Annotated in this window: 51 protein-coding genes (2 of these 51 only partly in view); 27 read left to right on the forward strand and 24 right to left on the reverse strand. The window is 70.5% G+C overall.

Going from position 1 to position 55720, the window contains the following annotated elements:
- From ACWCQM_RS03905 to ACWCQM_RS03915, 3 genes are all read right to left on the reverse strand, one after another.
- Window positions 1-895 carry the 5' portion of an SGNH/GDSL hydrolase family protein gene (locus ACWCQM_RS03905; protein ID WP_450913755.1) on the reverse strand. It extends 446 nt beyond the left edge of the window, so only the first 895 of its 1341 coding nucleotides appear in the window; its start codon is at window positions 893-895; its stop codon lies off the left edge, out of view.
- Between the two features lie 229 nt (window positions 896-1124).
- On the reverse strand, window positions 1125-2804 hold the full coding sequence (locus ACWCQM_RS03910) for a cellulase family glycosylhydrolase (protein WP_450913756.1): 1680 nt from the start codon (window positions 2802-2804) through the stop codon (window positions 1125-1127).
- A gap of 212 nt (window positions 2805-3016) precedes the next feature.
- Entirely contained in the window at window positions 3017-3691 is a 675-nt protein-coding gene (locus ACWCQM_RS03915) for a hypothetical protein (protein ID WP_450913757.1), read from the reverse strand.
- A 453-nt stretch (window positions 3692-4144) separates the two neighbouring features.
- Between ACWCQM_RS03915 and ACWCQM_RS03920 the strand changes: the two genes are divergently transcribed.
- From ACWCQM_RS03920 to aac(3), 4 genes are all read left to right on the forward strand, one after another.
- On the forward strand, window positions 4145-4822 hold the full coding sequence (locus ACWCQM_RS03920) for a response regulator transcription factor (protein ID WP_450913758.1): 678 nt from the start codon (window positions 4145-4147) through the stop codon (window positions 4820-4822).
- Window positions 4823-4833: 11 nt separating this feature from the next.
- Window positions 4834-5946, forward strand: coding sequence for a sensor histidine kinase (locus ACWCQM_RS03925; protein ID WP_450913759.1), 1113 nt, complete (start codon window positions 4834-4836; stop codon window positions 5944-5946).
- A gap of 95 nt (window positions 5947-6041) precedes the next feature.
- Complete coding sequence (locus tag ACWCQM_RS03930) at window positions 6042-7034, forward strand: endonuclease/exonuclease/phosphatase family protein (RefSeq protein ID WP_450913760.1); 993 nt, start codon at window positions 6042-6044, stop codon at window positions 7032-7034.
- 27 nt (window positions 7035-7061) lie between these two features.
- Window positions 7062-7928 (forward strand): aminoglycoside 3-N-acetyltransferase, encoded by an 867-nt coding sequence (aac(3), locus tag ACWCQM_RS03935; RefSeq protein WP_450913761.1) that lies wholly within the window; start codon window positions 7062-7064, stop codon window positions 7926-7928.
- Between the two features lie 9 nt (window positions 7929-7937).
- Here aac(3) and ACWCQM_RS03940 read toward each other — a convergent pair whose 3' ends face one another.
- From ACWCQM_RS03940 to ACWCQM_RS03950, 3 genes are all read right to left on the reverse strand, one after another.
- Window positions 7938-8804, reverse strand: coding sequence for an AraC family transcriptional regulator (locus tag ACWCQM_RS03940; protein WP_450913762.1), 867 nt, complete (start codon window positions 8802-8804; stop codon window positions 7938-7940).
- Window positions 8805-8900: 96 nt separating this feature from the next.
- A complete protein-coding gene (locus ACWCQM_RS03945; protein WP_450914083.1) occupies window positions 8901-9959 on the reverse strand; it encodes a HEAT repeat domain-containing protein in 1059 nt (352 codons plus the stop codon).
- Between the two features lie 5 nt (window positions 9960-9964).
- Window positions 9965-10633 carry a HEAT repeat domain-containing protein gene (locus ACWCQM_RS03950; protein WP_450913763.1) on the reverse strand — a complete coding sequence of 223 codons (669 nt, stop codon included), beginning with the start codon at window positions 10631-10633 and terminating at the stop codon, window positions 9965-9967.
- A gap of 155 nt (window positions 10634-10788) precedes the next feature.
- On the opposite strand from ACWCQM_RS03950, the gene ACWCQM_RS03955 reads away from it, so the two are divergent.
- On the forward strand, window positions 10789-11871 hold the full coding sequence (locus ACWCQM_RS03955; protein WP_450913764.1) for a tyrosine-protein phosphatase: 1083 nt from the start codon (window positions 10789-10791) through the stop codon (window positions 11869-11871).
- A gap of 21 nt (window positions 11872-11892) precedes the next feature.
- On the opposite strand, the gene ACWCQM_RS03960 is transcribed toward ACWCQM_RS03955, so the two are convergent.
- A complete protein-coding gene (locus ACWCQM_RS03960; protein WP_450913765.1) occupies window positions 11893-13017 on the reverse strand; it encodes a MarR family transcriptional regulator in 1125 nt (374 codons plus the stop codon).
- Window positions 13018-13582: 565 nt separating this feature from the next.
- On the opposite strand from ACWCQM_RS03960, the gene ACWCQM_RS03965 reads away from it, so the two are divergent.
- Complete coding sequence (locus ACWCQM_RS03965) at window positions 13583-14047, forward strand: hypothetical protein (protein WP_450913766.1); 465 nt, start codon at window positions 13583-13585, stop codon at window positions 14045-14047.
- Window positions 14048-14126: 79 nt separating this feature from the next.
- Here the strand turns inward: ACWCQM_RS03965 and ACWCQM_RS03970 are convergent, their stop codons facing one another.
- Window positions 14127-16334, reverse strand: coding sequence for a HelD family protein (locus tag ACWCQM_RS03970; protein ID WP_450914084.1), 2208 nt, complete (start codon window positions 16332-16334; stop codon window positions 14127-14129).
- Between the two features lie 259 nt (window positions 16335-16593).
- Here ACWCQM_RS03970 and ACWCQM_RS03975 point away from each other — a divergent pair, with 259 nt between their 5' ends.
- Genes ACWCQM_RS03975 through ACWCQM_RS03990 form a run of 4 tightly spaced genes read left to right on the forward strand, consistent with a single transcriptional unit; the run spans window position 16594 to window position 20189 of the window.
- On the forward strand, window positions 16594-17520 hold the full coding sequence (locus ACWCQM_RS03975; RefSeq protein WP_450913767.1) for an ABC transporter ATP-binding protein: 927 nt from the start codon (window positions 16594-16596) through the stop codon (window positions 17518-17520).
- Window positions 17517-18329 (forward strand): ABC transporter permease, encoded by an 813-nt coding sequence (locus tag ACWCQM_RS03980; protein WP_450913768.1) that lies wholly within the window; start codon window positions 17517-17519, stop codon window positions 18327-18329. The genes ACWCQM_RS03975 and ACWCQM_RS03980 overlap by 4 nt, the downstream gene beginning before the upstream one ends.
- A 31-nt stretch (window positions 18330-18360) precedes the next feature.
- On the forward strand, window positions 18361-19587 hold the full coding sequence (locus tag ACWCQM_RS03985) for a sensor histidine kinase (RefSeq protein WP_450913769.1): 1227 nt from the start codon (window positions 18361-18363) through the stop codon (window positions 19585-19587).
- The gene (locus ACWCQM_RS03990; RefSeq protein WP_450913770.1) at window positions 19584-20189 is read left to right on the forward strand and encodes a response regulator transcription factor; all 606 of its coding nucleotides are present in this window, start codon (window positions 19584-19586) and stop codon (window positions 20187-20189) included. Before ACWCQM_RS03985 ends, ACWCQM_RS03990 begins: the two co-directional genes overlap by 4 nt.
- 10 nt (window positions 20190-20199) lie before the next feature.
- Here the strand turns inward: ACWCQM_RS03990 and ACWCQM_RS03995 are convergent, their stop codons facing one another.
- Together ACWCQM_RS03995 and ACWCQM_RS04000 are read right to left on the reverse strand one after the other, a co-directional pair.
- Window positions 20200-20955 (reverse strand): NUDIX domain-containing protein, encoded by a 756-nt coding sequence (locus ACWCQM_RS03995; RefSeq protein ID WP_450913771.1) that lies wholly within the window; start codon window positions 20953-20955, stop codon window positions 20200-20202.
- The gene (locus ACWCQM_RS04000; RefSeq protein WP_450913772.1) at window positions 20952-21359 is read right to left on the reverse strand and encodes a DUF4406 domain-containing protein; all 408 of its coding nucleotides are present in this window, start codon (window positions 21357-21359) and stop codon (window positions 20952-20954) included. The genes ACWCQM_RS03995 and ACWCQM_RS04000 overlap by 4 nt, the downstream gene beginning before the upstream one ends.
- 50 nt (window positions 21360-21409) lie before the next feature.
- Between ACWCQM_RS04000 and ACWCQM_RS04005 the strand changes: the two genes are divergently transcribed.
- Window positions 21410-22168 (forward strand): DeoR/GlpR family DNA-binding transcription regulator, encoded by a 759-nt coding sequence (locus ACWCQM_RS04005; RefSeq protein WP_450913773.1) that lies wholly within the window; start codon window positions 21410-21412, stop codon window positions 22166-22168.
- A 15-nt stretch (window positions 22169-22183) separates the two neighbouring features.
- Here ACWCQM_RS04005 and ACWCQM_RS04010 read toward each other — a convergent pair whose 3' ends face one another.
- The 4 genes from ACWCQM_RS04010 to ACWCQM_RS04025 form a co-directional block, all read right to left on the reverse strand.
- Window positions 22184-23008: a hypothetical protein gene (locus ACWCQM_RS04010; RefSeq protein WP_450913774.1), complete on the reverse strand. Its 825-nt coding sequence runs from the start codon at window positions 23006-23008 to the stop codon at window positions 22184-22186.
- A gap of 96 nt (window positions 23009-23104) precedes the next feature.
- Complete coding sequence (locus ACWCQM_RS04015; RefSeq protein ID WP_450913775.1) at window positions 23105-24091, reverse strand: hypothetical protein; 987 nt, start codon at window positions 24089-24091, stop codon at window positions 23105-23107.
- A 218-nt stretch (window positions 24092-24309) separates the two neighbouring features.
- On the reverse strand, window positions 24310-24879 hold the full coding sequence (locus ACWCQM_RS04020; RefSeq protein WP_450913776.1) for an SMI1/KNR4 family protein: 570 nt from the start codon (window positions 24877-24879) through the stop codon (window positions 24310-24312).
- 186 nt (window positions 24880-25065) lie between these two features.
- The gene (locus ACWCQM_RS04025) at window positions 25066-25536 is read right to left on the reverse strand and encodes an ATP-binding protein (RefSeq protein WP_450913777.1); all 471 of its coding nucleotides are present in this window, start codon (window positions 25534-25536) and stop codon (window positions 25066-25068) included.
- A gap of 155 nt (window positions 25537-25691) precedes the next feature.
- On the opposite strand from ACWCQM_RS04025, the gene ACWCQM_RS04030 reads away from it, so the two are divergent.
- The 5 genes from ACWCQM_RS04030 (at window position 25692) to ACWCQM_RS04050 (ending at window position 30930) form a co-directional block, all read left to right on the forward strand.
- A complete protein-coding gene (locus ACWCQM_RS04030; protein WP_450913778.1) occupies window positions 25692-26555 on the forward strand; it encodes a helix-turn-helix domain-containing protein in 864 nt (287 codons plus the stop codon).
- On the forward strand, window positions 26552-26749 hold the full coding sequence (locus ACWCQM_RS04035) for a DUF397 domain-containing protein (protein WP_450913779.1): 198 nt from the start codon (window positions 26552-26554) through the stop codon (window positions 26747-26749). The genes ACWCQM_RS04030 and ACWCQM_RS04035 overlap by 4 nt, the downstream gene beginning before the upstream one ends.
- A 39-nt stretch (window positions 26750-26788) precedes the next feature.
- Window positions 26789-27454: a hypothetical protein gene (locus ACWCQM_RS04040; RefSeq protein ID WP_450913780.1), complete on the forward strand. Its 666-nt coding sequence runs from the start codon at window positions 26789-26791 to the stop codon at window positions 27452-27454.
- Between the two features lie 211 nt (window positions 27455-27665).
- Window positions 27666-28544 carry a glycosyltransferase family 2 protein gene (locus ACWCQM_RS04045; protein ID WP_450914085.1) on the forward strand — a complete coding sequence of 293 codons (879 nt, stop codon included), beginning with the start codon at window positions 27666-27668 and terminating at the stop codon, window positions 28542-28544.
- A gap of 376 nt (window positions 28545-28920) precedes the next feature.
- A complete protein-coding gene (locus ACWCQM_RS04050; protein WP_450913781.1) occupies window positions 28921-30930 on the forward strand; it encodes a GmrSD restriction endonuclease domain-containing protein in 2010 nt (669 codons plus the stop codon).
- Between the two features lie 11 nt (window positions 30931-30941).
- Here ACWCQM_RS04050 and ACWCQM_RS04055 read toward each other — a convergent pair whose 3' ends face one another.
- From ACWCQM_RS04055 to ACWCQM_RS04065, 3 genes are read right to left on the reverse strand one after another with little or no spacing between them, the layout of a single operon-like run.
- Window positions 30942-31799, reverse strand: a complete 858-nt coding sequence (locus tag ACWCQM_RS04055; protein WP_450913782.1) for a DUF3883 domain-containing protein — start codon at window positions 31797-31799, stop codon at window positions 30942-30944.
- A 19-nt stretch (window positions 31800-31818) separates the two neighbouring features.
- On the reverse strand, window positions 31819-33642 hold the full coding sequence (locus ACWCQM_RS04060) for a DEAD/DEAH box helicase (RefSeq protein WP_450913783.1): 1824 nt from the start codon (window positions 33640-33642) through the stop codon (window positions 31819-31821).
- Complete coding sequence (locus ACWCQM_RS04065) at window positions 33639-35054, reverse strand: transcriptional regulator (protein WP_450913784.1); 1416 nt, start codon at window positions 35052-35054, stop codon at window positions 33639-33641. Before ACWCQM_RS04065 ends, ACWCQM_RS04060 begins: the two co-directional genes overlap by 4 nt.
- 123 nt (window positions 35055-35177) lie before the next feature.
- Between ACWCQM_RS04065 and ACWCQM_RS04070 the strand changes: the two genes are divergently transcribed.
- Both ACWCQM_RS04070 and ACWCQM_RS04075 read left to right on the forward strand, forming a co-directional pair.
- Window positions 35178-35867, forward strand: coding sequence for a hypothetical protein (locus ACWCQM_RS04070; RefSeq protein WP_450913785.1), 690 nt, complete (start codon window positions 35178-35180; stop codon window positions 35865-35867).
- A gap of 235 nt (window positions 35868-36102) precedes the next feature.
- Window positions 36103-37461 (forward strand): DNA cytosine methyltransferase, encoded by a 1359-nt coding sequence (locus tag ACWCQM_RS04075; protein ID WP_450913786.1) that lies wholly within the window; start codon window positions 36103-36105, stop codon window positions 37459-37461.
- 92 nt (window positions 37462-37553) lie between these two features.
- Here ACWCQM_RS04075 and ACWCQM_RS04080 read toward each other — a convergent pair whose 3' ends face one another.
- Both ACWCQM_RS04080 and ACWCQM_RS04085 read right to left on the reverse strand, forming a co-directional pair.
- Entirely contained in the window at window positions 37554-38009 is a 456-nt protein-coding gene (locus tag ACWCQM_RS04080) for a very short patch repair endonuclease (RefSeq protein ID WP_450913787.1), read from the reverse strand.
- 107 nt (window positions 38010-38116) lie between these two features.
- Complete coding sequence (locus ACWCQM_RS04085; RefSeq protein ID WP_450913788.1) at window positions 38117-38677, reverse strand: SMI1/KNR4 family protein; 561 nt, start codon at window positions 38675-38677, stop codon at window positions 38117-38119.
- Between the two features lie 662 nt (window positions 38678-39339).
- On the opposite strand from ACWCQM_RS04085, the gene ACWCQM_RS04090 reads away from it, so the two are divergent.
- Both ACWCQM_RS04090 and ACWCQM_RS04095 read left to right on the forward strand, forming a co-directional pair.
- A complete protein-coding gene (locus tag ACWCQM_RS04090; protein WP_450913789.1) occupies window positions 39340-40620 on the forward strand; it encodes a hypothetical protein in 1281 nt (426 codons plus the stop codon).
- Window positions 40621-40868: 248 nt separating this feature from the next.
- The gene (locus ACWCQM_RS04095; RefSeq protein ID WP_450913790.1) at window positions 40869-43340 is read left to right on the forward strand and encodes a SpoIIE family protein phosphatase; all 2472 of its coding nucleotides are present in this window, start codon (window positions 40869-40871) and stop codon (window positions 43338-43340) included.
- 20 nt (window positions 43341-43360) lie between these two features.
- Here the strand turns inward: ACWCQM_RS04095 and ACWCQM_RS04100 are convergent, their stop codons facing one another.
- Complete coding sequence (locus ACWCQM_RS04100; protein WP_450913791.1) at window positions 43361-43567, reverse strand: DUF4287 domain-containing protein; 207 nt, start codon at window positions 43565-43567, stop codon at window positions 43361-43363.
- Window positions 43568-43781: 214 nt separating this feature from the next.
- Between ACWCQM_RS04100 and ACWCQM_RS04105 the strand changes: the two genes are divergently transcribed.
- Genes ACWCQM_RS04105 through ACWCQM_RS04115 form a run of 3 tightly spaced genes read left to right on the forward strand, consistent with a single transcriptional unit; the run spans window position 43782 to window position 48597 of the window.
- Entirely contained in the window at window positions 43782-44282 is a 501-nt protein-coding gene (locus ACWCQM_RS04105) for a hypothetical protein (protein ID WP_450913792.1), read from the forward strand.
- Window positions 44283-44287: 5 nt separating this feature from the next.
- Window positions 44288-47125 carry a substrate-binding domain-containing protein gene (locus ACWCQM_RS04110; protein ID WP_450913793.1) on the forward strand — a complete coding sequence of 946 codons (2838 nt, stop codon included), beginning with the start codon at window positions 44288-44290 and terminating at the stop codon, window positions 47123-47125.
- Entirely contained in the window at window positions 47122-48597 is a 1476-nt protein-coding gene (locus ACWCQM_RS04115; protein WP_450913794.1) for an extracellular solute-binding protein, read from the forward strand. The genes ACWCQM_RS04110 and ACWCQM_RS04115 overlap by 4 nt, the downstream gene beginning before the upstream one ends.
- 195 nt (window positions 48598-48792) lie before the next feature.
- Here ACWCQM_RS04115 and ACWCQM_RS04120 read toward each other — a convergent pair whose 3' ends face one another.
- A complete protein-coding gene (locus ACWCQM_RS04120) occupies window positions 48793-49800 on the reverse strand; it encodes an SEC-C domain-containing protein (RefSeq protein WP_450913795.1) in 1008 nt (335 codons plus the stop codon).
- Window positions 49801-49898: 98 nt separating this feature from the next.
- Window positions 49899-51317 (reverse strand): MFS transporter, encoded by a 1419-nt coding sequence (locus ACWCQM_RS04125; RefSeq protein WP_450913796.1) that lies wholly within the window; start codon window positions 51315-51317, stop codon window positions 49899-49901.
- A gap of 130 nt (window positions 51318-51447) precedes the next feature.
- On the opposite strand from ACWCQM_RS04125, the gene ACWCQM_RS04130 reads away from it, so the two are divergent.
- The 4 genes from ACWCQM_RS04130 (at window position 51448) to ACWCQM_RS04145 (ending at window position 54206) form a co-directional block, all read left to right on the forward strand.
- Window positions 51448-51981: a winged helix-turn-helix transcriptional regulator gene (locus ACWCQM_RS04130; RefSeq protein ID WP_450913797.1), complete on the forward strand. Its 534-nt coding sequence runs from the start codon at window positions 51448-51450 to the stop codon at window positions 51979-51981.
- Window positions 51982-52025: 44 nt separating this feature from the next.
- The gene (locus ACWCQM_RS04135; RefSeq protein ID WP_450913798.1) at window positions 52026-52358 is read left to right on the forward strand and encodes a DUF6412 domain-containing protein; all 333 of its coding nucleotides are present in this window, start codon (window positions 52026-52028) and stop codon (window positions 52356-52358) included.
- 91 nt (window positions 52359-52449) lie between these two features.
- Window positions 52450-53220, forward strand: a complete 771-nt coding sequence (locus ACWCQM_RS04140) for a YidC/Oxa1 family membrane protein insertase (RefSeq protein WP_450913799.1) — start codon at window positions 52450-52452, stop codon at window positions 53218-53220.
- A gap of 125 nt (window positions 53221-53345) precedes the next feature.
- On the forward strand, window positions 53346-54206 hold the full coding sequence (locus ACWCQM_RS04145) for a fumarylacetoacetate hydrolase family protein (protein ID WP_450913800.1): 861 nt from the start codon (window positions 53346-53348) through the stop codon (window positions 54204-54206).
- 48 nt (window positions 54207-54254) lie between these two features.
- Here the strand turns inward: ACWCQM_RS04145 and ACWCQM_RS04150 are convergent, their stop codons facing one another.
- Together ACWCQM_RS04150 and ACWCQM_RS04155 are read right to left on the reverse strand one after the other, a co-directional pair.
- Complete coding sequence (locus ACWCQM_RS04150; RefSeq protein ID WP_073746524.1) at window positions 54255-54734, reverse strand: heme-degrading domain-containing protein; 480 nt, start codon at window positions 54732-54734, stop codon at window positions 54255-54257.
- Window positions 54731-55720, reverse strand: the 3' portion of a protein-coding gene (locus ACWCQM_RS04155; protein WP_450913801.1) for a Gfo/Idh/MocA family oxidoreductase. Its footprint extends 117 nt past the window's final position; the window shows 990 of its 1107 coding nt (coding positions 118-1107); the start codon falls outside the window, past its right edge; its stop codon occupies window positions 54731-54733. The genes ACWCQM_RS04150 and ACWCQM_RS04155 overlap by 4 nt, the downstream gene beginning before the upstream one ends.

The following is a 55720-nucleotide window of genomic DNA, read 5'->3' on the forward strand; positions in this document are numbered from 1 at the left end:
TCTGGGACAGGACGTCACGGTCGAGGCGGGCCAGGCCGTTGGGGCCGAGGCCGTCGTTGAGCAGCCGGTTGCCGCCCGCCGCCTGGTTGACCAGGGCCGTCTTCGACGTGGCCGCGCCGGACGCCAGCCGCTTCAGCAGCAGGTCGGGCCAGCGGTCGTTCCCGTTCGTCGTGGAGCCCCGGCCGTCGGTCAGCGAGTCACCGAGCACGACGGCCGCCGAGGTGGTGTTCCGGGACCAGACCTCGACGCCGCTGAGGAAGTACCAGTGGTCGGTGGGTGTCGCCCCCGGCAGGTCGGCCTCGGTGACATGGTCCCCGGCGCGCAGATAGGACGTCGTACGCGAGCCGGGGTGCGAGGTGATGGACGTGGAGGCCTGACCGGTCGCCAGATACACCGTCGCCGTGAGGTTGGACCCCGGCGCGAGCGTGAAGTCCAGCGGGTCGGAGACCGCCTGGGCACCGGCCGGCACCGACACCGACGACCGGCCCTGGAAGGTCACGGCCCGTGTGGTCCCCGCCTCGACCGCGCTGGTGCCCGCCCTGCCGTCGAGCGGCAGGGCCACGGACACCTTGGTGATCGGCAGCACCGCGCCACCGAAAGCATTCGAGAAGCGCAGCCGGATGTGCTCACCGCCCGCCGAGACATGGACCGTCTGACGCAGGGTCGCGTCCCGGAGCACCGAGCCCTCCTGGGTGAACGGCGCCGGGGGCATGTTGCCCGGCTCGGTCAGCTGCGGCATGGACGTCCAGGTGCTCACCCAGCGGGCGTTGCGCTCGTCGGGCGCGGCCGAGCTGCCAGGGCCTTTGCCGTCCCCGGCGCCGAGCGCGGGGGAGACGACGGCGGCGGTCAGCACCGCGGCGGCGAACAGGCTGAGGGTCGACGATCTTCGGATCACGGTGGTGCTCCCTCTGGCTGGGTGGGGGAAGCAGGGTGAATCCAAGGATGTGGACGGCGTCTTCACTTGCGTCCGAGGATTCGAGCGGCACGCTAGCCGCTCGAATTAATTTCGGTCAATGCTCCGAAAGCTTCGAAAACTTTCGTGCCCCAAGCCCGCCGGCCCGCCGCTCGGGGAACGCGCGAGGCCGGCGGGGTGGTGCCCCGCCGGCCGGAGAGCCGGTCCCGGATCAGGCCGTCGTGCAGGTGTTTCCGCTGAGCTTGAAGGTGGTCGGGGCGGTGTTGGTGGTGCCCGTGGTGCCGGTGAAGCCGAGCGTGACGGTGCCGTTCACGGGGATCGCGGCGGTGTAACCGGCGGGGGCGACGCTCACCGAGGCGCCGGTCTGCGTGGGCGTCCCGCCCCACATGTTGGAGACGGTCTGGCCGTTGGCGAAGTCGAAGGCGAGGTTCCAGCCGTTGATGGCGGCGGTGCCGGTGTTGCGGATGGTGATCTCACCCTGGAAGCCGTTGGGCCACTGGCCGACCACCTTGTAGCCGACGGAGCAGCCCACACCCGGCGTGGGGACGGTCGCGTCGGTGGTGACGGCGACGGTGGCCGAACGGGTCGAGCGGTTGCCCGCCGCGTCCCTGGCGTAGACGGCGAAGCTGTACGCCGTCTGCGCGGTGAGGCCGGTCACCGTGACGCTGTTGGTGGTCGACGAGGCGGCGGCGGTCTCGGTGCCGCCGCTGACGCGCACGACGTCGTAGCCCGCGATGGCAACGTTGTCGGTCGCCGCAGGCCATGCCAGGGTGGCCGAGGTCGCCGTCACCGCGGAGGCGGTCGGGGTGCCCGGGGCGGTCGGGGCCTGCGTGTCGCCCGGCTGGGTGCCGCCGAAGACGGTGGCCTCCTTGGACGTCTGCGCGATGCCGTTGGCGCCGTGGAAGATCCGCTCGCCCCAGGAGCTCAGCCGGCTCGGGTCGAAGTCGATCGCCAGGTCCAGGATCGGGTCGGTGTTGCCGCTCCAGGACCACGCCAGATAACCGAGGTCGAGCTGCTCGGCCGTGGCCATCATGGTGTCCTCGTCCGGGTCGCCCCACTGGTCGGCGGGTCCGCCGAACTCACCGATGAGGATGGGCAGTCCGGCATTGACGAAGGCGTTGAGATAGTCGGTGACCGCCTGCGCCGTGTTGTAGACGCTGTACATGTGGATCGAGAAGATCAGGTTGCCCGTGGTGTCGGCGTCGTACACGGCCTGGGCGTTGGCGCGCATGACGCCCTGCCAGTCCTGGCCCCAGTTGGGCGCGTCCACCATGATCGTGTGCTGGAATCCGGCGGCGCGGAGCTTCTGCACGGCGGCGGTCGTCGGCGCGGTCCAGCCGGCGGGGTCGGTGTTGCCCCACGGCTCGTTGCCGATGTTGACGATGACGTAGTCCTCTTCGCCCGCGAGTACGTCCTTGAGGCTGATCCAGTAGTCGGCGGCGTGGTCCAGCGTGCCCGCCGCGGCGTCCTCGCCGTAACCGGTGGTGTCGTGCACCTCCAGGACGCAGATCAGCCGGTTGGCCTTGCAGTCGTCGACGATGCCCGCGACCTCGTCCGGGCCGTTCCTCGTCCAGCGGTGGCCGTCGGAGAGGACGACGCGGACGGTGTTGGCGCCGAAGGCCTTGATGTCGGCCAGCGACTGCGTCTCACCCGGGTACCAGGTGTGCGCGTGGTTGACGCCGCGCATGACGAAGTCGTTGCCGTTGCCCTCCAGCAGACGGCCGTTGCTGATGTGCAGGCCGGTGGCGGCGGCCTTCACCTGCTCGGTCTCGGCGGCCTGGGCGGCGGCCGGGCCGAGAGCGCCGAGGAGGGTGACGCCGAGAAGAGCGGCGAGGCTCCTCATCACCACCCTCAGGGGGCTCTTTCGTGCCGTACTCGTTGCTGTTCTCACTGCGACTCCAGAAAAGGGGTGAGCGCCGGATGAACCGAACATCGAACACATCGGACGGATCGCACATCGATAAGACGTGGGAGCGCTCCCATAAAGCCAGCTAGGCAGGGGCACGTCAAGACATCGCGCACAGTCCGGCGTTCGGACCGTGCGTCGTCCCCTGCCGTTCGCCGGGCTCCGCGCCGCGCGGGCGCGGGCCCGGCCGCCGGCCGTCAGGCCTTGCTGGTGCAGATGGCGTCGTACGGGCGGCCGGGGCTCGGGAAGAGCTCGATGGGGTTGTCGGCCTCGGCCGGGCATTCCTCGGCGGTCTTGGTCAGGGCGAGCACCTTGTTCCCGCCGCTCGCGCAGGGCACTTCCTTCGCCTGGTCGTCCACGCAGTCACCCACGACGAGCTGCCCGCCGCCCGCGCCCGCGTCTCCGGGGTGGTCGTCCGAGAGGTTGCGGCCGCAGATGGTCTTGCTGGGCAGGCCGGCGCTGGCGTCCCCGCCGAAGGACACCTTCACCGAGATGATCTCGTCGGTGCCGGCGGGACACTCGACGGCACCGGCGAAGATCTCGCCGTCCTTGACCTCCAGCGCCTTGATCGTCGCCTTGGGGTCGTCGCAGTCGAGGGGCTGGAAGCCGTCCTTGGACTGGCTGGTGTCCGGTCCGGCGCAGTCGCCCGCCTTCCAGTCCTTGGCCGCGTGGCTGCCGCCGCCCGACGACCCGTTGTTCTTCTTCGAGGACCCGCCGCCGCTGTCCGAAAAAGGCCCGCACGCCGTGGTCGCCCCGAGCACGAGGGCGACGACCAGGGCCCCCTTCGCGCAGTTCCGGAGGGCCGCACGGCCGCCGCGCGGGGACGGGGAGGCGAGGGTGTTCCGGGTGCTGGTGCTGCCGTGGACGGTCATGCTGCTCCTTGAACGCGTGGCGTGTTCCGCACGGCACCCACTGTGACCCGCGCGGCAGTTCGGGCCTGAGGACGGCCGAATCGCGCGGGGCGGTTCCCGTGGCGCGCCAAGCGGTCGGGATCGACACGGAGCCGATACGGAACGGCCTCCGGGGAACGATTTCCGTCGCCGGGCGGGCGCGGCCGGAGCACCTGCCGAGGAGCCCCGCGAGTGCGGCCGGAGCGCCCGGCAGCGGTGGCCGAAACACGCGGCCGAAGCGCGCGGAGCGCGCGACCGGAGTGACCGGAAGCCCTCGCCCCCAGCGGCCGGAGCTGGCCGAAAGCCCCCGCCCCCAGCGGCCGGAGTGACCGGCAGCCCCGCCCCCAGCAGCCGGAACGTCCCGCCGGAGCACCCCCGGGCGCCCGGGCGGTTTTCGATACGCCGACGATATGTGCCGGATCGTAACCTCGGTGCATGCGTGTACTGATCGTCGAGGACGAGCTCTACATGGCGGAGGCCATTCGCGACGGCCTGCGCCTCGCCGCGATCGCGGCGGACATCGCGGGCGACGGCGACACCGCCCTGGAGCTGCTGGGCGTCAACGCGTACGACATCGCCGTCCTCGACCGGGACATCCCCGGGCCCAGCGGTGACGAGATCGCCGCGCGCATCGTCGCGTCGGGCAGCGGCATGCCGATCCTCATGCTCACGGCCGCCGACCGTCTCGACGACAAGACCACCGGGTTCGAACTCGGCGCCGACGACTACCTCACCAAGCCCTTCGAACTCCAGGAGCTCGTGCTCAGGCTCAGGGCGCTCGACCGCAGGCGTGCGCACAGCAGGCCGCCCGTGCGGGAGATCGCGGGCCTGCGGCTGGACCCGTTCCGCCGGGAGGTCCACCGCGACGGCCGCCCCGTCGCGCTGACCCGGAAGCAGTTCGCGGTGCTCGACGTCCTCACCGCCGCCGAGGGCGGTGTCGTCAGCGCCGAGGAGCTCCTGGAGCGGGCCTGGGACGAGAACACCGGCCCGTTCACCAACGCCGTGCGCATCACGGTCTCGGCGCTGCGCAAGCGGCTCGGCGAACCCTGGATCATCGCCACCGTGCCGGGCGCCGGATACCGCATCGACACCGGGAGCGAGGGGGAGGGATGAAGGCGGCGGCCGTGGACAGGGCTCCCGGACTGAGCGTCCGCCTGAGACTGACCCTCAGCTACGCCGGATTCCTCATGCTGGCCGGTGTCCTGCTGCTCGCGGCGGTGTGGGTGTCGCTGCTGCTCTTCATGCCCGAGATGGGGGCCAGCCCCGAGGGGCCGCTGAGCCGCTCCGGCTTCCTGCGTATCTTCGTGCCGATCGGGGGCGTGGGGATGGTCTTCCTGCTGGTCTTCGGCCTCCTGGGCGGATGGATTCTCGCCGGGCGCATGCTCGCCCCGCTGACCCGCATCACGGACGCCGCGCGGGCCGCCGGCAACGGGTCGCTCTCCCACCGCATCCGGCTGGAGGGCCGCGAGGACGAGTTCCGCGAACTCGCCGACGCCTTCGACGACATGCTCGCCCGGCTCGAAGCACACGTCGCCGAACAGCGGAGATTCGCGGCCAACGCCTCGCACGAACTGCGCACCCCGCTGGCCGTCTCCCAGGCGCTCCTCGACGTGGCCCGCAACGATCCGGCACAGGACCCCGTGAAGCTCTTCGACCGCCTCCACACCGTCAACGCCCGGGCGATCGACCTCACCGAGGCGCTGCTCGTGCTCAGCCGCGCCGACCAGGGGGCCTTCACCAGGGACGCCGTCGATCTGTCCCTGCTCGCGGAGGAGGCCACCGAGACGCTGCTCCCGCTCGCCGAGGAGCGCGGTGTCACCCTCGACACGGCCGGTGACGCCGCCCCCGCCTTCGGGTCGCAGGCGCTCCTGCTCCAGCTGACGACGAACCTGGTCCACAACGCCGTCGTCCACAACCTGCCCTCCGGGGGCTCCGTGCGGGTCAGGACCGGCGTCGCACCCGGGAGCGCGACGCTCACCGTCGAGAACAGCGGGGAGAAGCTCTCGCCGCAGCTGGTCGCGACCCTCACCGAACCCTTCCAGCGGGGCACCGGGCGCGTGCGCGACGCGCACCGCACGGGTGTCGGCCTGGGCCTGGCGATCGTCAGGAGAATCGCCGAGGCGCACGGCGGGACCCTCACCCTCACCCCGCGCCCCGAGGGCGGCCTCCGGGTCGCCGTCCGGCTTCCGCACCACGACTCCTCCAGCACTCCACCGTCAGGGGCACCCGAACAGTGAGCGAAACAACGCGGGAACGGAACGACACACGGCAGCAGGTCCGAGCCGCCGAACGCCCGGGTCTCCGGCGGACGGTCAGCAGGACCGTCCGCCGGGTGACGGGCGCCGCGTCCCGGCCTGACCCCTGGAAGCGCGGCCCGGTGCTCGTGGCGCTCGCGCTGCTGCTGGGCCTGACCCTGCTGTTCCACGCGCGCGTCCCGAACCGGATCTGGAACCTCGGCAGCCTGGTGGAGACCGCTCTGCCGTGGCTCGGCCTGTTCGTGCCGGTGCTGCTGGCCCTGGCGCTGTGGCGCCGCTCCGCCTCCGCGGTGGTCGCGCTGCTGCTGCCGGCCGTCGTGTGGACGTCCCTCTTCGGCGGTCTGCTCGGCGACAGGTCCCGCCCGGGCGGCGACCTCGTCGTGGCCGGCCACAACGTCGGCGCGGGCAACACCGACCCGGCGGGCACCGCCCGCGACCTGGTCTCCTCGGGCGCTGACGTGCTGGGGCTGATGGAACTGGACCAGAGGGACGCCCGTACGTACGAGAAGGAGCTGGCGGAGGCGTATCCGTACCACGCGGTGCTGGGCACGGTCGGGCTGTGGAGCAGGCTGCCGCTGTCGGACACCCGCGCGGTCGACACCGCGATGGACGCCGGGCCGCTGGGCGACAGCAAGCCGGCCGAGGTCAAGCTGGCCTACAACAGGGGCCTGCGCGCCACGGTGGCCACGGAACACGGGCCGCTGGCGGTGTACGTGGCGCACCTGGGGTCCGTACGCGTCAATCCCCGGGCGGGCTTCTGGACGGACTCCCGGGACAGGAACGCGCAGGCGCTCGCCGAGGTCCTCGCCGCCGAGAAGAGCGAGCGGGTGGTGCTGCTCGCCGATATGAACGGCACCACGGACGACCGCGCGCTGGACGGCATCACCTCGCAGCTGCGCTCCGCCCAGGAAGAGGCCGGGGACGGATTCGGATTCAGCTGGCCCGCGCGGTTCCCCGTGGTGCGGATCGACCAGATCCTCGTCAGGGGAGTGGAGCCGGAGAGCTCCTGGGTGCTGCCGTCGACCGGCAGCGATCACCGGCCGGTTGCCGCCGAAATCAGTTGGGGGTGAACGCTCCGGGAGCGGTAGCGTCGCGCCATGGACGCACCGCCCCCGGACCATGCCGCCCTGCTCGCCCGCGCCCACGGCCCCGTCACCAGGAGCCGGCTCGTCCGTGATCTGACGGCGCTCGGTCTCGGCGCGGGTGACGTCGTCATGTTCCATACGCGGATGTCCGCCATCGGTTATGTGGCGGGCGGCCCCCCGACCCTCATCGGCGCCCTGCGGGACGTCGTGGGGGAGCGGGGGACCCTGATGGTGACCTGCGGCTGGAACGACGCCCTGCCGTACGGCTTCAGCGAGTGGCCGAAGCCCTGGCAGGACGCCGTACGCGCCGAACATCCGCCGTACGACCCGGAGTCGAGCGAGGCGGACCACGACAACGGCCGCCTCCCCGAGGCCCTGCGCCGCTGGCCCGGGGCCGTCCGCAGCAGGCACCCCGATGTGAGCCTCGCCGCGCTCGGGCCCGCGGCCACCGCGCTGACGGCAGACCATCCGTGGGACGACCCGCACGGCCCCGGCAGCCCACTGGCCCGGCTGGTCGAGCTGGGCGGCAGGGTGCTGATGCTGGGGGCCCCGCTGGAGACCCTCACCCTCCTGCACCACGCCGAGGCGCTCGCCGACGCGCCGGGCAAGCGGTTCGTGGAGTACGAACAGCCGCTCCTGGCCGACGGCCGCCGCGTCTGGCGCCGCTTCCGCGACATCGACTCCTCGGGCGGGGCCTTCGACTACTCCGCCGTGACGCCCGAGGGCCAGGACCCGTTCGAAACGATCGTCCGGGACATGCTGGCCGCCGGAATCGGACGCCGGGGCAGCGTGGGCGCGGCAGGCAGCCACCTCTTCGAAGCCGGTGAGGTCCTGGAGTTCGGCCTCACCTGGCTGCGCGAGAAGGTGGGCGCCCGCTGACGGACCCGCTCAGCCGGCGGACCGCTCCACCGGAATCCACAGCTGCGCGTCCCCCCGCGCCCCGCCGTCCGAGAGCCGCACGCTCAGGATCTCGGGCCCCGGCCTGCTCCCGTACGGATTCGACGGGAACCACTGCGTGAACACGTCCCGCCACATGTACTGGAGCGACTGGGGAAACGGCCCGGAGTCCTCGAAGACGGCCCACAGGCCCGCCGGGACGTCGAGGGAGTCCAGGTCGTCGGGCACCTCGGCGCCCGACACCACCCCGTGGTAGTAGTCGAGTTCGGTCCCCTCCGCGCGGCTGGGGTCGAGCTGGTCGCTGACCCCGACGATCCCGGCGGGCTCCTGGTCGGCCAGCGCGGCGACGCGTTCCAGCGTCTCGGGGGCGAGGGACCGGATGAACTCGGCGATCGCCGGATTCGCCCCTTCGTGGACGAGCGGTACGCGCACCTTCTTCCCGATGACCCGGAACGCGTCCTTGTCGACGATCCTGTATCGCATGCTGCTGCTCCCTTCGATGATGAGGCGGAAGGACATCCGGGGCTGGGAGTTCAGTGCCGCACCGGTCCGCCGGGCCTCGCCCGGGCCCACACCGTGCATGGTGCGGAACGCCCGGGCGAAGGCCTCGCCCGAGCCGTAGCCGTAGCGCGTCGCGATGTCCAGCAGCGTCCGCTCACCGGCGAGCACCTCGGCGCCCGCCACGGTCAGCCTCCTGCGCCGGACGTACTCCGACAGCGGGAGACCGGCCAGCGCGGAGAACATCCGCCGGAAGTGGTACTCCGACGTCATCGCGATGCGCGCCAGGCCCTCCACGTCGACCGGCTGGTCGAGGTGGGACTCGATGTGCTCCATGGCCTGGTTCAGCCGGTCCAGCATCCCGGACTCCTTCCTTCACACCAGCTCACGCTAGGGAGGACCCACCCTGCCCGACCCGACATCCTGTGCCCGATGCGGTCGGGTACGGGGCGTGGTTCAGGCGGACCCGCGCAGGGTGAGGACGTAGGCCGCGGTGAGGGCCACGGCACGGTCCTCGTCGTGCGACAGCTCCTCCAGCGCGTGTGACGCCGTGGAGCCGGGGACGTCCGCGAGCGCCTGGGCGATTCGGCGGCGTACGGACGGGGGGACGGCGCCGTGCGCGAGAGGCCGGACGAGCGCGGCGGCGATCTCGTCGGAGAGCGCCGTGGCTGTCCCGTCGGGCAGCTCCGTGGTGGTCCCGTCCGAAGGCGCGGGCGCCGGGCGGTTCGCCAGTGCGGCCAGCACATCGGCCGCGTCCACGTCGTTGACCCCGTCCACGACCATGCCGACGAGTGTCGGGACCGCGTCGGCGTCCCCCCGCGCCCCGAGCGCCAGAGCCGCGCGCCGGCGGACCACGACATCGACGTGGCCGAGGGCGCCCCGCAGGAGCCCGGCCGCCGCCTCACCCGGGATCGCGGCGAGGGACAGCGCGGCGCGTTCGCGTACGTCGGCGGACGGTGAGCCGAGGCCCTTCGCCAGCAGCACCGGTCCCTCGTCGCCCGACTGCGCCAGGGCCCACCGCAGGGCTCCGGCGACGTTCGTGTCCCCCTCGCTCAGCACCGCCTCGACCAGGGCTTCCACCGGAACGGGAGCCTCCTCGGCCGCCTCCAGGGCCGCGCGCTGGCGCTGCCCCGCGCTCTTGGACCCCAGCCCCTGGAGGAGCGCGACGGTCTGGAGCACGTCGTCCCAGCCGGCGGGTCCGGCGGCGCCGATCCGGCCGAGCCGCGTGAGCAGCGCCTCCTCGGCCGCGATGCGTTCCCGGGTCCGCCGGATCAGGTCGTCGACGAGCTTCGAGGGCGCGAAGCCGGGATCGTCCAGCGCCTGCCCCACCTCGCGCAACGACAGCCCCAGCGACCGCAGGCTCTCGATGTGGAAGACGCGGCGGATGTCCTCGCCGGAGTACGAGCGGTAGCCGCCGCCGGTGCGTCCCTCGGGGCGCACCAGGCCGAGCGACTCGTAGTGCCTGAGCATGCGGGCGCTGACCCCGGACCGCCGTGCCACCTCGCCGATCAACACACCCGTCATCCCTCCTGGTCGTTCCCGCCCAGGGCCACGATGCGCTTCGCCTCCTCGATCGCGAACCCGAATCCGGCATCCGGGTCGCGCAGCAGCCTCTCCGTCGCGAGCGCATGCTGCCGCACCCGGGGGTCCGGAGCCGTCCTCGCGGCCCGGAGCGTCTCCACGCTCACCTCACCGAGGGCGACCAGCGCCCGGCTCAGGCTGAGCTGCGTCTCGCGCCCGCCGCGCCCGAGCTGCGTCGCCAGCACGGCCGCCAGGCCGTGCTCGTCCCCCTCGGGCACGAGCACGACGGCCGCGCGCCAGGCGCTCCGCGCCACCTCGTCGTCGGCGTCGGTCAGCAGCGCCCCGGTGATAGCCGGCCATGCCCGCCGGTCCCCGATCTTCGACAGGGTGTGCAGGGCCTGGCTCCGCGCCTGCGCGGTCTCCGAGCCGAGTTCGGCGACGAGCCCGGGGACCGTCACCGACGGCTCGTGGCGGGTGAGCGCCCAGGTGAGCAGTTCGCGCACCTGGAAGTCGGGCTCGGTCGCGCACCGCTCGACGAGCGTGCCGACGTACGCCGCGTCCGGGGCCGATCCGACCGCCATCGCCGCCCGCAGCCGTACGGACGCGTCGCCGTCCTCCAGAGCCCGCAGGGCCTTCCCCGCCTGTGTGTCCTGCCGTGCCGTGGTCATCGGGACCACCTCCTCGGCCCCAGTGAAGACGTTGTCACGGTGACAAGGTCAAGCGGAGCCGTCCACGACCTGCGGAGCAGGGTGTTCGGCCCGGCTTCCCGCTGTGTTCACCGGCCATTCCGGCGGGAATCGTCAAGCCCTCAGAAGATCCATGCATGACGCACATAACCCGTGTAAAGGCCTCTTCCTGCGCCCTGGCCGCCGCGCTCCTCGTCGGTATCGCCGCACCCGCCGTTTCGGCGCACGGCGCCCCCGCATCCCCCGCCCGCGACTCCCACGCGCGCATCCCGTTCACCCAGGCGAAGGTCACCGCGCAGGACGACGGCTCGTACACGGTGGAGTGGAAGGCCCCCGGCACGCACCGCGTCGCCGTCAAGGCCGGTGGGCGCACCGTGGCCTCCGGCGGGGCGACGGGCAAGGTCACGGTGCGGGGGCTGGCCGCCGCCGACCGCCAGTGGTTCGACCTGGTGCCCGAGCGGGGCGGCTCCCTGCACCTCGCCGACCGGCTGATCAAGCTGGAGGGGACCGTCAACTTCCGTGACGCGGGCGGCTACCGCACCGCCGACGGCCACTGGGTGAAGATGGGCGAGATCTACCGCGCCGACGCGCTCGACAAGCTCACCGCCGCCGACCTGGCGAAGCTGAAGCGGCTGTCCGTCCGCACGGTCTTCGATCTGCGCATGGAGTCCGAGCGCACGGCCGCGCCCGACCGCGTCCCGGCCGGTGCCACGCACGTCGTCGCCGACGTCCTGGCGGGGTCGCCCACCTTCACCGCCATGCCGACGACGCCCGAGGAGGGCGTCGCGATGATGGTCGAGGGCGAGAAGTTCATGGTCAGCGGCGACACCGCCAAGGCCGCCTACCGCACGGTCTTCGCCGGGGCCGCGGACGACTCCTCGCGAGCCGTCGTCTTCCACTGCACGGCGGGCAAGGACCGTACGGGCTGGGCGAACGCCGCTCTGCTCACGGCGCTCGGCGTACCGCGCTCCACGGTCATGGAGGACTACCTCGCCTCCAACGACTACCGCGCCGAGGCCAACGCCGCCGCGCTCGCCTCGATGCCCGCCGCGCAGGCCGCGGTGTACAAGCCGCTGCTGGACGTGCGCGCCGAGTACCTCAACTCCGGCTTCCAGGAGGTCTCGGAGAAGTTCGGCTCGTTCGGCGCGTACGAGAAGAAGGCGCTCGGCCTGGACGCCAAGGACATCCGCGACCTGAAGCGGGACCTGCTGGTGGGCTGACCTGCCCGGACCACTCGCCGATCAGGGGGACTTGAGCAGGTCACGCAGCCCCGCCGCGAGCGTACGCACCTCCTGCTCGCTGGGCCGGCCGACGGGGAGCCCGGGCGCGACGGCGTCGCCCCGGGCGGGCGGCCGGCACGGGCGGCAGAGGCCGTCGACGAGGGCTTCCGCGCGGCCGGGCGCCCCGCACCCGGTGCACTCCAGCATCACCCGGTGCACGGGTGCGCCCGGCGCGGGCGGTGCCGGGGCGGCGGGCACGTGCGGCGGGATCTTGTCGGTCAGGCGGCGGCGGACGAGGCCGACGGGGGACTCGACCCGGGCGGGCAGCCCGGCGACGAGGGCCTGCGTGAGGTAGTCCGTGTCCACACCGCGCGCGAGCCACCCGGCGGCCTGGGGCTCCAGGACCGCGCAGTCGGCGGCGGACAGCGTCAGCCGGGAGTCGATACGCCCGAGCCGCGCCAGCGCGAGGTAGGCGGGGGAGTGCTCGGCGGGCGCGGGGGTGGCCCGCTGCTGCGGCACGACGGGGGAGGCGGCGGGCGCGGGCGGCGCGACGGGCTCGGCCGGGGGTGCCGACACCGCGGGCGCCGGTACGTCGCTCGTCGGGGCGGGAGGCAAGGGGGCTGCGGGCGAGGGGGCGGCGGGCGAGGGGGCGGCGGGCGAGGGGGCAGTGGGTGCCGGTGCGGCGGGCTCGGGTACGGCCGTCGCCGGTGCTGCGTGCTCGGACTCCACGGCCGTGGGCGCCGCTGCCGGGGTGAACTCCGTGGCCGCCCACCACTCGTTGTCGCGGGCGGTGCGCGACCAGAACGTCCGCGAGACCCAGCGGACCTGGCCCAGCTCGCCGACGAGGCACCGTACGCGGCGCAGATGGCCTGCGGTGGCCAGGGCCTTCAGCGCGGAGCCCACGGCCTGCTGGCCGTACAGGGGGAGCTGCTTGGCGAGGCTCTTGACGTCCATCGACGCGCCGTCGGGCAGATGGTCGATGAACCCGGCGACATACCGCTCGCGGGCGGGAAGCAGCGCGAAGTCGGCAGCGCTGCGGGGGAGTTGGTCCGGCATGGAGCGCTTGCCGTAACCGGGCTTGGCCATCGTGTACGGGCGCGAGAGTGCGGGGGTGCTCACGGCGGAGCTAGGGTGCTGGATAGCCACGGGATCGCCTCACGATCTTGCGGTGAGACCCCGGCCCGGTGCTCCAACACCATGTCGGGGTCGCTTGTTTCTCGCACCGTAGGCACTCGCCACGCTCCGCCGCAAGTTGGTCACGATTAGTCATACTTGCTGGCCGTGACGGGGCAGGGAGGTCGGGGAGGTTTTCCCAACCACCCTTCTTTCCCTACCGGTCAAAGGAATCGCTCGAATCCCGGATCTCGTGTCCCGGCCCTCGAATCCCGAAGCTCGGGCTTCGGGCGGAATGCCTGATTCCGGCCCTCGAAAGAGTGAACCGGGTGATCCCGGAGCTCGAATCCCGAGATCCGAGCGCCGAGCCCCGGGGGTCGAGGGTCGAGGTCCGAGCGCCGAGCCCCGGGAGTCGAGGGTCGAGGTCCGAGCGTCGGGAACCGGGCCTCGAACAGCGAGCGCCGGACATGTTCGCACCCAGTCAAAAAGGGACCGAACTCTGACTTTGTCACAGCGGGGCAACCACCCAGCACGCCTCCGCTTTTGGCCATGATCCCTGGATACGGTTCCCGAAATCACTGGCGCAACAGGAGGTTTCATGAGGCTCAAGCGTGTGGGTCGGGCCGGTTCCGTCGGGGCGTTGGTCGCCGCCTCGCTCGGCGCGTCGATCGTGCTGACCCCGGCCCCGGCATCCGCGGACAGCGCGTGGGAGTGTTACGGCACCCAGGTCAAGCGCTGCGCCACCGTCTGGTGGGACCGGGCCACCGACACCTACCAGGCGCGGGCGAAGATCACCGACGCCACCGGTGGCAACAACTACTCGGTCAAGGTCACCAATGTGAAGCTCCAGCGCTTCAACGGCACCGGCTGGGTGACCGTGAAGTCCAAGCAGGACTACGACGGCTGGTTCGCGACCACGGACTCGGCGGCCACCGCCAAGATCGACCCGTGCAAGTGGCCGACGAACAGCTTCGGCGTGGTGGCGACGTTCAGCTGGAAGGGCGCCTCCGCCGGCGAGAAGACCTGGCGTCCCAACATGGGCTGGGGCCACGCCTGCAACTGACGACCCACGGCCCGCGACCGCCCCGCACCGAGTCGACCGGTGCGGGGCGGACGCGTTCCCCGGTGTCCTCGCGCACCGCTCAGCGCAGCGCCTCCGGCAGCTCCTCCCGGTGCACGATGCCCAGGCGCTGCGTCGCGCGGGTCAGCGCCACGTACAGATCGCTCGTCCCGAACCGCCCCGGCTCCACGACCAGCACATGGTCGAACTCCAGGCCCTTGGCCTCGCGCGGGCCGAGCAGCACCACGGCACGGGTCAGGTCGGGTTCGGCGCCCGGGGTGATCCCGTCGAGCGGGGCCGCGATCTCCTCGTGCAGCTCACGCGGCGCGATCACCGCGAGGCGCCCCTCCGCGGGGGTCAGCTCCGCGACGGCCCGCGCCACCGCGCCCGCCAGATCCTTACCGCAGTCCCGCGTCCACGGCTCCTCACCCGTGGACCGGACCGACCCGGGCGGCTCGAAGGACGGGTCCTCGGCCCGTACGACCCTGGCCGCCAGCTCCATGATCTCGGCGGGCGTGCGGTAGTTGACCCCCAGCCGCACATGCTCGAAGCGGTCGTCGACGTACGGTTCGAGGATCTTCTGCCACGATCCGACGCCCGCCTCCTCCGAGGTCTGCGCCGGGTCGCCGACCAGGGTCAGCGAGCGGGTCGGCGACCGGCGCATCAGCAGCCGCCACGCCATCGGCGACAGCTCCTGCGCCTCGTCGACGATGATGTGCCCGAACGCCCAGGTCCGGTCGGCCGCTGCCCGCTCGGCCGCGCTCCGGTGGTCGGCCTCCTCCTGCCGCTCGGCCATCCGCTCGGCGTCGATGATGTCGTGGGCCGCCAGTACCTCCGACTCCTCGTCCTCGAACTCGAACGACTCCGAACCCCGCGACAGCTCCAGCACCCCCTGCGCGTAGGCCACCCGTTCCTGCCGCTCGGCCTCGGCCGCGGCCAGCGCGGCACTGTCGTCGGACCCGAGCAGCTCGGCCGCCTCGTCCAGGAGCGGCACATCGGCCGGGGTCCACTCCGCGCCGGGGGCGCGCCGGACGGCCTCGGCGTCCTCGTCGGACAGATACACCGGCTCGGCCAGATAGTCGGCGAGGAAGCCCTCGGGCGTGAGCAGCGGCCACAGTTCCGCCACGGCGGCGTGCACCTCCTCGCTCGCGGCGACGGCCTTGCCGAGCTGGGCGATGTCGTCCGCGCCGAGGAAGTTCGGGCCGCCGTAGGGGTCGGCGCCGATGCGCTCGGTGAGCTGCGCGGTGAGCGCGTCGATCACCTGGAACGCGAAGTACGGACGGGCCAGGTTGTGCGGCAGCCGGGTCTCGCGGGCCGCCTGCCGGGCCTCGTAGGCGATCTCCCAGTCCAGGACGAGGTCGCCGTCGTCGTGCGGGACGACCATCGGGGCGCCGGGCTCGGGCAGCCCCTGCCGGTCGCGTACGGCGAGGGCCAGCGCCTCGGCCATCCCCGCGCCGCCCTTGACGGCCGCCGCGCGGGGGGTGTCGGTGCCCCGGGCGTGGACACCGGGGAACAGCTCGGCCTGGGTGGCCAGCATGACGCCGGTCTCACCGAGGGCGGGCAGGACCTCACCGATGTAGCGGAGGAAGGCCGGGTTGGGGCCCACGACCAGGACCGCGCGCTTGGCCAGCAGCTCCCGGTGCTCGTACAGCAGGAAGGCCGCCCGGTGCAGCGCGACCGCCGTCTTTCCCGTGCCGGGGCCGCCCTCGACGACGAGGACGCCGCGGTGCGGGGCACGGATGATGCGGTCCTGCTCCGCCTGGATGGTCCGCACGATGTCGCCCATGCGGCCGGTACGCGCCGAACCGAGCGCGGCGAGCAGCACCGCGTCACCGCTCGGGTCCTCGAAACCGCTGCGCTCACGGTCCCCCAGATCGAGGATCTCGTCGTGCAGCTCGGTGACCGTACGGCCCTCGGTGGTGATGTGTCTGCGCCGGCGCAGCCCCATGGGCGTATGCCCGGTGGCGAGATAGAACGGCCGCGCGACCGGCGCCCGCCAGTCGATCAGCAGAGGCGTGTGATCGGGGTCGTCCTCACGAATTCCTATACGGCCGATATGGTGCGCGGCACCGTCGGCCGGATCGATACGGCCGAAACAGAGCGAACCGTCCACCGCATTCAGTGCGGCCAGCAGACCGGAACGCTCGGCGACGAGCACATCGCGTTCATGACGGGCCTGCAAGCCGTTCCCGACCGGGGTCAACGCGTCCTCGACATGCTGAGCGGCCTCGCCGCGCAGCGCGTCGACACGGTCGTACAGCCGGTCGATGAATTGCTGCTCCTTCTGCAATTCAACGTTTTCGCGAGTTGACAAAACCGCTCCCTGCCGGATATGGTGTTGCTTGTTGGCCCCCGGTGAGGGGCCTTTTTCTATGGGCGCACAGAACCATCCAATATACGCGCCCAAATCACCGGTCCGCAATTAAGAGCCGTCCCGTATTTCCTCGCGGACGCCGCCCGCCGGGCCGCCCCACCCGTTACAGACGTCATGTACAGCTCGTGACAGACCGCACTGCCCCCGGCCGCCGCTGGCGGGGAGGGTGGAGTACATGGACGCAGTCATCGAAACGGCCGGACTCACACGCAGCTACCAGGGCTTCGACGCCGTGCGCGGCATCGACTTCACGGTCGCCCGCGGAGAGCTCTTCGCCCTGCTGGGGACCAACGGCGCGGGCAAGACCTCCACGCTGGAGATCCTGGAGGGTCAGGCGACCCCCACCGGCGGGAGCGTCCGGGTCCTCGGCCACGACCCGTTCCGCGAGCGGGCGTCCGTGCGGCACCGCATCGGGGTGATGCTCCAGGAGGGCGGCTTCCCGACGGAGCTGACGGTCCTGGAGACCGTACGCATGTGGGCGGGCTGCACGACCGGCGCCCGGCCCGCGGACGAGGCCCTCGCGCTGACGAGCCTGACCGGCCGCCGCGATGTGAGGGTCAAGCAGCTCTCCGGCGGCGAGCGCCGCCGCCTCGATCTGGCGCTGGCCCTGCTCGGGCGGCCGGAGGTGCTCTTTCTCGACGAACCCACGACCGGCCTCGACGCCCAGTCCCGCCGGGACACCTGGGACCTGATCCGCGAACTGAAGCTCCAGGGCACGACCGTGCTGCTCACCACGCACTACCTGGAGGAGGCCGAACAGCTCGCCGACCGGCTGGCGATCATGCACCAGGGGCTGATCGCCACCACGGGGCGGGTCGCGGACGTGGTGGCCGAACGGCCCTCCCGCATCACCTTCGAGCTGCCGGAGGACCGTTTCCTCGGCGAGCTGCCGCCGCTCCCGCCGATGGGAGTGACCCGGCACGAGACCGAGGGAAGGACGGTCCGTCTGGAGACCAGGGACCTCCAGCGCACGGCCACCGAACTGCTCGTCTGGGCCCAGCGGACCGGCGTCACGCTGCACGCCCTGGACGCCCGGTCCGCATCACTGGAAGAGGCCTTCATGGAGATCGCCAAGGGCCTGGACAACGAGGAGACCCGATGACGACCACCGCTCCCGCCCGGCCCCTGACCACCACCGCGCCCCCGAGGACCCGCGCCGTGAACCGGCTGGTCGCGCTCGGCCGCGCTGAACTGACCCTGCTGATGCGCAGCAGGGCCGCGCTGTTCACCGCCCTCCTGGTGCCCGCCGTGACGGCCTTCTCCATGCGGAGCATGGTCAAGAACCTGGACCTGGGCGGCACCGGACTGTCGATCGCCACGGTCCTGCTGCCCGGTTCGCTGGGGCTGGCGCTGATCTTCTCCATCTACTCCAATCTCGTCGGCGTCTATGTCACCCGCCGTGAGAGCCTGGTGCTCAAGCGGCTGCGCTCGGGCGAGCTGCGCGACTGGGAGATCCTCGTGGGCGGGGCCCTCCCGGCCCTGCTGCTGGCACTGGTGCAGAGCGTGCTGCTGATCGGCGGCCTGACGGTCGTCCTGGACGCCCCCGCACCGGCCGCACCGCACCTGGTGGTCCTCGGGCTGCTGACCGGTGGTGCCCTGCTGGTGGCCGCCGGCGCGCTGACGGCCGCGGTCACCCGGACGGCGGAGAGCGCGCAGCTGACGTTCCTGCCGTTCTGGCTGCTGAGCATGGTCGGATCGGGAATGTTCGTACCGCGTCAGGTTTTTCCCCCCGTGGTGGAGGCCATCAGCGCCTGGCTGCCGTTCTCACCGGTGATGGACCTCCTCCAGGGCGGCTGGACCGGTGACCTCGGCGGCATGGACCAGATCCGCGCGCTGCTCGCCGTCTGCGCGTGGACGGGTGTGGCGGCGCTCGGAGTGCGGCAGTGGTTCCGGTGGAGCCCGCGCAACTGACCGGCACGGCCTCGGAACGAGAAGGCAGGGGATGTTGGGGACGACGATGAGCATCGAGGACTGGGTGGAGCGGCTGGGCGGCGAGGACGGCCCCGACCGCTACCGCCGGTACGCGCTGGGCAGCGTCGGCTTCCTCGCCTTCTCCGAGGTGTGCCTGTGGATCATCTGGCTGCTCCAGGCGAACGCGGGCGCACCCGTGCTGGCGGCCGTGGCCGTGTCGGGCGCCGTGCACGCCGCGGGCCAGTTCCTGCTGTGGCGCGCGGCCCTGAGCCACTACCTCGGCATCGGCCCACGCCCCGACGCACTCGTGGCCGGCTACATGGCCGTCACCGTGGGCATGGCCACGCTGGGATGCCTGCTGCTGGCGTACGACCGTATCGACGCCGGGGACCTGACGGCGTATCTGCTCTGGCTGCTGATGTTCTCCGCGGGACCACCCGTGCTGGCGCTGCCGCTCCGCGCGGGATCGGCCCTCATGGCGGCCGTCGTCGCCGGCTCCCTGACCGGGGCGGTCCTGGCCGGGCTGTCGGGTTCGAGCCTGGCCCTCGTCATCGGCGCCACCGTGATCATGGTGCCGTTCATGGGCGTCGCGTCCCGGGCCTCCGGCTGGAGCGTACGGCTGGTCGAGGAGCTGGGCGCCGCACGCCGGACGCAGGCGGCCCTCGCCGTCGCCGAGGAGCGCCTTCGCTTCGGCCGCGACCTCCACGACGTGCTGGGCCGCAACCTCGCGGTCGTCGCGCTGAAGGCCGAACTGGCCGCACAACTGGCCAGGCGGGGCAGGCCCGAGGCCGTCGAGAACATGGAGGAGGTGCAGCGCATCGCCCGGGAGTCGCAGCGGGAGATCCGCTCGGTGGTCCGCGGCTACCGCACGGCCGACCTGCACACCGAACTCGTCGGAGCCCGCTCGGTCCTGGACGCCGCGGGCATCGACTGCCGTATCGAGTACGGACCGGCCGACCGCCTGCCCACCGAGGTGCAGTCGGCCTTCGGCTGGGTGGTCCGCGAGGCGACGACGAACGTACTCCGCCACGCGCAGGGCGCCTCCCACTCCACGATGACCCTGCGCGCCGAGGGCGCCACCGCGGCCGTCCTGGTGATGGAGAACGACGGCGCGTCCGACACGGACCCCGGCACCGGCACCGGTCTGAGCGGGCTGAGGGAACGCCTCGCGGGACTGAACGGCACACTGACCACCGAACGGCACCCCGGCGGGATCTTCCGCCTCACCGCACGCATCCCCTGGGAGGAAGGCGCATGATCACGGTCCTGCTGGCGGACGACGAGCACCTCATCCGGGGCGCGTTCGCCTCGCTCCTCACCCTGGAGGACGACATCACCGTCGTCGCGCAGGCCGGAACGGGCGACGAAGCCCTGGCCATGGCCAGGGCGCACCACCCCGACGTCGCCGTCCTCGACCTCCAGATGCCCGGCCTCGACGGCGTGGCCGTCGCCGGCCGGCTGCGCGACACGGTGCCCGGGTGCGCCTCGATGATCGTCACCAGCCACGCCCGCGCCGGAGCCCTGAAGCGCGCGCTGAGCGTCGGGGTGCGCGGCTTCGTGCCCAAGACGGTCTCCGCGCAGCAACTGGCGGAGATCATCCGCACCGTCCACACCGGCGGGCGCTACATCGACCAGGAGCTCGCGGCCGACGCCATCGCCGCGGGCGAATCCCCCCTGACACCCCGGGAGGCGGAGCTCCTGTCGTACGCCCAGGACGGCGCACCCGTCGCCGACATCGCCACCCGCGCCTCGCTGTCCACCGGAACGGTCCGCAACCACCTCTCGTCGGCGGCGATGAAACTCGGCGCGGAGAACCGCCATGTCGCGGCCCGGATCGCCCGCGAACACGGGTGGTTGTGAGGCCGCGCTGTCAGGGCTCTGCCCGGGGCTGTCGGGGGAGCGGAAGGGCCGGCTGGGCCTGATCGAGGCGAGCCGTACGCCTTCCGGGACCGGGGCAGCCGGCCGCTGAGCCGAACGGCCCGTCCAGCGCCGCCCATTGCAGCAGCATGACGGTCTTGCCGTCCGCGATGCGGCCGTCGCGGGTCATGGCGAGGGCCTCGGCGAAGGGGAGTTCGAGGACCTCGATGTCCTCGCCGTCCTCTTCGAGCCCGCCGCCCTTCCCTGTCCTGTCGGCCGGGGTGTAGGGGGCGGCGAAGAAGTGGAGGCACTCGGTGACGGAGCCGGGGCTCATGAACGTATCGAACACATGGGTGACCGGGCCCAGCGATACGCCGAGCTCCTCCGCGCTCTCGCGCCGGATCGCGGTCTCCGGGTCGTCCGCGTCGAGCAGCCCCGCCGCCGCCTCGACGAGCATGCCGTCGGGGTGGCCGTTGACGTACGCCGGGTAGCGGAACTGACGGGTGAGCAGGACGCGGCGCCGTTCCGTGTCGTACGGCAGGATCACCGCGCCGTCGCCCCGGTCGTAGGTCTCGCGTTGCTGGGTGACCACGCGCCCGTCGCTCCGGCGGTAGTCGAAGGTGGTGCGCCGCAGCACATGCCAGCCCTGCGAGGTGAGCTCGACATCGCGGATCACGACATCGGGGTTGCGGTCGAGGCCGCGTCCGGCACGGTCCAGGCCGGTACGGCCGCGGTGGTCGGGGGCGTCGATGCCGGGGCGGGGGCTCATGCGGTCTCCTGCGGGGTGCGCAGCTCTTCCCCCGGCGCCGCGCGGAGCGGGATCTGTGAGACGTCGTCGTAGACGGGCAGGCCGCGGCGCCGGGCCGTGGCGACATCCTGGTCGGCCCCGGCCGACTCGCCGGGCAGACGGAGCACGGCATCGCAGCGCGCGAGCAGACGCTCGGCGGTCGGGTAGAGCACCTGGTCGGCCAGGGGGTCCGTGGGGCCCGCGCCTGCCGAGTGCAGGACGGGCAGCGCGATCCACTCCCCGATCACGGGGAGGTGGCCCGCGGCGAACACCGGCCAGGCGGCTGCTTCGAGGCGGGCGAGGTTGTCGGCCATGGCCTGCGGGTCGCCGTTGGTGCCGGAGCGGTAGGGCCCGGCGATGAGGATGAGCATGGGCGTGTCGTTCATGGTGCGCTACGATACATGCAGAAACGTGCAAGAACGAGAAAGAGTGCGGAATGCTGGCAGCTGAACGACGTGACCACCTGCTCGGTCTGCTCTCCCGCGAGGGCAAGATCGTGGCCAAGGACGTCGCCGCCGAGCTGGGGATCTCCGAGGACAGCGTGCGGCGCGACCTGCGCGATCTCGCGAGCGAGGGGCTGTGCCAGCGTGTCTACGGCGGCGCGCTGCCCGTATCGCCGGCCGTCGTGGACTACCGGGCCCGGAAGACAGTGGCCCCGGACGGCAAGCGCAAGGTGGCCGCGGTGGCCGCCGGGCTCGTACGGCCGGGCGGCGCACTGATCCTGGACGGCGGCACCACGGCCCTCGCCGTCGCCCACGCCCTCCCGCGCGACCTGGAGTGCACCGTGATCACGCACAGCCCGACGATCGCCGCGGCCCTGATCGAGCACCCGCGGGCGGAGGTCTTCCTGATCGGCGGCCGCATCTTCAAGCACTCGGCGGTCGCCTGCGGCGCGGCGGCGGTCGAAGCGGCCCAGAACGTCTCCGCCGACCTCTGCCTCCTCGGCGTCACCGGCGTACACCCCGAGGCGGGACTGACCACGGGCGACGCCGAGGAGGCGGCGATGAAACGCGCCCTGGCCGCGCGGGCGGCGGACACGTACGTCCTCGCCTCCTCCGAGAAGATCGGCACCGCTTCACGGTTCCGCGTACTGCCCTGGGAGGAGATCAGCGGGCTCATCACCGACGCGGACCCGCAGGACCCGGTGATCGCGCAGCTGGGGACGCGGGGCGTCGAGATCCTGCCGACGGGCTGACCGCTGCCCGGCCGTTCAGAGGCGGGCCGGTCGCAGACGCTCGATGCGGTCCGCGCCGCCGCTGAGCAGATCGCGATGACTGATGGTGAAGTCCCCGTTGGGCAGCGTCCGCCCGTCGCCGAAATGCCGGCCGACGACGGCGGCGGGGAGGAACTCGCGCAGCCGGTGACGCATGTCCCGGGGGTACTCGACGGGGACGCCCCAGTCGGAGGGGGCGTCATCGCTGGAGAACAGGACCCAGTGGTCCACGGGCACGGCGGCGTCGAGATCCGGCGCCCCACCCGTATGACTGTCCAGGGCCGGCACGGTCAACCGGTCGGGGTCCAGGGGCGGGTACCACAGCAGCAAGGGCTTGGCGCGCCGCGCGTCGGCGTTGTCGAAGCAGCACACGGCGATGGTGTGGTCAGGGAAGCGGTCGGCGTAGAAGCGCAGGAGATCCGGGTCGAGTCGAGGGCGCCGGTGCGGCGGCACCTGCCACAGCGCGGCGGGCACGGCGGTGGGGTCGTCGGCCAGGAGCACCGTGTAGACGTCGTGGTCGAAGACCTGGACCGGCCGCGATTCCGCGCCCATCCACGCGATGCCGTCATCCTCGAATGCGTCGCGTTCCACGGCGGCGACCATGCGGCGGAGGACGTCGTCGGCGCGCCTGGCGGAGAGGAAGTGCTGGGGTGTGAGCTGCTTGGTGGGGAGGTGCAGCAGCATGGCGTTCGGGCCGTCCGACAGGTTGACGGCCGTGTTCTGGTAGCCCAGGACGTGGACGAGCCCGTGCACGTGGTGGCGCAGGCGCCCGCAGTACGCGATCGTGCCGGAGAACGCGGCCTCGCCCGTCGAGATACACATGGCGGCAAGGTACAGGCCGGTCCGGCGCCACTGAGGGGCCGAGGGCGTCCAGCCGGTCCGGTGGATCGGGCCCTGGTGTGCGGGGGAACCACGTACCTAGAGGGCCCGGCTCTTCCGGGAGAGGATCCAGACGTAACGCCAGTCCCCGTTCGGGGTCGCACGAGGATGGTTCTCGACGATGTCGTCGACCGCCGCCCAGAAGGCTTCGGCTGTGGTCAGTCCCGCAGTCGTGAGGACTCGCTTCATCACCGATGCGTCCACGGCGACAAGCCGAGCGGAGGTGGACGCGACCTTCACGCCGACGATCCCGAGTGGCCTTCGCCTCGCGGCAGCGACGAACTCGGCCCGCACAGAGCTCACTTGGTCCTCGATCTCCTGGCGTAATCGTGCCAGTTCGATCTGGGACCGCTCTGCGTTGAGCGCCTCACTCAGGCCAAGGGAGTGGGTGCTCAGGAAACCGTGAAATCTTTTGTGCGCATCAAATTCATCGACGGTGATCCTGCTGAACTCCCGCAGAGAAACGCCTTCGACGACGGGCAGATCGATCTGGAGCACCGGCCGAACCAGCGGGCTCTCCGAGGGGCGGGACTCCGAGGGATCGATCAGCTGTCCTCCTCGCACGAGGTAGTCGGCTGCGGAGACCTGGGACATCGGCTTGCGTTCGCCCTGGGTGGATGTGTCCGATTGCCACTTATGTGACGAAGTGGATTCTCTGCGGATGGAGTAGCGGGGAAGGTACCAGCAGAGCCCTTCCTCGATCAGTTGTTCGGCTTTGATGATCCACATTCCGAGCGTGGCCGGATTCGGGCAGTGAATCCCGTAATGGACGGTGTAGTTGTCACTCCCTTCGGCCTGCAGTGTGTCGTGGTTGGTGTGGACGATGCTGTCTTCCCTCTTGCCGAGGTGACGGTAGGGCGTTTCTGTTCCGTGGGAAAGCAGGAAGCTCTTGGAGATCAGAGTGGCGTGCTTCGTGAGACGGCCGAATGCACTGCTCGCGTCTGTGAGCCCCACATCGCATCGCTTGCGCCTGAATTGTTTCTCGCCCCGGACTCCGGGGCGACCGAACGTGCTGGTCGTGAACATGAGCCGTGCGTACGCTTCGGCGGCAGCCGTTGGATCCCGGCGGCTTCCGGCAGGGAAGTCCCTGAAGATCTTTCGCATCTGCCGTGCGACATCCCGGTCCCCGATCGCCTGCGTGCGCCGCCACATCCCGACAGTGTCCGGGACGGTCAGCCGCATACTCAATACCTGTGGATGACCGAGCGTTTCAGCGTTCTCTCCAGGTAGGGCGGGCGAGGGTGTCACAACCAGAGGAATCGCCCGTCGACGATCTTGCAGACCGGATAGTCGCCATCTGCGATCTTCGTCAGCTTCTCCGCTACGGAGTCGAAATAGTGAGCCAGTGATGCGTACTCGCCCGTGATCGTGATGTCACCCACGAACCATCTTCCGACACGTCCGTCCCGCGCGTCGATGAACTTTCCCATCCAGCCGTCCTGGTCCGACAGGAAGGGGATCCACTCATTGCGCCAGAAGGGATTGTCCGGCTGGTCCGGCGGGTCGAATCCACCGGGCCTGGAGCGGTTCGTATAGAGGCGCTCCATCGCCCGGATGCCCAGATAGAAGCTGCCCTCGTCGGGGAACCCGTCGTAGCCGCAACACTGCACATCCTCGTCCACCTCTTCCTCAGGAAGATCCAGATTGTTCTGCAGCAGCCACGCCCGCAGATCCTGAGGGAGGGGGATGCCCATCCGTTCCTCGGCGGTGGCGAGCATCTGTTCCGTAGCGGGCCCAGGCAGATCCGCGTGTTCGGCCGGTACGTGCTGCTCAAGCAGACTCATCACACGGGACCAGCTCTCCACGACACTCATTCCCTCTGCCCTCTCTGTGCGGATGGCTCATGCGGATGCCCCATGCGACTGTGCCACTGCGGGGGTACCGCTCGAAGCGTCGATTCCGAAAGCCGCATCCCCGAAGCGGAAGGCCAACTTGGGCACGTCGACCGGAATACCTCGCGGGGGATGGTACTCAGAGCAAGCCTCCGAACTTCCCCCGGGCTACGGGGCGGAGGGGCCGACGCCCGCATCAGCCTCTCCGCCGGCCAGTGCGTACTCCGCCCAGACGGTCTTCCCCGGGCCGACTCGGTCGCGTACGCCCCACCGGGTGGCGAGGGCGTCGACCAGGACCAACCCGCGGCCTTGCTCATCGTCCGCCGCCCGTGCGACGCGGGCCGGACTGGCCGGGTGCGTGTCGGACGCCTCGATGCGGACGACCCGGCGTTCGTCGTCGTACGTGAGAAGCAGGGCGAAGTCCCGGCCTGGGACACGCCCGTGCAGCACGGCGTTGGCGGCGAGTTCGGCGACGACGATCGCGACCGCGTCGTGGTCGTCGGTTCCGGCAGGGCACCCCCACTCGACGAGCTGGAGTCCGGCGAGCAGCCGCGCGAGCCGTGCTCCGCGCCGGGTGGCGGAGAAGCGCTGGGCGAACACGCGGAGGGAGGCGGGCGATTGGGTGTGAGGGGCTGGCATGGCCCCAGCCTGCGGGGACGCCAGGGGCGGGCGGCAGGCACGGCACCCATACAGATCGACTTGTACTGGTGCACGCGCTGGACTGGGAGCGTCACTTTGCGTAACTATGGCTACGGCCCCGCGAGTGGGCCCGGCACAGGGAGAGACGGGCGCGCATGGTGACGGACAACGGCGGTGCCAGGGGCGGCAGCGGGGGAGGCTGCGGCGAGCCGGAGCTGTCCGACAGCCTCAAGACGTTCGGGGCCGTGCTCAAGGCACTGCGGGACGAAGCCTGCCTGACGCAGGAGCAGTTCGCGCCCCGCGTGCAGTACTCGGCGGCGTACATCGCCAAGATCGAGCAGGGCAAACGCTTCCCGCCCAGAGACCTGCTGGACCGCTCGGAGGAGGTGCTGGGGGCGACGGCGGCACGGGTGCTGACCGCAGCGGCGAGGAGCCTGACGCGGAAGGTGGGGCTGGCGTCGTGGTTCTTGCAGTGGGCGGCGATCGAGGAGGACGCGGTCTCGCTGTACGCGTACGAGTCCAGCGTGATTCCGGGGCTGCTGCAACCCGAGCCGTACATCCGCGCACTGTTCGACCGCCGCCTGCCGCCCCTCGCGGAGGAGCAGTTCGAGTATCAGGTCACCGCCCGGCTGGAGCGACAGCGTCTTCTGGTGGAGCGACCGAACACCACGTTCAGCTTCGTCATCGAGCAGGCACTCGTGGAACGGCGCATGGGCGGCAACGACGTCACGCGTACGCTCATCGACCACCTGCTCACGACAGGCCGACTCCGGAACGTGGAGATCCAGGCGATGCCGCTGATCCAGGAGGATCACTCAGGCTTCGAGGGCCCGCTTTCTCTTGCCGAGACCACCCGGAACCAGTGGGTGGGGTACGTCGAAGCCCACGACAGCAGCATGCTGATCACCGACCCAAAAGCCGCAAGCGCGATGCTTCAGCGCTATGGCAAGATGCGCTCGCAGGCTCTGAGCCATCAAGCCACCACGAGTCTGCTGGAGCAGATGCGAGGAGCGCTATGAGCACCACCGAACTTGCTTGGTTCAAGAGCAGCTACAGCGGTGGCGGCGGCGGCAACTGCGTCGAGATCGCGGTACGCGCCGAGGCTGTGCTGGTACGGGACTCGAAGGACACGCAGAGGCAGGCACTGATGGTCTCGCCAGACGCCTGGTCCGCATTCACGGTGCTCGCTGCGGACGCTGGTCTGCGCCGCTGAGGCGACGATGAGTCACAGGCGGCTGCCAGACTGCACGTCATGAGCGATGACGCGTTCGAGTGCATACAGGACGACGCCGACTGGGGCTTCTACCTGGAGATGGTCCAGGGCGCGAGCATCGCCGAACTCGCGGCGATGCTGGGGGCTGACCCCGCCCTGGGAGTCATGTCGTCCGATGTGTTCAACGCCGCATTGCACCGGACCAGCAACGTCCCCGATTACGCGAGGCTGGGCGAGTACGCCGGCTGGGCGTTCGCCTTGCGCGCGGGGGGCGACGGCTTCTACGCGCAACGCCCCGAACCCTTGAGGCATCTGTGGGACGGACGCACGTGGTTGGTCGTCCAGGACACCACGATGGACCCGCCGACCGCGGACGTCATCGTGGACGGGAAGCTGGACTGGAGCTACTACGAGGGCGAGGTGCACGAGTCGATCCGCGCGGACCACCCGCTCACTCAGCGGATGATCGCCGAGATCGCCCTCGGCACCGCCGACCCGGACCCCGACTTCCCCGACGACCCGGACGAGTGGGGCCTGCACATCCCCGACATCCGTGACGTCTACCGCCTGATGGGCGAGCACTACGGTCTTCGCCTTCCCCGAGGCACGCTCGCCAGCACCGACCTGGCCGGCGTGTTCACTTCCCCACGCACGTACGCCAGTGGAGAGCCGAACACCCGGTACCAGAACATCAACGTGTCTTAACCGCGAGGGCTGGGCAGGACCAGGCACCACGTTGGAACGCTGAGCTGAGAGCAATGCAAGTGCTTGGGTCGGTGCCTGATACAGCGTTGGGTGAAAAGCTCCGTCACGCGGCCTGGGGAGCCGGTGTGGTCATGACGGTCTCGTATTCGTCGGGGTGCGGGCGGCTAGCATCACGGTCTTGGGCTGGGCCGACGAGCTGGTGGGGTGTGTGGTGACGCGTCCGCGTGTGGGTGTGGCTGTGCTGACGATGGGCAACCGGCCCGCTGAGCTGCTGGCACTGCTGGAATCGGTCGCCAAACAGGACGAGAGCGCGGTGCGCGTCGTGGTGGTCGGCAACGGGGCAGGCTCGTTGCCGGTGCTGCCCGGCGGGGTGGACGGGGTGGAGCTTGCCGCCAACCAGGGGGTGTCCGGAGGGCGCAACGTCGCCTGGGAGCGGCTGCGGGAGTGTGGTGACGTGGACGTCCTGGTCGACCTCGATGACGACGGACTGCTGGTCGACACCGACGTCATCCGACGGATCGCGGACCTGTACGAAGCCGACCCGGGCCTGGGCATCGTGTCGTTTCGGATCGCGGACGAGCGGGGACAGACGCAACGCCGTCATGTGCCGCGGCTGCGGGCCGGGAACCCGATGCGGGGCGGGAAGGTCACCACCTTCCTCGGCGGCGGACACGGGCTGTCCATGCGGATGCTGGAGGAGACCGGCGGGTGGCCGGAGGAGTTCTTCTTCACGCACGAGGAGACCGACCTGGCCTGGCGTGCGCTCGACGCCGGGTGGACGGTCCACTACGAGCCGACGCTGCTGTTGCAGCACCCGAAGACCAGCCCGGCACGGCACGCGGTGTACTACCGGATGACCGCCCGCAACCGAGTCTGGCTGGCGAAACGCCATCTTCCCGCCCCTCTCATCCCGCTCTATCTCGGGGTGTGGACCGTCCTCACCCTGGCCCGCACCCGGTCGATGTCCGGGTTGCGAGCGTGGGCGGCAGGGTTCACCGAGGGGGTGCGCAGCCCGTGCGGAGCGCGGCGGCCGATGCGCTGGGCAACGGTGTGGCGCATGGCCCGTCTTGGCCGCCCGCCGGTCATCTGACAGGCCGTTCTTCGGCTGGTCCGAGCAGCAGCGAGGAACCCTGGTGGAGACTGTGGCTGAGCTCCTCTGCGATCGACGCACAGACAGGTCGGGCTCTGCTCGCCGCCCCCCGCCCCGACCAGGCCGAGCCCTATCGCGTCGGCCGCAAGGCGGACGACGACGCAGGCTACCCACATGACCGGATGCTCTTCGCCAGCGAACTAGCCGACGCGCGCGCGTGCAGACCGGCGACGTCAACGGAGCAGTCGTGGACTTCTGCGGCTCATGGGCAGTAACCCATGTGCCTCGTCTACCGTATTGATCAGCGCAGTCGCGATTGCGCTGACGTAGGCATAGTTCGGCCTGGGTGAGATCAGCAGGGGCAGGGGCATCAGGTATGGCGGTTGAACGCACGAACCGGGACATCAAATCACTCATCGGCCAGATAGCCGGTGGGGAGATCATGCTTCCGGAGATTCAGCGGGGCTACGTCTGGCGAGCGTCGCAGGTGGCGAAACTTGTGGAGTCGATGTACCTCGGGTACCCGGCCGGGACGCTTTTGCTGTGGAAGACGGATGAGGGAGCCGAAACCAGGGCGGCAGCGATCGGATCCGGACAAGGGCTCCCGAGCGTAATGCCGCTGTATCTACTTGACGGTCAGCAGCGACTCACGTCGCTATACCGTGTCTTCACCGATCATCCGACCGCGCAGATCGTCTTCAACATCGAGACAGAGGCGTTCCAGAACCAAAGCAACGCCACGCTCAGAAGCCCGAAGTGGGTCAAGGTTTACGATGCGGTCGGCCCGCACGCCGACTCGTTCACACTGCAGACGCAACTTCGTTCGGCTGGACTGTCCATTGACGGGGCGGAGATCGGGCGCCGACTCAAGGCCCTTGAGGCGATCTCTCAGCGGGACTTCCACATGGAGATCCTTCACGGTTTCAGCTACGAGGAGGTCACCCAGATCTTCGTGAGGGTCAACAGTGGGGGCCGTCCTCTGAAGACCACTGATCTTGCGATGGCCACGCTTTCGGCCCGTTCGCCCGGTTTCCTAGGGGAACTTGAGAAGGAGACGGCGCGGTGGGCTGAGCGTGGTTACCGGGCTATCGATGTCAACTTCCTCATCAAGGCGATCACGCTCAGCCTGTCCATCTCGGGGAAGAGGACTTCCTCGGTTTCCCGGCTGACTACGGCCGGCCCGGAATCCGTTGCGGAAGGCTGGGAGCGTGTGCGTCGCGGACTTGAGCGCGTTGTTCCCCTCCTCTGCGAGCAGCTGCTCGTCCCGACCACCGCTCTCATTCCTTCTGTCTCAGCCCTGCACCCGCTGATCGTGTTCTATGGTCGACTGCCTGCGGATGCTCGCGTGGATGCTGAAGTAGAGAAGGGCCTGCTCTATTGGTTCCTGGCCGCGAGCGGAAGCAATCGCTACGGCGGGGCGACGGACAGCGCCCTGACGCAGGACGTGAACGCCCTTGACTCCGAGGACCCAGTCCGTTCACTGCTGGCCAACCTGCGGTTGGACGAGAAGGGCTACAGCGTCAGTGCCCGCGATCTGTCGGGACGCAACATCCAGAGTCCGTACATCATGCTTTCCTACTTGGCGGCAGCCCACTCGGGAGCGGAGGATTGGTGGGCCGGAGGCCCGATCTCCATCACGGCTGAAGGAACGGACAAGCTCCAGTACAGCACTCTGCATCCAGCGGCGCAGTTGCGGAATCACCGCAACGGGTATTCGTCCGCAGAGATCAACGAACTGGCAAACATCGTGTTCGTCTCGCAGCAGACAGCGAAGAACATGATCGGAAACCGTTCCCCTGCCGCCTACATCAGGGACGTGCAGTCTTACGACCTGGCGGCGCACGCAGTCCCAACCGATCCTCAAGTTCTCGAAGCAGACGGGTTCCGTGAATTTCTCGTCGCCCGCCGTGCTCTTCTTGCTGAGCGGATCGCCGCTCTCCTTGAGCGTTTTCGCCCGTCCTTCGTTGATGCGGGAGATTCCTTGGATTTGCGATCCGAGAGGCCTCGCAGGTCTCTTACGCTCACCGGCTACGCTGCGGGTAGCCACACCCTTCTGCTCGCTGAGGCTCAGACAGGAGCACATCATTGGGGCGGACGGATCGATACAGCTGAGCTTGATGCCGCGCTGGACGCTGCTGCCAGCGGCCTTGACAGTGACGTCACCGTTGCTGGCGAGACTGCACCGTTGAAGGTCGATGAGGATGGCGTGACGCTGCAGGTCGGCCCCTTCAAGCTTCGCGGTACCGCAGAGCAGTGGCGGGTCGCATTGCGCGACGCCTTTTCGGATGCTCTGCCCATGGCCGACTGTCCTGAGGCTGAGTCGCTAGTCTGGGCTGGTGACCCTGAGGAGTTCCTCCTGGCGGACATCGGAAGTCAGCGGGTGTAAGCCTGCTTGTCTCAGGGGTGGGAGTGCGGATGCCGTTCGGTGCTCCCGCCCTCCGCCAGCTTGTGGCCGGGCGCGAGCAGCGTGGGCGCCCCCGCGTTGAGCAACGGGCCTAGACGGGGTATGCCAGGTATCAACTGCCCTGGTGGAACGTCGAGACGGCATGCCTCCCAGCGTCCGAAAGCGCCTCTGTCGTGGGGTATTTGAGCGCCAATCCACTCTGCGGCGATAGATGAGACCGCGACGGGGTCAAGGCTTCGGTCGAGTTGTACGGTCACGAGCTGCCAGGTCCGGTCGCGGCACATTGTCTCGTATTCGTGCCGGGACAGATAGAACGTCGCCCGGCCGCGCCGCACTGTGCTCTTCACCTCGATGTGCAGCGGGTGCTGCCGGGCGTGCACGGCGATGTCGTACCCAAAGCCATCCGAGTAGGCAGCAACATGCTCGACTCTGGCTGCGGTGGCTTCGGTGATGAGTTTAACGAGTGCCAGCTCTCCGGCGTTGCCGATATGAGCCCGAGCCTGAATATCTACCTTGCCCCACACGGCAATTATCTGCTCATATGCGTCGCTCTCTGCGAGACCCAGTGCCTCTGCGGCCCGCAGGGCATCCTCCGGCAACTCGTCCGGGCCGCCTACGAGGACATCTGCATCAGGCAGCCACGCGACCCCGCTGGTTTCAATGGCGGCACGAAAGACGCGTTCGCTCACCGAGGTACGGCTATCCAGCTCTTCGAGCAGGCTGTTTTCGAGCAGCCACGAGTACGCCGCTTCGTACTGGGTGGGCGTTACGTCGCTGAAGTCGGCGTGATTGGTAAATAGCGCGCGACACCGTGTGGAGCTGGAGGACGGCAGCCGTTCCAGCCACCGCACGGCTGCGCGTAGGACGGGGTCAGGAGGAACGGGCACGGAGGTGACCCATCAGTGCCTGGAGGTCGCCCTGGTCCAGACCGCCTCCAACAGCAGGTTCTTCGTCAAGGTCCGCGAGCTCCCGGACGGCAGGGTCATCAAGAATGTGCCCCATAAAGAGGAGCTTGTCACTCAGTCGCTGGTCCACAACCTCGTCAATGCTGCCCTCGGAGGCGAGCACAGTGATACGCGTCTCGGTGTCAGGCGCGAGGCCGAGGCGATGGATTCGGTCGAGGCTCTGCAGGAAGCGCCCCGCAGCGAAATCGCGATCGACGTACACCGCGTCGTGGCAGTCATGGTGCAAGCTGATGCCTTCCCCGAGCGTTGCCGGATTGGATAGCAGCACCATGCAATCTGGGTCCTTCCGGAAACGCTCGATCTCCGCTTCTCGTTCCTGCGTGCCCCCATGGACCATCGCGGGGCGGAACTCCCCAAGGATCCTTTCCAGGGTGTTCAGGCTGCGGATGAAGGTAGACCACACAAGTGTTTTCCGGCCCTTAGTCGCGTTCTCAGCGACGATGGCCAAGACTTCGCGGTATTTCGGCGACATCTCGTAACTCGGCAGATCCCGCATAAGTGCGAAGAGTGGGCTCCCAGTGGGAACAGTCAAGGGCGGGACCTGGTATGTCAGCGGTTCGTAGCGAGTCGTGCCGACCGCTAGCAGGGCGGGGCTCGTGGCTGCCATCAACATATAGACGATGATCTTGCCAAGGGCTTGGAAATCGGCTTCTGCCCCCGCTGCCCGGTCGGAGAAGCGGCCAATCAGGGCTTCGTACACCTCTTGGTGCAGTGGAGGCATCGGCAGGGTCCGGAGGGTCGTCTTCACTGGCGGCAGGCCCAGCTCGCCCTTGGTTGTACGAGTGAACAGGGGGCGCAAGACCTGGCTCGCCTTAGCCAAGTCGCCGCCCGCGACGGCCTGCGTCACCTTCTGTCGACCGTGTCCGGGCCACACAAAGCCGAAGAGATTCTCGATGTCTTTGACGCCGTTCGGTGCTGGGGTTCCGGTCAAGATCAACCGATGGCGCGCGCGTGGCCCAAGTGCGAGGCAAGCCGTTCCGTACGTCCCCTCGGCACCAAGCTTCATTCGGTGGGCCTCATCCAGAAGAATCATGGAGGGGCGGGCTGTGAGCCATTGCCCGAGTTCATCGACCGAGGCGCTGAGGCGCTCATAGTTCACCATGAGTACGTCGGCTGCCGGGTCGACGTTTCGGGACAGGATCTCCATCCGGAGCGGCTCATCAAGACATTGCTCATGCTCGTACTGCCAAGACTCATAACACGACTTGGGGCCGACGATCAGCAGCCGTTCGATGCCCTTCGTGTGGCGCAGCGCCTGAAACACCGCGAGCCCGACTCGTGTCTTTCCCGCGCCGGGCACAGAGAAGTTTGCGCCGTGGCGCAGGGAGAGCAGTTTGGCAATATCCCGGCGCTGGAATGCCGTGAGATTGGCTGTCCATCCGGGGCCGAGAAGTCCGTCCACCTCCTCTTCCCGCACTTCCCGCGTCCCGGCAGACGCTGGGTCCAGTCGGTCGGCCACCGTTTGCGCATCAACGGCGGAGTCAGTTGCGAGGGCTGCCAGCTGGCCGTCCCAAGAGACGCTTGATGGCTCGGGCCACGTTGTCAGGGCGACGAGGTTGGTGAGTAGATCGTCAATATCGACGTCTACGCTCCCAGGGGAGCGCTGGACGCCGCTTCGGAAGCGCAGGGCGAGACGACGCAGATTCGCCTCATGTCCCGCGCCGGCCCGCAACCTTGCTTTCGTCACACTGTCCCCGAAACCGACCTCTAGGCTCGGTGCAGCCGTCATCGGCCCTCCCGCGTGGCGTTGAGAAGCCACTCGACGCCATCACCCGGCGTACTGAAGGTGCGGGCCGCTTGCTTGGAGAGGCGCGCGAGGCTTGCCCGGAGCGTGAGGAGAGCGTCATCGAAGGCATCTTCGTCCAGCGCACGCTTCATCTTCGCCTCGGCGAACTCCACCGCACACTGGTTCACGTAGTCAGCAGCATCCGTCAGGCGTTCGGGAACTGCGATCTTTCGCTTCTGAAGTTGTGCGTTCTGGCCGGCCATCTTCACTGCTACGTCGAACGTGTTCCGCGCCGACTTGATCTTGGCATCCGCCTGCGCGACCTCTGCGGGAGTGAGCTTGTCGCCAGCGAGAGTCGCCGCCTTGGCTTGCAGCAAGATGTCGGTGAGAGCACGGGTGGTCTTGACTGCGGCCGTAGCGTCCGGGACAGCGACGCCCGGCAGCCCTGGGATAGCAACAGTGGAGGACTCCTGCGTGTCTGGACGTAGACCGTCCGGAAGCCGTTCGTCGAGGTAGCGGGTGTGGAAGTCGGCCTCAGCGAGCCGGACCGAGGTCTTCGGGTAGTTCAGCACCACCATCGCGAGCCGAGACTCCTTCAGCTGCTCCGCGGCGTCGGGATCCGTCTTTGCCAGCTTCGTGTAGTCGCGTTGCAGCTCACGAAGCTTCTCTTGGTGATCCTCGAAGTCCACCAGTCGCAGCCCGATGTTGCTGGCCGCGTTCTTGCTGCGCCCGATTGCGTCGTTGACCAGCTGATAGACCCAGCGGTCTTGATGGAGCGTCGTCGTCTTTATGTTGAAGTCCCGTGCCACGTCTTCCACGCGGCGCCCGTTGGCCAGCTCCTCCTCGATCGCGATGAGGCGATTGATGTATGAGTACTCACGACGCTTGTCCCGCCGTAGCTGGAGCGCGAGCTCAACGCTGTTGATGTCCCGCCGGGAGGTGTCCGCCGGGAGCACGCCCACACGGATGTCCTTGATACCGAGCTTGCGAAGGGCAGCACAGCGAGTGTTTCCGTCGACAAGGATGCCGTCGGGGCTCACGATGCCAGGCTCTTTTTGCCCGAAATCATCAAGTTCGTCCTGAAGGGCGATGAAGTCAGGGTCAGTTTGGTTCGGGTTTGACGGGCTACGGCTGAGCAGGTGGCTGAGATAGTCCTGCGCGGCTTCGCTCCATGGCTGCTCCTCCAGGATCCGGTTGCGGTCGGGATCAAGCATTCGCTGCGCGCGGATGCGATGGGTGTCCGGGTTGAAGTAGAGGAGGTCTACAGGCATGGAGATCACGCTCAGGTGCTTCTGCTCTCCACGCCAGTCGACTGTGATCTTGGCGCCGTTATCGGCCATGGCCTGCCTGAGTCGCTCCTCGACCATGGACCGGATCCGCTCGCCCTCGGGCGGGACACCGAATTTCACAGCCACTGCCAAAACCTCCTCGGTAACGGGGTCGCACTCGCTCCCCTGGAATGATGACAGGAGTCGCTGACAATCAGGCTGCTGATCAGCCAAACTTGGGCCTCTGAGTGTCAGGAGAACGGAGCAGAGGTGACCCTTCCCGCGTGGAATGACCCAGAGTTGAAGTTCGGAACCATGATCAGGGGTGCGCTGTGGCTCGTTCAGGAGATCGGCGAGGGTGAGACCTTCACCAAGGAGCGGCTCCGCGATGCATTCCCCCATGTATCGCAGGCTGACCGGCGCATCCGCGACCTCCGTGCCTTCGGATGGGTCATCCACACAAACACGGAAGACGCCACGCTGATGGCTGAAGACCAACGCTTCGTGAAGGCAGGGGTGCCGGTGTGGGACCCGGCTTCCCGTCGGGCCGCCACGTCACAGAAGGCGGCCAGCGCCAAGCAGGTGCAGGCCGTGCTCGCTCGTGATGGCTACATGTGCACCGTGTGTGGTATCGGCGGGGCGGAACCGTACCTCGATGACTCCAACCAGACTGGAGTGCTGTCGGTCACTCGGCGAAACACCGTCTTCCCTGATGGTCGGGAGGATGTGCTCATGGTTACGGAATGTAAGCGTTGTCGTGCGGGTTTCGACGGGCAAAGCTCCCATGCCGACGAGGTCGTCGCGGAGATCGAGAACCTGGATGCGGCCGACCGGCGGAGGCTCGCGCGCTGGGTGGAGCGAGGTCGCCGGGGCTCTACACCCCTTGAGCGGGCTTGGAACGCTTACCGGCGCCTGCCTGAGGACGCTAGAGGTGAAGTCCGCCAGGCGCTGGGCGCCTGATCACACGGAGGCGCCAGGGGTGACGGCCCTCGGTGAGGGCCTTGGCGGGGCGCGCCACGTAAACTGCCACCCTTGTCCGGCTCGCAGTTGTCAACGGCCGGTGCCGCGCCCTCACCTGCGTCTCTGGTGCTGTCGCGGTGCCTGGCTGCCGGGCGCCTGTTTGTTCACTAAGGCGGATGCAGATGCTCCGTCGCTTCCACGCTGGATTGCCTGGCGTGCCTGGAGGGAGATCGCTATGTCGGCCATCGAGCCAGGAAAGCCGCTTGAGGTCGTCGAGATCTGCGCAGGCGCGGGCGGTCAGTCGCTCGGGTTGGAACGGGCGGGGTTTCGTCACCGGCTGGCCGTTGAGCTGGATTCGCACGCGGCCGAGACCCTGCGCCGCAATCTCGTGGAGTTCCTTGGGTACACCGAGGAAGAGGCTGATAATTCCGTCAAGGTTGGCGATGTTGCAGATCCGAACATCTGGAACCCGGCCATTGACGCGGCGAACCTCGACCTCCTCGCGGGAGGCGTTCCTTGCCCGCCCTTCAGTATTGCGGGGAAGCAGCTGGGCTCCAGCGATGAGCGTGACTTGTTTGCGTGGGCCATTGAGCTCTGCGGAAAGGTGCAGCCGAAGGCGCTGCTTTTGGAGAATGTGCGCGGGCTGAGTGCTAACCGTTTTGCTGGTTACCGACAGCACGTCCTCGACAGGCTCAAGGAGCACGGGTACATCGCGGAGTGGCAGCTTCTCCAGGCGGATGACTTTGGCGTGTCTCAATTGCGGCCACGCTTTGTCCTTGTTGCTCTCCAGCGGGAGTTCGCCCCGTACTTCGAGTGGCCGGAGCGACGTCCAGGCAGCGCTAAGTCAGTAGGAGAGCTCTTGGTGGACCTTATGGGGGCGAATGGTTGGGAAGGGGCTCAAGAATGGGCCGATGCGGCCACTGGAATCGCCCCCACCATCGTCGGCGGGTCCAAGAAGCATGGGGGTGCCGATCTTGGGCCCACGCGTGCCAAGCGTGCCTGGGCAGAGAAGGGGGTCGACGCGATGGGTGTCGCCGACGATGCCCCGCTGCCTGCAGGGCCGCCTGTGATCGAGGGGGCGCCGCGCCCGAAGCTGACCACGGCCATGGTTGCCCGTATCCAGGGGTGGCAAGACGCGGGCGGCGCAGGTGACGGCGGGGAGTCTGACTTCCGCTGGAGGTTCCACGGCCGCAAGACCAGTGTGTACCGCCAGATTGGCAACGCCTTCCCGCCGCCTGTCGCCAAGGCGCTTGGCGTCTCGATCAAGAACGCGTTGAATAAGGTCGGAACGCCCCGTGATCTTGTCGAGACCGCCGATGTCGTTACTGACCCCGTATACAAGCTACTTCGCAGTAGCGCGAGGGCTCTGACGGTTGAGCAAATCATGGCCAAGCTAAACGCGCTGGGAAATGCCATGGATCAGCCGGGCGTCGAGCGCCACCTCAATCATTTGAAGCGTGATTTCGAGATCACTACGGTGACGCGCTCCACTGGGGTTCCTGCCTATAGTATTGGCGAGTTCAAGGCGTTTGTGGGGCAGGATGACCACCAGCGTCACGACCTTTTCAACCAGCATCGCTCTAAGATTAGCTGACCAATCCGCCCGCCCTATCGAATTGTGGGCCGGTAGGGCCCGGATGTTCACCTCTTGGAGGAGGAGCGGCAGGTCCTGAATCTGAAGGGAGGTTAGTGCTCCCCGGTAAATATGGCGGTGTCGAGAACTGTGATGATTCGTTCTGCAGCCTTCCCAGGTGCTTCGTGTTCCCACACGCGGACAACGGTCCAGCCCGCCGCTCTGAGAGCCTCGTCGGCAGCACGATCGCGAACGACATTGCGCTGCAGCTTCGGCCCCCAGTAACCGTCGTTGACGCTGGGTTGCCGACCATGGTCGGGGCAGCAGTGCCAGAAACAGCCATCTACGAAAACGGCGACTCGCGCTCGTGTGAAGACGATGTCCGGCCGGGGGCACGCGTTCTCCAGTTGCAGGCGGACATCGACGCGGTAGCGCTTCCCTGCGGCGTGGAGCAAGGACCGGATCGCACGCTCTGGCTTGGTGTCCCGGCGCTTGATCGCAGCCATATTGCGCGAGCGGGCGGGGGTCGGCGGCGTCGCTGCAGGGTCGCTAGGACTGGAAGGCGTCACTCTTACACCGTAGCCAACGAGCTAGATCCCCTTCCTCTGGAGCACGCGTGAAGAAGGCATGCTTCTCACACGAACGCGCCGCTCTCCCGGAGTGATGGCCGCCGGACTCACCGGCACAGCCCCCAGATGTCCTCCTTGAACGTGGGGAACTCCGCCCGGGTCTCCGTGACGATCTCCCTCGCCGTCCGGCGCGGGGTCGTCGCGTGGTGTTCTGCGAGGCGGGTCAGGGTCTCGTCGGGGGCGGAGGTGAGGTCCTCGTCGTCCAGTGCCGCCTCCATCGGGCCGAAGCCGTCGGCCAGGACCCAGAGGAAGTCGGAGAGGTTGCCCGCCACCACGCCGCACTCGCCCTCCGAGCCGAGGAAGACGATCGGCTGGTCGGCGAGGGGGCAGTCGGGGCGGGTGTGCCAGATCATGGCCTGGCCGCCCGTGCCGTCCTGGCCGAAGGGGAGGTAGGCGGCGCCGTCCGCCTCCTTGTTGCCCGTCCAGCTCCGGAACAGGGCTGCGGTCGACTCGCGGGACGTGAAATCCGTGTACGGCTCGAAGTCGACGCGGTAGTTCCCCTCGTCCGCGTCCTCGCCCGTCTCGTCGTGACCGTAGTAGAAGTCCACCTTCGCCACGTCCGTCAGTGCTGCGGGGAAGGTGCGGTCGGCGTCGGCTGTCGTGTTCATGGGCGCAGGCTATGCGGAACCGCCGACAGCGCCGACGGTTCGCGAGGCGTCAGAACAGCTGTTGCAGCCACCACACTCCCGCGCCGGCCAGTGCGCTGCCTGCCGCGTACGCCGAACCCCTGACCAGTGCGAACAGTGCGGTTCGGGCCAGTCGGGAGCGTAGCCGTGTTGCCTTCGGGGTAGCCATCAGTGCCTCCGAGGAGTGTGGGGTGGGGCGTGCCGTGCTCTGACCCCTTGATGACACCAGCCCCGTATTTGATGCCCAATGGGGCAACGGGGAGCGGGAGTTGGTGCTCCCCAAGTAGCAACAAAGGCAGAGGGGGAGGACGGGCATGGGGACGCCGATGGGTGGTCCGGGAGCGGGGCCGCCGGATCTACCTCCGCCGGAGCGGCCCTCGGTGCCGTACGAGCCCTCGGAGCTCGACCCGTTGGACGGCCTCCTGGTCGACTTCGAGCCGTGTCCGGGGGCGCCGGGGGAGCCGGTAGGTCCTCCCGATCCCCCAGGACCAGAGGGGCCGGAGGGACCCGAGGTGTCAGGGGTGCCGGGCGGTCCGAAGGGTCCTGGCGGCCCCAGCGGGCGGGATGGCCCCGACGGTCCGGATGGCCCCGACTGGCCGGACGGCGGGCGTCGGCTCGGGCGGCCTCTCGCCAGGCCGGAGAAGGTGAAGTTCGGTAAGGGGAAGGAACGGGTCTATCAGCTCAAGTGCCGTGTCTTCGAGCTCCTGGGGGATCTGAACCGCGCCGACGTCGCCCGTAGGCTGCGATGCAGTCCGACCAGCCTCAGCCACTACGTCACGTCCGCCAAGTGGTGGCCGCGGAAGAGCTTCGACGAGTTGGTCGCCGTCGCCGTGGACATGCGCGGGAGCGTGGACGACGAGCTTCTGGGACAGCTGGAGGTGGAGTTCTCCGCAGCCGAGCAGATGATCACCCCGACCGTCCACGAGACCGGCCGCCTGCGGGCCGAGATCCAGCGGTACGTGACGCTGGTGGAGGACCTGCGGCAGGAACGCGACGATCTCCTGCGCCGCCAGTCCGCCGAAGCCGAAGCCGACGCGGACTCCGACGACGAGCCGGCCGTGCTGAGGCAGCGCATCAGCGAGCTGGAGGACGAGCTGCGCGAGGCGCAGCGGCAGATCGGCCGGCTGAAGCGGCAGCTGGCGGCGCTGGAGCGCAGGGCGGCCGCGTCCGGAGACTCCGCCTCGGTGCTGGAAGCGGCGCGGTACGCGGCCGACGAGGTGGCTCGTATCGCTGATCCGGCCGAGCGGAGGGAATGGGCCCTGGACGCGGTGTTCGAGCTCGGCCCCCGGGACGGAGCCGAGGAGTTCATCGGCCATCTGCGGGCCCGGGGACATGACGACGACGCCGAGGCGGCGCTCGACAGTGTCGTCCGGGGCTGGCCGGTGGCGCGTGTCGCCGAGTTCCTCATGGTGCTGGACGAACGGGCCGGCGCGGATGCGGCGGGCGAGAGGGCCGGCACCGACGGCCCCGGTATGCGCGCCCTGCTCTCCGCCGCGTACCGGCGGAGCACCGCGTCCGAACTGCGCTCGGCCGTCGTGGGGTCCCTGGGCTTCGCCGCCTTCGCCGGAGTCGTCCACGCGCTCCACGCCCGTGAGGCGGCAGCGCTCGCGAACGGGCTGGTGGCCCGGCGGGCGGCGGTGAGCACGGTCGGGGTGATGGCGTGCGACGCCGACAGCTTGCATCAGCACGCCCTCGGCTACCTGGGTCAGGCACTGAGGCGTCCGCCCCAGGACATCGCCGACCTGGTGGTGGCCCTGCGGGACAGTGCCCAGGACCAGCGGGCGGACGTGCTGCTGGACACCGCGGGCGGGTTGCTGCCGGACGGCTCCTACCAGCAGCTGAAGGATCTGTTGTCGGCCGCCGGCCGGATTCACGACCTGCGTTCCCTGCGGAGCGGGCACGAGGGAGTCGCCGACCAGGACTGACCGCGTGCCCGCGTCCGGGCATGACGGGCCCGGCTTCCGGCCGTCCGTGCCCGGGCGTGACACGGAACGCCATGCCCGGCCATCCCTCCGTGCCGCGCGACACGGATCGCCGCGCCCGGACACCCGGCTCCCGCCCTCCGCTCCGGTAGCGGGCGGAGGGCTGGGGGCCGATGCTGATCGGGTACGTGTCGACGTGTACGGAGGTTCGGTCCCCGGGCCCCCGTGAGGGGGCCGAAGGAGCTGGGTTCATGGGTGATGCGCCCCTGATGGTCGTGGACGCCGTCGGCGTGGTCACCGGGTGGAGCCGGGATGCCGAGAAGCGCTTCGGGGTAGCCACCGCCGACGCTCTGGGCCTGCACGTCATGGACGTACTGGCACGCGACAGCCTGCGCGGCAGTGACAGCGGCGGCGAGGGCGGCGGCGAGGGTGGCGGCGACGGCTGGGACGCTGAGGGCGGCAAGGACCCCGAGGGCGGCGGCGACGGCGAGGACGCCGCGGACGGCAGGGGCGGTGAAGGCGGCAAGGACCCCGAGGGCCGTGGCCCGGCCGAGGGGTTCCGGCTGCAGCCGGTCGACGGCGGGGGCTGGGGCATCTGGGCGGCCGACGGGGGCGACGGGGCCGGTGGCGAGGTCGACGTCCTGGGAGCGGCGCTGCTCGACGTGATGTTCACGCAGGGACACGTACGCGTCCACGTGCTCGACCCGGAGCTCCGTCTCCTGCGGATCAGCGAACCCTCCGCCGACCCGGACTCGGACGAGACGAAGCGGCTGCGCGGACGGCCCTTCCGCGAGGTGTGCCTCTTCGAGGAGCCGGAGCGGGTGGAGGCCTACGTCCAAGAGGTCCTGCGCACCGGTGTGCCCGGCGTCGGGCGTACGTTCCTGGCCGGTGCCGAGGGCGCGCCCGGCGGCCGGCGCGCCCTGTCCGTGACGGCGTTCCGGCTCCAGGAGCGCCACGGGACACGGCAGGGCGCCCGCGGCAGGGTCCTGGGCGTCTCCGTGACCGTCGCGGACGTCACCGACCGCATGCGGCGCCAGATCCGGGACCAGGCGCTCACCGCCGTACGCGACAGTGTGGGCCGGACCCTGGACGTCGAGGCCACCTGCCGGGACCTGGTGGACGCGCTGGTCCCGAGGTACGCGGACATCGGTGTCGTCGAGATCGTGGACGCCGTACTGCGCGGGGAGCCCCCGGAGCCCGGGCCGCTCGGCCGGGACGTGCCGCTGCGGCGTGCCGCGTACGCGGGCCTCGACGAGCCGGCGTACCCGCTCGCGGATGTACGGGCGGTGCCGCCCGGGACCCCGTTCCAGCGGGCCCTCTCCGACCTGCGGGTGCGCGTCGTCCCGGTGGATGACGTCACCTGGGGGGAGGCCGACCCCCTGCGGGTGCGCGCCATGCGCGGCGACCGCGCCCACACGCTCCTGCTGGCCCCGCTGACGCTCCGCGGAGCGGCTCTCGGCCTGATCAGCCTCTACCGGTGCGGAGACTCCGAACCCTTCACCGAGGAGGATGTCCCGGTGGCCGCCGCGATCGCGTCCAGGACCGCCCTCGGTATCGACAACGCCCGCCGCTACATCCACGAGTACGCGCTCGCCAGCACGCTCCAGCGCAGGCTGCTGCCCCAGCGCCCGGCGATCCAGCCCGCCGTCGAGACGGACCATCTGCTGCTCCCCGGCGGCTCGGGCAGCTGGTTCGACACGATCGCCCTCTCCGGGGCGCGCACGGCCCTCGTCATCGGGGAGGTCGATGAGCGCGGCATCCACGCGGCCACCACCATGGGCCAGTTGCGTACGGTCGTCCACGCCCTGGCCGCGCTGGACCTGGAACCGGACGAACTGCTCGCACGGCTCTACGACACCGCGGCGCGGCTCGCGCAGGAACGCGCCGAGCTGCCGCCGAGCGACCCGCTGCACCATGAGAAACTGGCCGCGACCTGCGCGTACGCCATCTACGATCCGTTCACCGAGACCTGCACCGTGGCCTCCGCAGGCCACCCCCCACCGCTCGTCATCGCCCCGGACGGCACCGCGTCCGTGGCCGATGTGCCCCAGGGGCCGTCCCTGGGCACGGTGGACCGGGAGCCCGTCGCCGCGGCCACCTTCCCGCTCAGGGAGGGCAGCCTGATCGCGCTCCACAGCAACGCGCTGCGCGGCTACGCGGATCCGGCGTCGGGCGTGCTGAGCGAGGCGCTCTCCTCGCCGGGCCGGCCACTGCGGGACCTGTGCGACGCGGTGGCCTACGCGCTGCCCGACGACACCGGCCTGTGGGGAGCCACCCTGCTCGTGGCCAGGACCCGCGCGATGCCCCGGGACCGGTACGCCGCGTGGGAGCTGCCCCACGACAAGACCGCCCCGGCGACCGCGCGCCGCCTCACGTCCAAGACGCTGGCCGACTGGCACCTCGACGGTGACACCGGTGACGCGACCGAACTGATCGTCAGCGAACTCGTGACCAACGCCGTGCGCTACGGCAGTCCCCCGGTCGAGCTGCGCCTCATCCTCGACCGGGGGCTGACCTGCGAGATCCGGGACGGCAGCACCACCGCCCCGTACATGAAGTACGCCGGGGCGGTCGACGAGGGCGGGCGAGGGCTGTTCATCATCTCCCAGCTCGCCTCGCTCTGGGGCACCCGTTACGCCGCCGAGGGCAAGACCGTCTGGTCGGAGCAGACGATCCCCGAGGAGGCCCCGTCCGGAGACGAGAGCATCCCCGAGGACGGGTGAGCCCCGGCGGCGGGAGCGTCCTACGCACCCTCGGCGAGCGTATGCGCGACCAGGGCGTTGGCGTGGCCGTGACCCAGGCCGTGCTCGGTCTTCAGCCAGGCGACGAGCTCCATGTGCCTGGTCAGGGGCGAGGAGCGGATGAGGTCCTTCCACTCCGCGATCGGACGGCCGTACTTCTGCTCGATCGAGGGGAAGTAGCTCGCGGGGCCCTTCACAGCTGCGGTCATGTCCGTGTCCTGTCCGTTCGTCGGCGTGGTGGTGAGCGTGAGGTTGTCGGTGTTGATGACTGCGGGAGGGCGACGAAGTAATCGGTGCGGTGCGTACGTGACGAGCTTTGTTCCGTGACAAAGGGGTGCACCGTGTCAACTGTCGTGAAATAATTCTGAGTTCAGCGGGGCGTCCCGATCGGGGCGACGGCAACGGGGCCGATGGGGGCAGGGCATGGCGGACGCGGCGGGGGCTGGCGCGCTCGAACCGGAGCGGCAGAGCATCGAGTTACGGATCGTCCTCAGCGGGACGCACACACGGCGCGACGATCTCGAAGCCCTGCGCACCTGGCTGCGGAACGCCCCCGTCCTGGAGGACGCCCTGGAGCGGGGCGAAGTCGCTCTGGAGCGCAAGGACTCGCTCACCCAGAACGACGCCATGGCCGGGGAGCTGATCCAGGACATCATCCTCGTCGTCTCCGTCGAGCTCGCCCGCACCGTGGCCGAGAACGCCTGGCGGTCGGTGGAGACCTGGATCCGCAACCGGCGCCGGTTCGCCGATCCGGAAGAGACGCCACGCGTCACCCTCGACGGGCCGCCCGACGGGCCGGGCTCCGGCCTGAGCCGTGACACCGACCGCGACACCGGCGGCGAGACCCCCCAGGGCCCGGACACGGGGCCCGGGCCGGGCGGAGGCAACCGGAGGCGCGGTGGCGACGAGCCCGGACAGGACTAGCGGCCGTGCCGCCGTACAACGCACGCGGCCGGGAGAACGGAGCCAAGCGGCACAGAGCCGTGCTCATCGGCGTCGAGCGCTACACGGGGACCCGTAACGACCTCCCGGCCGTCGCCACCAATCTCCGTCTCATCCGCGAGGCCCTGACCGCCGTACGCACCGGGGTGCTCGACCCGGAGGACCTCGTCGTCATCCCGGACGTCGTCATCCCGGACGGCCCCGTGGCCGAAGGCCCCGTGACGGAGGGCGAGGGAAGCCCGGAGCCCGGCGCCCGGGGGAGCGGTGGGCGACGCGTCGGCCCGCTCCAGGTGCGCGCCGCGCTGAACGCCGCCCGGGACGAGGTGACCGGGCTGCTGATCGTGTACTTCGCCGGGCACGGCATCGTGCGCCCCGACGGCAGCGACCTCAACCTGATGTTCACCGACTCGCGGGTCACCAGGGACCGGCGCCACCCGTTCGTCGACACGCTCTCGTGGCGGGACGACGTCATGCCGGACCTGCGCAACGCGAGGGCCGACTGGGTCGTCGTCATCCTTGACTGCTGCTTCGCGGGGAACGCCCTGGGGGCCTTCAGCCCCGCCGCCGGACAGAATTTCGCCGTGCTCACCGCGGCGGAGCCGGGGGTGGAGATCCCGCCCGGCGATCCCCGTACCGGTACGGAGTTCACGGCCGCCCTCCACCGCCTGCTGACCACGAGCGAGAGCGAACCCGTCACGTTCACCCGGCTCGTCGCCGGCATACGCGACGAGATGGCGGCGCTGAAGGCCATCGACGGCCACCCCTGGATTCCGGACGAACTGCGCCACGGCGACGACGTGGTGCTCGCGCTCGCCACGGACGCGGAGCCGCGTCCCCCGGCACCGCCGGTCACGCCCCCGCCGAAGGCCTCGGGGCCACGACTCCCGCAGGGGCTCTCGAAGGGGCCCGCGGACCGGCTCCCGGAGCGGCGGCCGAGGGGGTGGACGAGGAGGCCGGTGCTCCCCGCCTTCGCGCGCCGCCTGCTGCCCGCCCCCGGCCGCCTCCGCAGCCGTGTGAGCGTCCTCGTCCTGGCGGGCGTCCTCGTGCTGGCGGGCGCGGGGCTCTGGCACGTCCTGCGCTCCACGGACGACGTCGCCTGCGCCTCGCCCCTGCAACTGCGCGTGCTCACCGACCCCGATCTGCGGCCCACCGTCCAGAAGGCGGCCGACGCCTATCCGAAGCGGGACAGCGACGGATGCCGGACGGTCGGCATCGACGTGTACGACGCCAAGGCGGCCGACGCCGTGGCGGCCTTCCGCTCCTCCTCGCTCTGGCAGGAGCCCGAAGCCTGCCCTGTCTCCGGCGACTGCCCACAACCCCAGCGGGACGTCGGCGCGCAGCCCGACATCTGGATACCGGCCGCCGGGACCGCCTGGCAACGGGCGACGGCCGGGGGGCCGGGCGACGGCGGCACGGGTACGGCCGGTGCGGGCACGGCGGACACCGCGGCGGACGCGGGGAAGAGCGTCGTGGACCTCGAACGGCTGGGCTCCGTCGCGTACACGCCGATGGTCCTCGGCGTGCCCGACACCATGAGCCTGGCGCAGTCCCTTCAGACGGACGACCCGCTCGGCGCGATCATCTCCGGGCTGGAGGCCGCCCAGCCGGGCGCGGTCGAGATCCTGCGCCCCGATCCCGAGGCCACGGAGGGCGCCCTGCTCGCCACCGACGCCCTCTACGCCGCCTCCGGCACCCAGCCGGCGTCGACGCTCGAACGGGGCATGGCGCAGGCGATGCGCCCCATGCCCTCCACCGCGAGGGAACTGATGTGCGCCCTGGCCGACGGCACCCACAACACCTTGGAGGACCAGGCCGCGGTGCTCGTACCGGAGCAGACACTGGCGCAGTTCAACCTGTCGGCGGGGCGGCCCGGGCGGCCCACCTGCGCGACGGAGGCCCTGGCGCACCGCGTCGCGCACTACCCCTCCGACGTACCGATGCTCGACCTGCCCTTCGTCCGCGTCACGTGGGACGGGGCCGAGCGCGACGCCGAGGCCCGCGAGGCGGCCGTCCGCGACTTCCACGATTGGCTCGCCACGGACCCGGACGCGCAGAGATGCTTCACCGACGACGGCTTCCGGGGCGTCGGCAAGGGCGGCCCCGTACGGCCCGGCGACGACTCGGTCCTGGGGTCCGAGGACAACACGTCGGCCGTTCGCGAACAGGTCCCGGCGACCGGGGCGGGCACGGACGTGAGCGCGTCGCTGAGCGACACCCTGAAGGACTACCGGGAGGCGCTCGGCCCCGGCAAGGTGCTGTATCTCCTGGACAACTCGACCTCGATGGCGGCCGAGCAGCTCTGGGACGGCCCGGGACGCGCCAAGGACCTCGTGGCACGCTCGATGAGCTCGCTGGGCGCCGGGGACGCGTACGGCGTATGGCTGATGGCCGTCCCCAAGGGCGAGGCGGCCACGGACGCCGTGCTCTTCGGCCCGCACACCCGGGCCACCGCGCAGAGGTCCGTCGCCGGTGCCGAGGCCGTCGCCCACGACGCCCGCGTGGCGAAGAGCCTGCAAGAGGCGCTGGGCACCCTGCGGAGCGGGCGTGACGAGGAGGAACAGCCGCGGCTCCTCGTCGTGGTCACCGACGGCGAGGACTTCGAGGACGTCGGCGAGGCCCAGCGGACCGCGCTGGTCGCGGAGGCGCGGGGGGAGCCGCTCGTGCGGATCGTGACCGTCTCGCTGCGGAACGGCGCCTGCGCGCAGGGCCGGTTCGGCGACCGGCTCGCTTCGGCGAGCGGCGGGCGCTGCCTGGACCCGGCCGACGACATCGCGGCCGAACTGGCGGCGGAGGTCGCCAAGACCGGTACGGGGGACGCGGAATGACCGGGTGGGACCGACGGGGCAGCCGCCGGGCGAGAGCGGCCGTCGCTCTCGGGTGCCTGCTCGCGCTCGCCTCCGCCGCCTGTACGGGGCCCGAGGGCACGCCTCCGCCGGCCGACGGGGGCCGGGCGGCCGAGGGGCCCATCGTGGTGGCCAGCGGGCTCGACGTCACCGGCTCGGGCAGCGTGCGCCAGCAGCTCGTCGAGGAGTGGAACAGGCAGCACGCCGGCTCCCCGGCCAAGCAGGCCAAGCTCGTCGAGCTGCCGGGCGGCGCCGACCAGCAGCGCAGCCAGCTCCTCGGCGCCCTCCAGTCGGGCAGTGCCCGCTACGACGTGGTGAACCTCGACATCACCTGGATACCCGAGTTCGCCGAGGCGGGGCTGATCAGCCCGATGCCCGTCGACGGCACAGGCACAGGCACAGGCACAGGCAGCGGCTCCGGCTCCGCGTCCGAGGACGACATCGACTTCATCCGGGAGGTCCACGCCACCACCGTCTGGAAGGGCCGCTCCTACGCCCGGCCGTTCAACACCGACGTGGGGCTGCTCTACTACCGGCCCGACCTGATGGCGAAGGCCGACATGAAGGCGGACAAGCAGCCCACCGCCAAGTGGACCTGGGACCATCTCTACTCCTCCGTCAAGACCCTCGGGGTGAACCCGGCCCGCCCCGGCGACCTGGCCGGCTGGACCACCCAGCTGAAGGACTACGAAGGGCTGACCGTCAACACCATCGAGGCGTTCGCGAGCGTGGGTGTCGAACTCACCGACGGTGAAGGTCACTACGTCTCCGACGCCGGCGAGCTGAAGAAGGGGCTCGACGAACTTTTCGACCGCGTCGAGGACGGGCGCGTGCCGCCCGGCGCGTCCACCTCCGACGAGACGGCGTCCCTGACCGACTTCGCCGAGGGGCGCGCCGTCTTCCTGCGCCACTGGCCGTACGCGTACAAGGCGCTGGGCCACCTCATGGAGCCGGACGAGTACTCCGTGAACCGGCTACCGGGCAAGTCCGTCCTCGGCGGGCAGAACCTCGCCGTCACCGCGGACTCGCCCCGGGCCGCGGACGCCCGCGCGCTCATCACCTTCCTGACGTCGGAGAAGAGCGAGAGCTGTCTGCTCGACGCGGGCTTCGCGGCGACCCGCGCCTCCTCGTACACGAGCACCCCGGCCCCCTGCTGGCCCCGCGTCGCCGCCGCGCTCCGCCCGGCCGGTGACTCGCCGAAGGCGGCGGGCACGGGCGCCCCGGGGGAGGGCGCGCCGAAGGAGCAGGGGGCGGCGGCACGGGAGGCGTACATCCGGACGCTCGGCGCGGTGCTGGGCGAGGCCGTGCAGCGACCGCGCACCCCGTACTACGGCGCGTTCACGCAGCTGCTCCAGTCCCGGGTGCACGGACTGCTGGCCGCCGGGAGGCCCGACACCGCCGAGGCCGCCGCAACGCTCGACGACGCGTTGCGGGACGTGTTCGCGGGCCGGTGACGGGCCTGGCGGGCAGGGGGTGCCGGCCTGGCGGGCAGGGGTGTCGCCCCGGCGGGCGGGGGTGCCGGATCGGCGCGGGAGGGTGTCGGCCTGGCGGCCAGGGGTGCCGGCCCGGCGGGCGGGGTGCCTGCCCGGCCGGTGCGCCGTACCGTTCGCGGAACGCGTCCGCCCGGAAGGCGCACCGGCCCTGCCGTCTCAGGCGGCGCCGTGGCACTCCCTGTACGAGCGTTCCGAGCCGCACCAGCACGCCGCGCTGCGCGCCGGAGGCCACGGGACGGCCCGGCCCCGGGCCGCCAGGGTCGTGGCGTACTGGGGGAGGAGGTCCGGGTCGGACGGGGACGCGGCCTCGGACGCGGCGAACGCCTCGTAGGAGGGGACCGTGCCCGTCACGATGCCGAGATTCGGGGTGCCCGTGGCATGCAGATCCCGCAACGCGGCCTCAAGGCGCGCCAGATGGTCCTGGTGCGAGAGATACTCCTGGGCCAACTCCGGGTACGCGCTGAGGAGTTCGCGCAGCTCGTCCTCGGGCCAGTGCAGCACGGCGACGGGGAACGGGCGGGACAACGCCGTGCGGTAGGTGCCCAGTTCGGCGCGGAGCCTGGTGATCTCGGCCTGGAGCTCGCCCGGGTCCGACGAGCCCAGCGACCAGAGGCGCTTGGGGTCGTGCAGCTCGTCCAGGGGCACCGCGGCCGTGTGCAGGGTGTCGGCCAGCTCGTCCCACGCGTCGTGGGCGACGCCCATCAGCCTGCGCACCCGGTGCCGGCCGATCAGCAACGACTCGGTGGCGTACGGGACTTCCTCGCCGGGGGAGAGCAGCAGGGTCAGCGCGGTCGAGAAGAAGTCGTGGGCGGACTCCAGCTCGTCGTGTGCTTCGAGGGTCTCCGCGGCGATCTCCCAGGGAGCGGCTTCGAGCGGGCCCGCGACGCGGATGCCGTCGATGATCGCGCGGGCCTCGGCCTCATGGCCGTACTCCCACAGGTTGGCCGCTTTGAGCGCCTTGACCAGGTGCGGATTGTCGAGGGTGCTCTCGGCGGAGCCGAGCAGTTCGTCGTAGAGGGTGGTGGCGCGGGGGCGCTCACCGGCGAGCTCCAGATGGGCCGCGGCCTGGAGGAACAGCGGTTCGTGGTCCTCGGGGTACTGCGCCGCGGTGCGCAGCAGGCGCTCGGCTTCGGTGATGTGGTCGGCAGGCGTGTCGGGGCGCATGGACCACACGGTACTGCGGGACGGTGGCGAGGCGAGAGGGCGCGGGCCGGAGTCCCTGGGAGTGGTCGCGGGAGGGGTCCGGCCCCGTGCGCCCGCCCTCAGCGTTCCCGCAGGAGCAGTACGCCCAGCGTCGCGGCCAGTGCCAGGCCGGCGGAGAGGAGTATCGCCCCGTCGGCGCCCGCCGCGGACGGGGCCACCGCGATCGTCAGGGCGACGCCCGCCGACGATCCGAGATACCGGGCCGTGTTGTTGGCCCCCGATCCCATGGCCGCGCGCTTCGGAGGCACGGACTCCACGGCGAGGCGGGGCAGCGCGGCGTTGAGCAGACCGCCGCCCGCGCCCGACACGATCAGGGCCGGGACCAGGCGCCACCACACCGAAGCCCCCGCGTCGCCGGATGTGCCGGTCAGGGTGCCGAGCATCGGCAGCAGCGCCACCGCGTGGAGGGCGAAACCGGCAGCGAGCTGGTGCCGGGCGGTCACCCGGCCGGCCAGCCGCCGCGACTGGAGGGCCACGGTGAACGACGTGCCCGACCAGAGCAGGAACAGCCACGCCGAGCCGAGTGCCGAGAGCCCGAGCGAGTGCTGGAGCAGCGTCGGCAGATAGCTGAACAGGCCGATCACCGAGAGCCCCGTGAACAGGCCGCCCGCCGATGCCGCGAGGAAGGCGCGGCTGCGCAGCAGCGGCAGGGCGATCAGCGGGGCCGCCGCCCGGCGCTCCACCGCGGCGAACACGGCGGCCAGGACGAGCGCGGCGAGCAGCAGCAGTCCGACCGGGGCGCGCAGCCAGCCGTCGCGGCCCAGCGTCAGTGCCGTCAGCAGCGCGGTCATCGCCAGGCCGAGCGCGGCGGTGCCCGCCAGATCGGGGCGGCCGGGGCGGGGCGCGCGGGACTCGGCGAGCGTCCGGAGGGCGAAGGCGGCCGTGACGAGGGCGCCGAGGCCCAGGGCGAGATAGGTCAGGCGCCAGTCGACGGCGCCGAGCGAGCCGGCGAGGAGCGGGCCGAGCGCGATCCCGGCGCTCACGGAGGCCCCCCACACGCCCATCGCCCTGATCCGGGCGTGGCCGGGCGGGTAGGCGCCGACCAGCAGGCCGAGGCTGGTCGCCAGGATCGCCGCGCTCGCCGCGCCCTGGCCCACCCTGGCGAGGGTGAAGCCGAGGGTGTTCGTGGCGAGGGCGGCGAGCGCGGTGGTGACGCCGAGCCCGAGCGTGCCGATGAGGAAGAGCCGGCGGCGGCCGAAGTCGTCGCCGAGGCTGCCCGCGACGAGCAGTAGGACCGCGAGGCCGAGCGGGGCGCCGTTGAGCAGCCAGGCCGTGGCGGCGGGCGGAGTGGCGAAGGCGGCGGAGAGGGCGGGCAGCGCCGCCATGGGCGCCGTGTAGTTCATCAGCGCGATGGCGGTGGCGGCGCCGGTCACCGCGAGGGTCGCGGCTGGCCGGGGGGCCGCCGGTCGTCGCACGGGGCGGGGGGCCGCGGCCATCGGTGCGGGGGCCGGGCCGGTCTGCACGGGCTGCTGGGTCATGACGTCCCTCCGGGAGCGGCCCGCCTGGTGTTCGGGTCCGCGGCCAAGGTTCGATGAATGAACCTACTGAGCGGCTCACGCTAGCACGAGTGAGTTCGTTCATCGAACCGATGGAGGTAAAGTGATGCCCATGGCTCTCGGCAAGGACTACGCGGCCCAGCAGTGCTCCATCGCCCGCGCACTCGAAGTGGTCGGCGAGCGCTGGACCCTGCTCGTCGTGCGGGACGCCTTCTACGGCGTGCGCCGCTACAACGACTTCCTCGTGCACCTCGGCATCCCCCGCGCCGTCCTGGCCTCCCGCCTCCAGGCGCTCACCGAGGCCGGGGTCCTGGCCAGGCGGCGCTACCAGGAGTCGCCCCCGCGCGACGAGTACGTCCTTACCGACAGCGGCGAGGCCCTCTGGCCCACCCTGCGCTCCCTCGGGCTCTGGGGCCGCGAGCACATCCAGGGCACCCTCCCCATGCGCGTCTTCCTCCATGCCGAGTGCGGCACGGAGCTCGGGGTGTTCGGGCAGTGCGAGGCCTGCGGAAACATCGCCGTACCGGTCGGGGACATCGAGATGCGGCCGGGCACCGGACTCGACCCCGACCCCGAGGACCCCGTCAGCCGGGCGCTGCTCGCCCCCCGGCGACTGCTTCAGCCGCTGGACGCCGATCGTGTATAACGGCTGAAGGACACAATCGGGCGAAACGCGAAGGGGGAGGACCGATGGACGACGCAGCGAACCGCGTACGCCGAGCGGTCGGCCGCCTGTTCCGCCCCGCCGCCTTCCTGGTCCTGTTCCTCACCGAGGTCCTGCTCGCCGAGGGCGGCAGCCTCTCCGCCGCCGTCGCGCTCGCCGCCACCGCGGCCGCCGGCTCGGCGCTCCTCGTCTGCTCCGTCATCAGCGCCCGCTGCGCCTGCCCCGTGCCGCGCACGAGAGTGCGCACCGCCATGCGCGACCGGGAGAAGCGCACCGCGTTCCTCCCGCAACGGGACCCCGACGCCAGGGGCCGAACCAGGCCCCGAGCGCCCGGCTCCGCCCTCCTGACGGCCGCGTAGAGGGCACGCTTTCCCCGACCCTCCACGCGGGTCGTCCTGCCGAGTTCTTTCCCGACTCCCCGGCACGACGAGACCCCCGGAGGGCTCACCCATGTCCGCGTTCATGTCCGCTTTCGCCAGCCTGGTCGGCGCCTTCGCCGATCTGCTCCAGCCCCTCTTCCAGCACGCGTCCACCGCCGCCGCGATCGTCCTGTTCACCGCACTCGTGCGGCTCGCGGTCCACCCGCTGTCGAGGGCGGCGGCGCGCGGGCAGAAGGCCCGCACCAAGCTCCAGCCGCAGATCGCCGAGCTGCGCAAGAAGCACGCGAAGAACCCCGACCGGATGCAGAAGGCGCTCATGGAGCTCCACGCGAAGGAGAAGGTCTCCCCGCTCTCCGGCTGCCTGCCGAGCCTGCTCCAGATGCCCGCCTTCTTCCTGCTGTACCACCTCTTCTCCAGCCAGAGCATCGGCGGCGAGCCCAACTCGCTGCTCGGTCACGAGCTCTTCGCCGCCCCGCTCGGCGAACGCTGGCACAACGCGCTGGCCGACGGCGGGCTCTTCGGCGCGCAGGGGCTCGTCTATCTCGCGCTCTTCGCGATCGTCGCCGCCGTCGCCACCTTCAACTACGGGCGCACCAAGCGGCAGATGGCCGCGAACCCGGTGACCCCGGCCACCGGCCCCGACGGACAGCCCGTGCCCGGCATGGGCGCGATGACGAAGGTCATGCCGCTGATGTCCTTCCTCACCCTCTTCTCCGTGGCCTTCGTGCCGCTCGCCGCCGCGCTGTACATCGTCACCAGCACCACCTGGACCGCCCTGGAGCGCGCCTACCTCTACCGGGACACCCCGGCCGCCGAGTCCGCCCTGGCGCCCGCCGTCTAGGTGCGCGAGGTCCAGTGTGTGAACAGGGTCTTGCGGAGTGATCGGATGTCTTGGAGGATCGGCCAAGCCTTTCGCTGGCCGCAACCCACCGACGGGCTGGATCTCGACCAAGGGGAGATGGACCGTTGAAGCTTCTTCGAGTGGGTACGGCGGGCTCGGAACGCCCCGCACTGCTGGACCGTAACGGGACCTTGCGGGACCTCTCGGGCCTCGTAGCCGACATCGACGGCGAACTGCTCGCCGATGCCTCGGCGCTGGCCCGGGTGCGGGAAGCCGCCCAGACGCCCGACGTTCTGCCCCCGCTCGACGCGGACGGTCTGCGGATCGGACCGCCCCTCGGCCGGATCGGCAAGATCGTGTGCATCGGGCTGAACTACCACGACCACGCCGAGGAGACCGGGGCCGCGATCCCGGAGGAGCCGATCCTGTTCTTCAAGGCCGCCGACACCGTCGTGGGGCCCGAGGACACCGTGCTCGTCCCGCGCGGCAGCCGGAAGACGGACTGGGAGGTCGAGCTCGCCGTCGTGATCGGCCGCACCGCCCGCTATCTGGACTCCGCCGAGGAGGCGCTCGGGCACGTCGCGGGATACGCGACGGCGCACGACGTCTCCGAACGTGAGTTCCAGATCGAGCGCGGCGGCACCTGGGACAAGGGCAAGAACTGCGAGACCTTCAACCCGCTCGGTCCCTGGCTCGTCACCGCGGACGAGGTGCCCGACCCGCAGGCCCTGCCGCTGAGGCTCTGGGTCAACGGCGAGCTGAAGCAGGACGGCACGACGGCGCAGCAGATCTTCCCGGTGGGCGAGGTCGTGCGCTATCTGAGCCACTTCATGACGCTGTACCCGGGCGACGTCATCAACACCGGCACCCCGGCGGGCGTGGCCATGGGCCGGCCCGAGCCGAAGCCGTACCTCCGCGCCGGGGACGTCGTGGAGCTGGAGGTCGAGGGGCTGGGGCGCCAGCGCCAGGAGTTCAAGGACGCGTGACGGCAGGCGCGGGGAGGCCGCCCGGATCTCCCGGCGGCCTCCCCGGCGTCACGCCCCGGTACGCGTCGTGAACTGCTCCAGGGCCTCCACGACCAGCGCGTGGTCCTCGGCCTGCGGCAGGCCCGAGACCGTGACGGAGCCGATCACCCCGGCGCCCTCCACGGCGATCGGGAACGAGCCCCCGTGCGCCGCGTAGGTGTCCAGGTCCAGCCGCGAGGACTCCTCGAACGTGGTGCCCTTCGCCCGGAACCGCGTCCCGACCAGGTAGGAGCTCTCGCCGTAGCGCTCCACCACCCGCCGCTTACGGTCGATCCAGGCGTCGTTGTCCGCGCTCGAACCCGGCAGCGCGGCATGGAACAGCTGCTGGCTGCCCCGCCGGATGTCGATCGCGACCGGGGCGTGCCGCTCCCGGGCCAGCGTGACCAGCAGCCCGCCCAGCGCGTACGCGTCGTCGTAACCGAAGTGCGGCAGCGTCAGCCGCCGCTCCTGTGCGATCAGCTCGGAGATGGTCGGAGCGCTGGGGCTCATGCGTGCTTCTCCTCGTCGTGGTGGGGGATCAGGGTGACCGACACGCCCTCGCGGGCCGAGCGCCGGGCAGCCTCCAGGACATCCAGCGCGGCGGCGGCCTGCAGAGCCGTCACCGGGTTCCCGCCCTCGCCGCGCAGGGCCGACGCGACGGCCGCGTAGTACGCCGGATAGTCGCCGGGCAGGGTGCGCACGGGATCGCCGCCACCGGTCAGCGGCGACTCGCCGGAACCGATCCGGCCCCACAGCTGCTCCGGCTCCTCGCCCCACGGCACCCCGGCCACCGGACGGGCACCCTCGCGCAGGGCGGCCTCCTGCGGGTCCAGGCCGTACTTCACATAGCCCGCCTTGGAGCCGAGCACCCGGAAGCGCGGGCCGAGCTGCGCGGTGGTGGCACTGGCGTAGAGATGGGAACGGACGCCGTTCGCGTGCGTGATCGCGATGAACGTGTCGTCGTCGGCGGCGGCGCCCGGGCGGCGTACGTCGGACTCCGCGTAGACCTGGACCGCGGGGCCGAACAGCGTGAGCGCCTGGTCCACGATGTGGCTGCCCAGGTCGAACAGCAGCCCGCCGATCTCGTCCGGGTCGCCCGACTCGCGCCAGCCGCCCTTCAGCTGCGGGCGCCACCGCTCGAAGCGGGACTCGAAGCGCTGCACCTCGCCCAGCTCACCGTCCGCGATCAGGCCGGCCAGCGTGAGGAAGTCGTTGTCCCAGCGGCGGTTCTGGAAGACCGAGAGCAGCAGCCCGCGCTCCGCGGCCAGCGCCGCCAGATCCCTGGCCTCGGCGGCCGTACCGGCGAGCGGCTTGTCCACGACGACCGGCAGCCCCGCCTCCAGAGCGGCCTTCGCGAGCCGCACATGGGTCTTGTTCGGCGAGGCGATCACGATCAGGTCCAGCTCGTCCGAGCGCGGCCACAGCTCGTCGGAGGACGCCACGCAGCGGACGCCGGGGAACTCGGCGCGGGCCTGCGCCTGTCGCTCCTCGTTCGA

The organism is Streptomyces sp. NPDC002125 (genome assembly GCF_053593715.1).

What these genes read in the sequence shown, in the direction of transcription:
- ACWCQM_RS03975 (WP_450913767.1), top strand. Translation starts at nt 16,594, where the DNA reads ATGGACGCAGTCATCGAAACGGCCGGACTCACACGCAGCTACCAGGGC.
- ACWCQM_RS04025 (WP_450913777.1), bottom strand. Translation starts at nt 25,536, where the DNA reads ATGCCAGCCCCTCACACCCAATCGCCCGCCTCCCTCCGCGTGTTCGCC.
- ACWCQM_RS03995 (WP_450913771.1), bottom strand. Translation starts at nt 20,955, where the DNA reads ATGAGCCCCCGCCCCGGCATCGACGCCCCCGACCACCGCGGCCGTACC.
- ACWCQM_RS03950 (WP_450913763.1), bottom strand. Translation starts at nt 10,633, where the DNA reads ATGACCACGGCACGGCAGGACACACAGGCGGGGAAGGCCCTGCGGGCT.
- ACWCQM_RS04040 (WP_450913780.1), top strand. Translation starts at nt 26,789, where the DNA reads ATGAGCGATGACGCGTTCGAGTGCATACAGGACGACGCCGACTGGGGC.
- ACWCQM_RS04130 (WP_450913797.1), top strand. Translation starts at nt 51,448, where the DNA reads ATGGCTCTCGGCAAGGACTACGCGGCCCAGCAGTGCTCCATCGCCCGC.
- ACWCQM_RS04015 (WP_450913775.1), bottom strand. Translation starts at nt 24,091, where the DNA reads ATGTTCACGACCAGCACGTTCGGTCGCCCCGGAGTCCGGGGCGAGAAA.
- ACWCQM_RS04060 (WP_450913783.1), bottom strand. Translation starts at nt 33,642, where the DNA reads ATGACGGCTGCACCGAGCCTAGAGGTCGGTTTCGGGGACAGTGTGACG.
- ACWCQM_RS04050 (WP_450913781.1), top strand. Translation starts at nt 28,921, where the DNA reads ATGGCGGTTGAACGCACGAACCGGGACATCAAATCACTCATCGGCCAG.
- ACWCQM_RS04105 (WP_450913792.1), top strand. Translation starts at nt 43,782, where the DNA reads ATGGCGGACGCGGCGGGGGCTGGCGCGCTCGAACCGGAGCGGCAGAGC.
- ACWCQM_RS04100 (WP_450913791.1), bottom strand. Translation starts at nt 43,567, where the DNA reads ATGACCGCAGCTGTGAAGGGCCCCGCGAGCTACTTCCCCTCGATCGAG.
- ACWCQM_RS03990 (WP_450913770.1), top strand. Translation starts at nt 19,584, where the DNA reads ATGATCACGGTCCTGCTGGCGGACGACGAGCACCTCATCCGGGGCGCG.
- ACWCQM_RS03985 (WP_450913769.1), top strand. Translation starts at nt 18,361, where the DNA reads ATGTTGGGGACGACGATGAGCATCGAGGACTGGGTGGAGCGGCTGGGC.
- ACWCQM_RS04020 (WP_450913776.1), bottom strand. Translation starts at nt 24,879, where the DNA reads ATGAGTGTCGTGGAGAGCTGGTCCCGTGTGATGAGTCTGCTTGAGCAG.
- ACWCQM_RS03965 (WP_450913766.1), top strand. Translation starts at nt 13,583, where the DNA reads ATGAGGCTCAAGCGTGTGGGTCGGGCCGGTTCCGTCGGGGCGTTGGTC.
- ACWCQM_RS04125 (WP_450913796.1), bottom strand. Translation starts at nt 51,317, where the DNA reads ATGACCCAGCAGCCCGTGCAGACCGGCCCGGCCCCCGCACCGATGGCC.
- ACWCQM_RS03915 (WP_450913757.1), bottom strand. Translation starts at nt 3,691, where the DNA reads ATGACCGTCCACGGCAGCACCAGCACCCGGAACACCCTCGCCTCCCCG.
- ACWCQM_RS04000 (WP_450913772.1), bottom strand. Translation starts at nt 21,359, where the DNA reads ATGAACGACACGCCCATGCTCATCCTCATCGCCGGGCCCTACCGCTCC.
- ACWCQM_RS04085 (WP_450913788.1), bottom strand. Translation starts at nt 38,677, where the DNA reads ATGAACACGACAGCCGACGCCGACCGCACCTTCCCCGCAGCACTGACG.
- ACWCQM_RS03980 (WP_450913768.1), top strand. Translation starts at nt 17,517, where the DNA reads ATGACGACCACCGCTCCCGCCCGGCCCCTGACCACCACCGCGCCCCCG.
- ACWCQM_RS04010 (WP_450913774.1), bottom strand. Translation starts at nt 23,008, where the DNA reads ATGTGTATCTCGACGGGCGAGGCCGCGTTCTCCGGCACGATCGCGTAC.
- ACWCQM_RS03955 (WP_450913764.1), top strand. Translation starts at nt 10,789, where the DNA reads ATGACGCACATAACCCGTGTAAAGGCCTCTTCCTGCGCCCTGGCCGCC.
- ACWCQM_RS04035 (WP_450913779.1), top strand. Translation starts at nt 26,552, where the DNA reads ATGAGCACCACCGAACTTGCTTGGTTCAAGAGCAGCTACAGCGGTGGC.
- ACWCQM_RS04150 (WP_073746524.1), bottom strand. Translation starts at nt 54,734, where the DNA reads ATGAGCCCCAGCGCTCCGACCATCTCCGAGCTGATCGCACAGGAGCGG.
- ACWCQM_RS04140 (WP_450913799.1), top strand. Translation starts at nt 52,450, where the DNA reads ATGTCCGCGTTCATGTCCGCTTTCGCCAGCCTGGTCGGCGCCTTCGCC.
- ACWCQM_RS04005 (WP_450913773.1), top strand. Translation starts at nt 21,410, where the DNA reads ATGCTGGCAGCTGAACGACGTGACCACCTGCTCGGTCTGCTCTCCCGC.
- ACWCQM_RS03920 (WP_450913758.1), top strand. Translation starts at nt 4,145, where the DNA reads ATGCGTGTACTGATCGTCGAGGACGAGCTCTACATGGCGGAGGCCATT.
- ACWCQM_RS04030 (WP_450913778.1), top strand. Translation starts at nt 25,692, where the DNA reads ATGGTGACGGACAACGGCGGTGCCAGGGGCGGCAGCGGGGGAGGCTGC.
- ACWCQM_RS04135 (WP_450913798.1), top strand. Translation starts at nt 52,026, where the DNA reads ATGGACGACGCAGCGAACCGCGTACGCCGAGCGGTCGGCCGCCTGTTC.
- ACWCQM_RS04095 (WP_450913790.1), top strand. Translation starts at nt 40,869, where the DNA reads ATGGGTGATGCGCCCCTGATGGTCGTGGACGCCGTCGGCGTGGTCACC.
- ACWCQM_RS03940 (WP_450913762.1), bottom strand. Translation starts at nt 8,804, where the DNA reads ATGCTGGACCGGCTGAACCAGGCCATGGAGCACATCGAGTCCCACCTC.
- ACWCQM_RS04115 (WP_450913794.1), top strand. Translation starts at nt 47,122, where the DNA reads ATGACCGGGTGGGACCGACGGGGCAGCCGCCGGGCGAGAGCGGCCGTC.
- ACWCQM_RS04075 (WP_450913786.1), top strand. Translation starts at nt 36,103, where the DNA reads ATGTCGGCCATCGAGCCAGGAAAGCCGCTTGAGGTCGTCGAGATCTGC.
- ACWCQM_RS04120 (WP_450913795.1), bottom strand. Translation starts at nt 49,800, where the DNA reads ATGCGCCCCGACACGCCTGCCGACCACATCACCGAAGCCGAGCGCCTG.